Origin of the sequence: Streptomyces sp. NPDC056128 (assembly GCF_042263835.1) — a bacterium.
GTDB lineage: Bacteria > Actinomycetota > Actinomycetes > Streptomycetales > Streptomycetaceae > Streptomyces.
Genome location: NZ_JBHJVQ010000008.1, coordinates 123,315 through 177,424, shown reverse-complemented (window position 1 = coordinate 177,424; position 54,110 = coordinate 123,315). Strand labels below are relative to the sequence as shown.

57 protein-coding genes are annotated in these 54,110 nt (G+C 73.8%); 33 read left to right on the top strand and 24 right to left on the bottom strand.

Features of this window, described 5'->3' with window-relative positions; genetic code table 11:
* Positions 1–132 precede the first annotated feature (132 nt).
* Positions 133–783, top strand: a complete 651-nt coding sequence (locus tag ACFC1X_RS18590; RefSeq protein WP_376354941.1) for a hypothetical protein — start codon at positions 133–135, stop codon at positions 781–783.
* A gap of 3 nt (positions 784–786) precedes the next feature.
* Positions 787–1,722, top strand: a complete 936-nt coding sequence (locus ACFC1X_RS18585) for an SRPBCC family protein (RefSeq protein WP_376354939.1) — start codon at positions 787–789, stop codon at positions 1,720–1,722.
* 68 nt (positions 1,723–1,790) lie between these two features.
* Here ACFC1X_RS18585 and ACFC1X_RS18580 read toward each other — a convergent pair whose 3' ends face one another.
* Positions 1,791–2,063: a hypothetical protein gene (locus tag ACFC1X_RS18580; RefSeq protein WP_376355183.1), complete on the bottom strand. Its 273-nt coding sequence runs from the start codon at positions 2,061–2,063 to the stop codon at positions 1,791–1,793.
* Between the two features lie 51 nt (positions 2,064–2,114).
* Positions 2,115–2,651, bottom strand: coding sequence for an Asp23/Gls24 family envelope stress response protein (locus ACFC1X_RS18575; protein ID WP_376354937.1), 537 nt, complete (start codon positions 2,649–2,651; stop codon positions 2,115–2,117).
* A gap of 170 nt (positions 2,652–2,821) precedes the next feature.
* Between ACFC1X_RS18575 and ACFC1X_RS18570 the strand changes: the two genes are divergently transcribed.
* The 8 genes from ACFC1X_RS18570 (at position 2,822) to ACFC1X_RS18535 (ending at position 7,885) form a co-directional block, all read left to right on the top strand.
* Complete coding sequence (locus ACFC1X_RS18570; RefSeq protein WP_376354934.1) at positions 2,822–3,379, top strand: RNA polymerase sigma factor; 558 nt, start codon at positions 2,822–2,824, stop codon at positions 3,377–3,379.
* The gene (locus ACFC1X_RS18565; RefSeq protein WP_376354933.1) at positions 3,370–3,975 is read left to right on the top strand and encodes a hypothetical protein; all 606 of its coding nucleotides are present in this window, start codon (positions 3,370–3,372) and stop codon (positions 3,973–3,975) included. Before ACFC1X_RS18570 ends, ACFC1X_RS18565 begins: the two co-directional genes overlap by 10 nt.
* Positions 3,972–4,427 (top strand): hypothetical protein, encoded by a 456-nt coding sequence (locus tag ACFC1X_RS18560; RefSeq protein WP_376354931.1) that lies wholly within the window; start codon positions 3,972–3,974, stop codon positions 4,425–4,427. The genes ACFC1X_RS18565 and ACFC1X_RS18560 overlap by 4 nt, the downstream gene beginning before the upstream one ends.
* Positions 4,428–4,461: 34 nt before the next feature.
* Positions 4,462–4,722: a hypothetical protein gene (locus ACFC1X_RS18555; RefSeq protein ID WP_376354928.1), complete on the top strand. Its 261-nt coding sequence runs from the start codon at positions 4,462–4,464 to the stop codon at positions 4,720–4,722.
* Between the two features lie 132 nt (positions 4,723–4,854).
* Entirely contained in the window at positions 4,855–5,376 is a 522-nt protein-coding gene (locus ACFC1X_RS18550; RefSeq protein ID WP_376354926.1) for a DUF5994 family protein, read from the top strand.
* A 75-nt stretch (positions 5,377–5,451) separates the two neighbouring features.
* Positions 5,452–6,261: an alpha/beta fold hydrolase gene (locus ACFC1X_RS18545; RefSeq protein ID WP_376354923.1), complete on the top strand. Its 810-nt coding sequence runs from the start codon at positions 5,452–5,454 to the stop codon at positions 6,259–6,261.
* On the top strand, positions 6,261–7,529 hold the full coding sequence (locus ACFC1X_RS18540) for a PP2C family protein-serine/threonine phosphatase (protein ID WP_376355169.1): 1,269 nt from the start codon (positions 6,261–6,263) through the stop codon (positions 7,527–7,529). The genes ACFC1X_RS18545 and ACFC1X_RS18540 overlap by 1 nt, the downstream gene beginning before the upstream one ends.
* Positions 7,526–7,885: an STAS domain-containing protein gene (locus tag ACFC1X_RS18535; protein WP_376354921.1), complete on the top strand. Its 360-nt coding sequence runs from the start codon at positions 7,526–7,528 to the stop codon at positions 7,883–7,885. The genes ACFC1X_RS18540 and ACFC1X_RS18535 overlap by 4 nt, the downstream gene beginning before the upstream one ends.
* Before the next feature lie 14 nt (positions 7,886–7,899).
* Here the strand turns inward: ACFC1X_RS18535 and ACFC1X_RS18530 are convergent, their stop codons facing one another.
* Positions 7,900–9,198 carry an LPXTG cell wall anchor domain-containing protein gene (locus tag ACFC1X_RS18530; protein ID WP_376354918.1) on the bottom strand — a complete coding sequence of 433 codons (1,299 nt, stop codon included), beginning with the start codon at positions 9,196–9,198 and terminating at the stop codon, positions 7,900–7,902.
* 238 nt (positions 9,199–9,436) lie between these two features.
* Entirely contained in the window at positions 9,437–10,015 is a 579-nt protein-coding gene (locus tag ACFC1X_RS18525) for a DM13 domain-containing protein (protein WP_376354916.1), read from the bottom strand.
* A gap of 255 nt (positions 10,016–10,270) precedes the next feature.
* On the opposite strand from ACFC1X_RS18525, the gene ACFC1X_RS18520 reads away from it, so the two are divergent.
* Positions 10,271–11,044, top strand: coding sequence for a polysaccharide deacetylase family protein (locus ACFC1X_RS18520; RefSeq protein ID WP_376354913.1), 774 nt, complete (start codon positions 10,271–10,273; stop codon positions 11,042–11,044).
* A gap of 26 nt (positions 11,045–11,070) precedes the next feature.
* Here ACFC1X_RS18520 and ACFC1X_RS18515 read toward each other — a convergent pair whose 3' ends face one another.
* Positions 11,071–12,042 carry a hypothetical protein gene (locus tag ACFC1X_RS18515; protein WP_376354911.1) on the bottom strand — a complete coding sequence of 324 codons (972 nt, stop codon included), beginning with the start codon at positions 12,040–12,042 and terminating at the stop codon, positions 11,071–11,073.
* Between the two features lie 83 nt (positions 12,043–12,125).
* Here ACFC1X_RS18515 and ACFC1X_RS18510 point away from each other — a divergent pair, with 83 nt between their 5' ends.
* Positions 12,126–12,965, top strand: coding sequence for a TetR/AcrR family transcriptional regulator (locus tag ACFC1X_RS18510; protein WP_376354908.1), 840 nt, complete (start codon positions 12,126–12,128; stop codon positions 12,963–12,965).
* On the opposite strand, the gene ACFC1X_RS18505 is transcribed toward ACFC1X_RS18510, so the two are convergent.
* The 4 genes from ACFC1X_RS18505 to ACFC1X_RS18490 all read right to left on the bottom strand — a co-directional run bounded on the left by ACFC1X_RS18505 (position 12,931) and on the right by ACFC1X_RS18490 (position 18,281).
* Complete coding sequence (locus tag ACFC1X_RS18505) at positions 12,931–14,121, bottom strand: NAD(P)/FAD-dependent oxidoreductase (protein ID WP_376354905.1); 1,191 nt, start codon at positions 14,119–14,121, stop codon at positions 12,931–12,933. The genes ACFC1X_RS18510 and ACFC1X_RS18505 overlap by 35 nt on opposite strands.
* A 137-nt stretch (positions 14,122–14,258) precedes the next feature.
* Positions 14,259–15,203 carry an RNA polymerase sigma factor SigJ gene (gene sigJ, locus ACFC1X_RS18500; RefSeq protein WP_376354902.1) on the bottom strand — a complete coding sequence of 315 codons (945 nt, stop codon included), beginning with the start codon at positions 15,201–15,203 and terminating at the stop codon, positions 14,259–14,261.
* Positions 15,204–15,297: 94 nt separating this feature from the next.
* Positions 15,298–17,355 carry an NPCBM/NEW2 domain-containing protein gene (locus ACFC1X_RS18495; protein ID WP_376354900.1) on the bottom strand — a complete coding sequence of 686 codons (2,058 nt, stop codon included), beginning with the start codon at positions 17,353–17,355 and terminating at the stop codon, positions 15,298–15,300.
* A 146-nt stretch (positions 17,356–17,501) separates the two neighbouring features.
* The gene (locus ACFC1X_RS18490; protein ID WP_376354898.1) at positions 17,502–18,281 is read right to left on the bottom strand and encodes an Fpg/Nei family DNA glycosylase; all 780 of its coding nucleotides are present in this window, start codon (positions 18,279–18,281) and stop codon (positions 17,502–17,504) included.
* A 108-nt stretch (positions 18,282–18,389) separates the two neighbouring features.
* On the opposite strand from ACFC1X_RS18490, the gene ACFC1X_RS18485 reads away from it, so the two are divergent.
* Entirely contained in the window at positions 18,390–18,785 is a 396-nt protein-coding gene (locus ACFC1X_RS18485; RefSeq protein WP_352157140.1) for a helix-turn-helix transcriptional regulator, read from the top strand.
* Positions 18,786–18,810: 25 nt separating this feature from the next.
* The gene (locus ACFC1X_RS18480; RefSeq protein WP_376354894.1) at positions 18,811–19,194 is read left to right on the top strand and encodes a molybdopterin-binding protein; all 384 of its coding nucleotides are present in this window, start codon (positions 18,811–18,813) and stop codon (positions 19,192–19,194) included.
* On the opposite strand, the gene ACFC1X_RS18475 is transcribed toward ACFC1X_RS18480, so the two are convergent.
* Positions 19,148–20,731 carry a PucR family transcriptional regulator gene (locus ACFC1X_RS18475; RefSeq protein ID WP_376354891.1) on the bottom strand — a complete coding sequence of 528 codons (1,584 nt, stop codon included), beginning with the start codon at positions 20,729–20,731 and terminating at the stop codon, positions 19,148–19,150. The two genes, ACFC1X_RS18480 and ACFC1X_RS18475, sit on opposite strands and share 47 nt — an antisense overlap.
* A gap of 229 nt (positions 20,732–20,960) precedes the next feature.
* On the opposite strand from ACFC1X_RS18475, the gene ACFC1X_RS18470 reads away from it, so the two are divergent.
* Positions 20,961–21,782, top strand: coding sequence for an FAD binding domain-containing protein (locus ACFC1X_RS18470; RefSeq protein WP_376354889.1), 822 nt, complete (start codon positions 20,961–20,963; stop codon positions 21,780–21,782).
* Complete coding sequence (locus tag ACFC1X_RS18465; protein WP_376354886.1) at positions 21,779–24,499, top strand: molybdopterin-dependent oxidoreductase; 2,721 nt, start codon at positions 21,779–21,781, stop codon at positions 24,497–24,499. The genes ACFC1X_RS18470 and ACFC1X_RS18465 overlap by 4 nt, the downstream gene beginning before the upstream one ends.
* A 4-nt stretch (positions 24,500–24,503) precedes the next feature.
* Here the strand turns inward: ACFC1X_RS18465 and ACFC1X_RS18460 are convergent, their stop codons facing one another.
* Positions 24,504–24,944, bottom strand: coding sequence for a hypothetical protein (locus tag ACFC1X_RS18460; protein ID WP_376354883.1), 441 nt, complete (start codon positions 24,942–24,944; stop codon positions 24,504–24,506).
* Between the two features lie 432 nt (positions 24,945–25,376).
* Between ACFC1X_RS18460 and modA the strand changes: the two genes are divergently transcribed.
* Genes modA through ACFC1X_RS18445 form a run of 3 tightly spaced genes read left to right on the top strand, consistent with a single transcriptional unit; the run spans position 25,377 to position 28,086 of the window.
* A complete protein-coding gene (modA, locus tag ACFC1X_RS18455) occupies positions 25,377–26,210 on the top strand; it encodes a molybdate ABC transporter substrate-binding protein (protein ID WP_376354881.1) in 834 nt (277 codons plus the stop codon).
* A 23-nt stretch (positions 26,211–26,233) separates the two neighbouring features.
* Entirely contained in the window at positions 26,234–27,016 is a 783-nt protein-coding gene (gene modB, locus ACFC1X_RS18450) for a molybdate ABC transporter permease subunit (RefSeq protein WP_376354878.1), read from the top strand.
* A complete protein-coding gene (locus tag ACFC1X_RS18445) occupies positions 27,013–28,086 on the top strand; it encodes an ABC transporter ATP-binding protein (protein ID WP_376354875.1) in 1,074 nt (357 codons plus the stop codon). The genes modB and ACFC1X_RS18445 overlap by 4 nt, the downstream gene beginning before the upstream one ends.
* Positions 28,087–28,124: 38 nt before the next feature.
* On the opposite strand, the gene ACFC1X_RS18440 is transcribed toward ACFC1X_RS18445, so the two are convergent.
* The 3 genes from ACFC1X_RS18440 to ACFC1X_RS18430 form a co-directional block, all read right to left on the bottom strand.
* The gene (locus tag ACFC1X_RS18440; RefSeq protein WP_376354872.1) at positions 28,125–29,477 is read right to left on the bottom strand and encodes a phosphatase PAP2 family protein; all 1,353 of its coding nucleotides are present in this window, start codon (positions 29,475–29,477) and stop codon (positions 28,125–28,127) included.
* A gap of 107 nt (positions 29,478–29,584) precedes the next feature.
* Positions 29,585–30,199 carry a glyoxalase gene (locus ACFC1X_RS18435; protein ID WP_376354869.1) on the bottom strand — a complete coding sequence of 205 codons (615 nt, stop codon included), beginning with the start codon at positions 30,197–30,199 and terminating at the stop codon, positions 29,585–29,587.
* Between the two features lie 66 nt (positions 30,200–30,265).
* Positions 30,266–30,919, bottom strand: a complete 654-nt coding sequence (locus tag ACFC1X_RS18430; protein WP_376354867.1) for a DNA-binding response regulator — start codon at positions 30,917–30,919, stop codon at positions 30,266–30,268.
* 218 nt (positions 30,920–31,137) lie between these two features.
* Between ACFC1X_RS18430 and ACFC1X_RS18425 the strand changes: the two genes are divergently transcribed.
* The 4 genes from ACFC1X_RS18425 (at position 31,138) to ACFC1X_RS18410 (ending at position 34,741) form a co-directional block, all read left to right on the top strand.
* Positions 31,138–31,995 carry an aldo/keto reductase gene (locus tag ACFC1X_RS18425; protein WP_376354865.1) on the top strand — a complete coding sequence of 286 codons (858 nt, stop codon included), beginning with the start codon at positions 31,138–31,140 and terminating at the stop codon, positions 31,993–31,995.
* A gap of 398 nt (positions 31,996–32,393) precedes the next feature.
* Complete coding sequence (locus tag ACFC1X_RS18420; RefSeq protein ID WP_019324834.1) at positions 32,394–32,597, top strand: cold-shock protein; 204 nt, start codon at positions 32,394–32,396, stop codon at positions 32,595–32,597.
* A gap of 221 nt (positions 32,598–32,818) precedes the next feature.
* Positions 32,819–34,375, top strand: coding sequence for a DEAD/DEAH box helicase (locus ACFC1X_RS18415; RefSeq protein ID WP_376354862.1), 1,557 nt, complete (start codon positions 32,819–32,821; stop codon positions 34,373–34,375).
* Positions 34,376–34,420: 45 nt separating this feature from the next.
* Positions 34,421–34,741: an SCO5918 family protein gene (locus ACFC1X_RS18410; protein WP_376354860.1), complete on the top strand. Its 321-nt coding sequence runs from the start codon at positions 34,421–34,423 to the stop codon at positions 34,739–34,741.
* Between the two features lie 16 nt (positions 34,742–34,757).
* Here the strand turns inward: ACFC1X_RS18410 and ACFC1X_RS18405 are convergent, their stop codons facing one another.
* The 5 genes from ACFC1X_RS18405 to ACFC1X_RS18385 are packed head-to-tail and all read right to left on the bottom strand — an operon-like array spanning position 34,758 to position 37,128.
* On the bottom strand, positions 34,758–35,111 hold the full coding sequence (locus tag ACFC1X_RS18405; protein WP_376354858.1) for a DUF952 domain-containing protein: 354 nt from the start codon (positions 35,109–35,111) through the stop codon (positions 34,758–34,760).
* Positions 35,108–35,578 carry a hypothetical protein gene (locus ACFC1X_RS18400; protein ID WP_376354855.1) on the bottom strand — a complete coding sequence of 157 codons (471 nt, stop codon included), beginning with the start codon at positions 35,576–35,578 and terminating at the stop codon, positions 35,108–35,110. Before ACFC1X_RS18400 ends, ACFC1X_RS18405 begins: the two co-directional genes overlap by 4 nt.
* Complete coding sequence (locus ACFC1X_RS18395) at positions 35,562–36,053, bottom strand: RNA polymerase sigma factor (protein WP_122616678.1); 492 nt, start codon at positions 36,051–36,053, stop codon at positions 35,562–35,564. The genes ACFC1X_RS18400 and ACFC1X_RS18395 overlap by 17 nt, the downstream gene beginning before the upstream one ends.
* Before the next feature lie 41 nt (positions 36,054–36,094).
* A complete protein-coding gene (locus ACFC1X_RS18390) occupies positions 36,095–36,745 on the bottom strand; it encodes a class F sortase (protein ID WP_376354852.1) in 651 nt (216 codons plus the stop codon).
* Positions 36,742–37,128: a sortase-dependent protein gene (locus ACFC1X_RS18385; RefSeq protein ID WP_376354849.1), complete on the bottom strand. Its 387-nt coding sequence runs from the start codon at positions 37,126–37,128 to the stop codon at positions 36,742–36,744. The genes ACFC1X_RS18390 and ACFC1X_RS18385 overlap by 4 nt, the downstream gene beginning before the upstream one ends.
* 179 nt (positions 37,129–37,307) lie before the next feature.
* Between ACFC1X_RS18385 and ACFC1X_RS18380 the strand changes: the two genes are divergently transcribed.
* Positions 37,308–38,309, top strand: a complete 1,002-nt coding sequence (locus tag ACFC1X_RS18380) for an NAD-dependent epimerase/dehydratase family protein (protein WP_376354846.1) — start codon at positions 37,308–37,310, stop codon at positions 38,307–38,309.
* Between the two features lie 460 nt (positions 38,310–38,769).
* On the opposite strand, the gene ACFC1X_RS18375 is transcribed toward ACFC1X_RS18380, so the two are convergent.
* Together ACFC1X_RS18375 and ACFC1X_RS18370 are read right to left on the bottom strand one after the other, a co-directional pair.
* On the bottom strand, positions 38,770–39,882 hold the full coding sequence (locus tag ACFC1X_RS18375) for a sensor histidine kinase (RefSeq protein WP_376354843.1): 1,113 nt from the start codon (positions 39,880–39,882) through the stop codon (positions 38,770–38,772).
* Between the two features lie 2 nt (positions 39,883–39,884).
* Entirely contained in the window at positions 39,885–40,634 is a 750-nt protein-coding gene (locus tag ACFC1X_RS18370) for a response regulator transcription factor (protein WP_376354840.1), read from the bottom strand.
* A gap of 115 nt (positions 40,635–40,749) precedes the next feature.
* Here ACFC1X_RS18370 and ACFC1X_RS18365 point away from each other — a divergent pair, with 115 nt between their 5' ends.
* The 3 genes from ACFC1X_RS18365 (at position 40,750) to ACFC1X_RS18355 (ending at position 43,152) form a co-directional block, all read left to right on the top strand.
* On the top strand, positions 40,750–41,478 hold the full coding sequence (locus tag ACFC1X_RS18365) for a glycosyltransferase family 2 protein (protein ID WP_376354837.1): 729 nt from the start codon (positions 40,750–40,752) through the stop codon (positions 41,476–41,478).
* A 5-nt stretch (positions 41,479–41,483) separates the two neighbouring features.
* The gene (locus tag ACFC1X_RS18360) at positions 41,484–42,113 is read left to right on the top strand and encodes a DUF2064 domain-containing protein (RefSeq protein ID WP_376355167.1); all 630 of its coding nucleotides are present in this window, start codon (positions 41,484–41,486) and stop codon (positions 42,111–42,113) included.
* 184 nt (positions 42,114–42,297) lie between these two features.
* A complete protein-coding gene (locus ACFC1X_RS18355) occupies positions 42,298–43,152 on the top strand; it encodes a class I SAM-dependent methyltransferase (protein WP_376354834.1) in 855 nt (284 codons plus the stop codon).
* Between the two features lie 385 nt (positions 43,153–43,537).
* On the opposite strand, the gene ACFC1X_RS18350 is transcribed toward ACFC1X_RS18355, so the two are convergent.
* Positions 43,538–44,776 carry a molybdopterin-dependent oxidoreductase gene (locus tag ACFC1X_RS18350; protein ID WP_376354831.1) on the bottom strand — a complete coding sequence of 413 codons (1,239 nt, stop codon included), beginning with the start codon at positions 44,774–44,776 and terminating at the stop codon, positions 43,538–43,540.
* A 113-nt stretch (positions 44,777–44,889) separates the two neighbouring features.
* Between ACFC1X_RS18350 and ACFC1X_RS18345 the strand changes: the two genes are divergently transcribed.
* Positions 44,890–46,233, top strand: coding sequence for a hypothetical protein (locus ACFC1X_RS18345; protein WP_376354828.1), 1,344 nt, complete (start codon positions 44,890–44,892; stop codon positions 46,231–46,233).
* A 15-nt stretch (positions 46,234–46,248) separates the two neighbouring features.
* Here the strand turns inward: ACFC1X_RS18345 and ACFC1X_RS18340 are convergent, their stop codons facing one another.
* On the bottom strand, positions 46,249–47,499 hold the full coding sequence (locus ACFC1X_RS18340) for a sensor domain-containing protein (protein ID WP_376354825.1): 1,251 nt from the start codon (positions 47,497–47,499) through the stop codon (positions 46,249–46,251).
* A gap of 198 nt (positions 47,500–47,697) precedes the next feature.
* Between ACFC1X_RS18340 and ACFC1X_RS18335 the strand changes: the two genes are divergently transcribed.
* Genes ACFC1X_RS18335 through ACFC1X_RS18325 form a run of 3 tightly spaced genes read left to right on the top strand, consistent with a single transcriptional unit; the run spans position 47,698 to position 51,217 of the window.
* Positions 47,698–47,937: a hypothetical protein gene (locus ACFC1X_RS18335; RefSeq protein WP_376354823.1), complete on the top strand. Its 240-nt coding sequence runs from the start codon at positions 47,698–47,700 to the stop codon at positions 47,935–47,937.
* The gene (locus ACFC1X_RS18330; RefSeq protein ID WP_376354821.1) at positions 47,934–48,689 is read left to right on the top strand and encodes an ABC transporter ATP-binding protein; all 756 of its coding nucleotides are present in this window, start codon (positions 47,934–47,936) and stop codon (positions 48,687–48,689) included. The genes ACFC1X_RS18335 and ACFC1X_RS18330 overlap by 4 nt, the downstream gene beginning before the upstream one ends.
* A 2-nt stretch (positions 48,690–48,691) precedes the next feature.
* A complete protein-coding gene (locus ACFC1X_RS18325) occupies positions 48,692–51,217 on the top strand; it encodes an FtsX-like permease family protein (protein ID WP_376354819.1) in 2,526 nt (841 codons plus the stop codon).
* A 39-nt stretch (positions 51,218–51,256) separates the two neighbouring features.
* Here ACFC1X_RS18325 and ACFC1X_RS18320 read toward each other — a convergent pair whose 3' ends face one another.
* Positions 51,257–51,832, bottom strand: a complete 576-nt coding sequence (locus tag ACFC1X_RS18320; protein WP_376354816.1) for a TetR/AcrR family transcriptional regulator C-terminal ligand-binding domain-containing protein — start codon at positions 51,830–51,832, stop codon at positions 51,257–51,259.
* Between the two features lie 100 nt (positions 51,833–51,932).
* Here ACFC1X_RS18320 and ACFC1X_RS18315 point away from each other — a divergent pair, with 100 nt between their 5' ends.
* Both ACFC1X_RS18315 and ACFC1X_RS18310 read left to right on the top strand, forming a co-directional pair.
* Positions 51,933–53,186 (top strand): MFS transporter, encoded by a 1,254-nt coding sequence (locus ACFC1X_RS18315; protein ID WP_376354814.1) that lies wholly within the window; start codon positions 51,933–51,935, stop codon positions 53,184–53,186.
* A 22-nt stretch (positions 53,187–53,208) separates the two neighbouring features.
* The gene (locus ACFC1X_RS18310) at positions 53,209–54,009 is read left to right on the top strand and encodes an alpha/beta fold hydrolase (protein WP_376354811.1); all 801 of its coding nucleotides are present in this window, start codon (positions 53,209–53,211) and stop codon (positions 54,007–54,009) included.
* Positions 54,010–54,110: the final 101 nt, after the last annotated feature.

Below are 54,110 nucleotides of genomic sequence, written 5' to 3'. Positions count from 1 at the left end.
GCGGCGCCCGCGGTGCGTTCTGGATCTCTGGGGAGATGCGGGTCCGCGGAGGTGGGAGGAGGGTGGAGGAAGGGGTGGCCGCCCGCCGAGCCTGGGCGCGCCTGATACCGCTGACCGCACTTGAGGCCATTCATGGAAACCGAAACGCAAGCCACTCTCGTCGCGGCCCTCGCGACCGGATACGCCCTGGGCCGCACCAAGAAGGGCAAACTCGCCATCGGGGTCGCCTCCGCACTCGTCGGCCAAGGGCTGTTGAGCCCCAAAGAGTTGATGACTCGGGCGCTGAGCAAGGCGTCCGAGAACCCGCAGGCCGCGCAGTTGCTGAATCAGGTCCGCGGCGAGCTGATGGACTCCGCCCGCACCGCGCTGTCCGCGACCGCCGACCGCCGCTTGGGAGCGCTGGCCACCTCGTTGCAGGAACGCACCGAGTCCCTCCTGGGCCGACCCGACGAGGAAGAGGAAGAAGAAGAGGACGAGGAGTCGCCCGAGGACACGGAACCGGACGACGAGGAGGAGGAAGTAGAAGAAGAGGGCGAGGAAGAGGAAGAGGAGGAGGAGCCGGAGGCAGAACCGGAAGCGGAGGAAGAGGAAGAGGAAGAGGCGCCGCCGCCCCCTCGGAAGCGGGCCAAGAAGAGTCCCGCGAAGAAGGCCGCCACCAGGACAGCCCCGGCGAAAAAGGCTCCCGCCGCGAAGACCGCGAAGAAGAAGGCCGCCCCTTCGAAGCCGGCGGCGAAGAAGGCCGCCGCCGGCAAGGCAGCCGGCCGCGGCAGCCGTAGGAGGTAGGTCATGGCGAAGACGGAGGAGAAGTCCACTTCAGCCGGCGCCTCCGGCATGGACCAGCTCAAGGAGCAGCTGGCCGCGTTCGCCTCGGCGAAGGGCCAGCGGATGGCGGACAAGGCCGGGGAGAAGATCAGTGGCCTTGCGCAGGGTCTGGGGGACGTCGGTGACGGCAACAGCACGTTGCTCAACGTCGGCAAACGCGTACTCGGCGAAGGGGAGTCGCCGGTCAAGGCGTTCCTGAGCGAGAAGGCGGGGGACGTGAAGGACAAGGTGGTCGACACCGTGAAGGGCGTCTTCGGTGGCGGTGGCAAGTCGGGGAGCGTCAAGGTCACGAACATCGTCGAGGTCGTCGACGTCGGCAAACCGGTGCGCACCGTGTACGACCGCTGGACCCAGCTCGAGGAGTTCAGCTCCTTCACCAAGGGTGTGCAGAGTGTCTCGATGTCGGATGAGGTCGAGAGCAACTGGAAGGCCAAGATCGCTTTCTCCAACCGCAGTTGGAAGGCGACCGTCCAGGAGCAGGTCCCCGACGAGCGGATCGTCTGGAACTCCGAAGGGGGCAAGGGCACCACCCGCGGTGCCGTCAGCTTCCACGAACTGACCTCGGACCTCACGCGCGTCGTCGCCGTGGTCGAGTACTACCCGTCCGGCTTCTTCGAGAAGACCGGCAACATCTGGCGCGCGCAAGGACGTCGCCTGCGCCTCGACCTCAAGCACTTCCTGCGGTACGCCACTCTCTCCGACGACGAGGAACTGGAGGGCTGGCGCGGTGAGATCCGCGACGGCGAAGTGGTCCGCTCGCACGAGGAAGGTCTCGAGGACGACGAGGACGACGAGGACCGCGAGGACGACGCAGACGCCGATGCCCAGGACGAGGACGAGGAAGAAGAGGAGTACGACGACGAGGAAGAGGATGAGGACGAGGACGAAGAGGGGCGGTAGGCGAGACCGGGCCGACGGCGCGTGGACGCGTCGCCGGTGCCGGTCTCACGGTGTCTCACGATGAGGCATCACCGCACTCGCCGCGTGTGCCCGTATCCGGTTCGGTAGCCGGGCCCGCGGGTCGCCCGGTTCCCTTCGAAGCTCTCCCGGCGCCCATAGCCCTCGCGGTCCTCGCGCGGGCGCACGAAGTCGGAGACGTGCATCTCGCGGCCCGCCAGGTGGCCGACGACCAGACCGACCAGACCGAGGGCGGCGACCACCACGAACGCCGTGAATCCGCCGAAGTATCCGGCGAAGCCGAGTGCGAGGCCGGTCAGGAGCCCCGCCGTGGTTGTGTTCATGGCTCGTTCCCCATCTCGTGTGCGGCTCCCCCTCGGGAGGGGCGGGGCGGGTCAGTCGACCCGCTGCCGGTTGCGGTCGTTCTCGCTCTCGCCCTCGTTCTCCTCATCGGCCTCCGGCAGGGCGACGTCGTTGACGTCGATGTTCACCTCCAGTACCTCCAGGCCGGTCATGCGCTCCAGCGTCGCGATCACTTCGGCGCGCGTCTCCGCCGCGACCTCGGTGATGGGGTAGCCGTAGTCGGTGACCACGTCCAGGTCCACCACCACCTGCAGTTCCCCGACCTCGACGCTCACGCCTCGGGTGACGCTCGTCCGGCCGCCGGGCATACGGTCGCGGACACCCCCGATGGCGCGCGTCATGCCCGAGCCGAGGTGGTGGATGCCGGGCACCTCACGGGCCGCCATACCGGCGATCTTCGCCGCCACGACGTCCGCGATCGTGGTCCGTCCCCCGGGCTCCGAGCCGGCGCCGCCGGTCCGCTTCTCGTCCTCGGCCGCACGGACGTCCCGCTTCGGGTCGTGCTGCGGCATGGTTCCCGGGGTCGGCCTGGCGCGGTCCGATGCCGGGCTGTACGTCGTATGCGTCATGACGTCCTCCTGAGCGACGAGTGACGGTTCGGGGGCACCTGGTCGGCGCCCTTCATAAAGTTCGACACGAACCAGGCGAAATCGTCACACTTGTCTGTGATCTGGCTCACGTATCCTGGGCTCGTGGCAGGACGCGCCCGACCGCGTCACGTGGGAAGCGGACAGTGGATGTGGGGAGCGATCTCGACGAAGCGGACGACCGGGTCCTCGCCGTCCGCGCCTCCGAGGCCGACGAGGACGCCTTCGCGGTGCTCGTGCACCGGCACACGGCCCGGTTGCTCGCACTGGCCTGTCACATGCTGGGCAGCCTCCCGGACGCCGAGGAGGTCGTGCAGGAGGCCTTCACCAGCGCCTGGCGGCGCCTTCCCGAGTTCCGGGGGGACGCCACCTTCCACACGTGGATGTACCGCATCGTCACCAACCGCTGCCTCAACCTCCTCCGCGGACGCACGCCCTCCCTTCCCCTGGACTCCGTCGCCGAGCCCTCGGCCCACGACGCGACGGGCGAACCGGAACGCAGTGCCGAGAACGCCGCGGCGGCGGCCGCGCTGTCCCGCGCACTCGGGGGCCTGCCCGCCGGCCAACGCGCCTGCTGGATCCTCCGGGAGCTGCACGAACTGCACTACGAGGAGATCGCGCAGGTGCTGGGGGTGAGTGAACAGACCGTACGCGGCAGGCTCTTCCGGGCTCGGCGCACGCTCACGAAGGAGATGGCTCCATGGCGCTAGAGGCACGGTTCCCGGCCGACGAGCGACTGCCGTGCGCCCGCCTGCTGAGCGACGTATGGGAGCGGGCGCGCACCGGCCGCGATCAGGGCGACGCCCACACGGACGGGTGCGTGTACTGCCGGGACGCCGTCGAAGGGCTGACGGCCCTGGACCGCGCCACCGACGCGCTGCGCACGCGAGGGCCGAGCGCCCGCGCCCTCGTGGAGAGAATCGTCGCCGCCGTACGCGCGGAGGTACGGCTCGGGCGGCTGCTGCCCCTGGACGATCCGACCGGAGAACTGCGCATCGCGGAGACCACAGCGGCCGGTGTCCTTCGCCGCGCCGCCGGACGGGTTCCGGGCGTGCTGGCCGCCAGTTGCCGGCTGGCCCCGGGCGCCGCGGGGGCGGAGAGCCGGGTGACCGTCGCCATGACCCTTTCCGTCACGCTCGACCAGCCCCTGCCGGGCAGGACGGCGCAGGTGCGACGAGCCGTGGCCGACGCGGCGGCCCACGAACTGGGCCTCGCCGTCGACGCGATCGACCTGAGGGTCACGGCCGAGTGGGAGCGTCCGCACGCGGCGGGCAGCCGTGCCTCGGGGCCCGGGGCGGCAACATGACGGCCGTCGACCCGAGGAGCGTGGAACGCGCGGTCGCCCACGCCGCGCTGTCGGTGCCCGGAGTGGCCGGGCTCCAGCCGGGCCTCGGCCGCTCACTGGCCGCCGCGGCCCACGCGCATCATTCTCCCGGCACCGCCTCTCCGGCTCCGGGCGCCGGCGTCCGCGCCCGGTACGCGCGCGAGAGCGGCGTCTGGCACGTCGAGGTCCGCTGCGTCCTCACCGGGGGCCGCCGCGCCCTCGACACGGCGCGCGCGGTCCGCGCCCGCGCCCAGGCGGCCGTACACGAGCAAGCCGTACACGCGGACACGTCCCGGTACGGCACGGCCGGGGGCGCGCAGGCCCCTCCGGGAGGCTGCGTCGTCGCCGTCACGATCACCCGCATCGTGGGGGACGTACAGGGGGCGGACGGCTGTGGAAACACCGGGCCGGAGGAGGGGGCCGGAGTAGAGTGATCGCCTCCTGATCCGCTCGCACATCGAGGTCGCCATGGAGTCCCCCGACGCCCCCTCGCGCGGTTACGCCGAGGTTCATGTCACCGCCTCGTCGCCCGATGCCGCCCGGCGCGTGGCGGAGGTCCTCCGTCGTTGCTTCGCCGCCACCGAGCAGCGCAGCTACCCCGCGGGCGCCGAGGGCGGGACCCGTCTCGAACTCACCGTGGACACCACGCGCGCGGCGGAGCCGGCCCGCTCATGGCTGGAGTCCAGCCGCTGGACCGGGCACGCCGACCGGGAGCCCGGGCGGGACTGACGAGGAGGTCCCGGCCCGACACCACCGAGGAGGCAGCGGAGCCGGTCCCGGCCGTCACGCTCAGCGACGGTTCCTGGCGTGGCAGGAGTACGGTTGATGCGAGGAGGGGTCCCGAACGGGCAGGTGAGCGCGATGCCAGGTCCCCCGGCTCCGGCAGGTCTCCTGGCGGACGGTGCGTACGAGTCGGCGCGTCCCGGAGCGGTGGCCTTGCGGCTCACCACGACGCACGAGCGCAACGGCATTCTCGACGGTGCGTGGTGGCCCCGTTCCAGGAGTCTCACCGGCGAACTGCCCGGCCTGATCAGCGCGCTGACCGAGCGGCTCGGGCCGATCACGCGGATCGGCCTGGACGCGGCGGCCTGGGACGAGCTGCCGACGCGGGTGACCGTCGACGGTCGTGTGGTCAACGTCGACGCCTTTCCCGTGGGGGACGACACCGCGCTCGTGACCCGAGGGGACCAGGACATCTTCTCCCTGCTCGTGGTCCCGCCGGACACGCCTCGTGAGACGGCGCGGGCCGCGATGGCCGAAGCGGTGCGTGCCGGAAACCCCAGGCAGGCCCGGCAGATCCTGATCGACACCGGCACCGGCACGGACCGGGCCCTCCGGACCGGGCCGCCCCCCGCTGAGGGCACTAGGCGCCAGGACCGGTGACTCCCTGTACCCGGGTCCCTGGCCGTTCCGTCGAGGGCCGGGATGGCCGGCGGACGGTCTGCGAGGATGGGCCGCATGGATGTGCGGAGCAGGAACCACGTGACGGTGACCGGGCGGGCCGGTGCGCCGGTGGTGATGCTGGCGCACGGGTTCGGGTGCGACCAGAACATGTGGCGCCTGGTGCTGCCGATGCTCGAACCGCACTTCACCGTCGTCCTCTTCGACCACGTGGGCTCCGGGAACTCGCAGCTCTCCGCGTGGAGCCCCGAGCGCTACGGCTCACTGGACGGGTATGTCGACGACGTCCTGGAGCTGTGCCGGGAACTGGCCCTGGGTCCCGTCACGTTCGTGGGACATTCGGTGAGCGCGATGATGGGCGTGCTGGCCGCCGCGCGAGAGCCCGAGGCGTTCGCCGGGCTCGTCCTGCTCGCGCCCTCGCCCTGCTTCGTGGACGACCCGGAGACCGGGTACCGGGGCGGCTTCAGCGCCCAGGACATCGAGGAGCTGCTGGATTCCCTGGACGCGAACTATCTGGGCTGGTCGGGCGCCATGGCGCCGGTGATCATGGGGAATCCCGAGCGTCCGGAACTGGGTGAGGAGCTGACCAACAGCTTCTGCCGCACCGACCCGGACATCGCGCGGGTCTTCGCCCGGGTGACGTTCCTGTCCGACCACCGCCGGGACCTGGCCCGGGTGGGTGTGCCCACGCTGGTCGCCCAGTGCTCCAACGACGCGATCGCCCCGCCGGAGGTGGGCGCGTTCGTCCACGCGCGGATACCGGCGAGCCGGCTGGTGACGCTGAACGCGACCGGGCACTGCCCCCAGCTCGCCGCCCCGCAGGAGACCGCCGCGGCCATCGCCGCGTTCGCGGGGAGCGCCGGATGATGTGCAGGACCGGGGACCAGGAGGAGAGCAGGGGCCCCGAGGAGGAGCGGGAACCGGCCGACGAGCGGGCGCAGTTCTCCGCCCTGCTGGAGGACAGCGCCGAGGACCTGTACGAGCACGCGCCCTGCGGCTACCTGTCCACGCTGCTGGACGGACAGATCGCGAAGGTCAACGCCACCCTGCTGGACTGGCTGGGCTACGAGCGCGGAGACCTGGTCGGCCGCAAGCACTTCGCCGACCTGCTGACCGTCGGCGGGCGGCTCTACCACGAAACGCACTTCGCCCCGCTCCTGCGCATGCAGGGCGAGATCAAGGGCATCGCCCTGGAGCTGAAGGCCGCCGACGGCTCCCGGCTGCCCGTGATGGTCACCTCGACCGTGAAGACCGGCGGCGACGGGCAGCCCCTGCTGATCCGCACCACCGTCTTCGACGCCCGCGACCGGCGCGCGTACGAGACCGAACTGCTGCGCGCCCGCAAGGAGGCCGACCTCGAACGCGACCGCCTCAAGAGCCTGAACGCCACCCTGCAGAAGACCCTGCTGCCACCCGCGCTGGCGAACATCCCCGGCCTGGACGTCTCCGCGCACTACCACATCGCCTCCGTCGACGAGGTCGGCGGCGACTTCTACGACCTCTTCCCCCTGGCGGCCGGCGCCTGGGGGCTGTTCCTGGGGGACGTGTGCGGCAAGGGCGCCGCCGCGGCGGCCATCACCTCCCTGGCCCGCTACACGCTGCGCGCCGCCGCCGTCTACAACCCGGCGCCGGCCACCGTCCTCGCCAACCTCAACACCGTCCTCAACCACGAGTACAACGGCACCGACCCCCGCTTCTGCACCGTCGTCTTCGGCCTGCTCACCCCCGACGAGGAGCGGGGCGGCTTCCGGGTCACCCTGGCCAGCGGCGGGCACCCACCGGCCCTGCTGATGCGCGCCGACGGCACCGCCGACTACCTGCACACCCCCGGCGGCCAGCTCATCGGCGTCCTGCCCGACGCCCACATCGTCACCACCGCCGTCCACCTCGCCCCGGGCGACACCCTGCTCCTGCACACCGACGGCCTCACCGAAGCCCACACCGCCGCCAGCGGCGAGGAGCGCTACGGTGACGACGCGCTCCTCGACTTCGGCCGCGACCTGGCTCCGACCACCGCGTCCGAGACCGTCGACGCGATCCGCGACCTGCTCGACACCTTCGGCACCGGCGTGGACGACGACACCGCCGTCCTGGCCATCCACGTGCCCCGGCCTCCCAGTGAAGAGCAGCAGTGACCGAGAATCTGACCGTCCATGTTCGTGCCGGCACCACCGGAGCGGTCATCGAACTGGCAGGAGAACTGGACCATCACACCGCGCACGAGGTCCGCGCCGCGCTGCCGGGACTCGGACTGCGTCCGGGCCAGCTGCTCGTCCTGGACCTAGCGGGGCTCACGTTCTGCGACTCCAGCGGCCTCACCGTACTGATCGCCGCCCGCAACCACGCCCTGGCGGCCGACGCGTCCATCGCGCTGGCCGCGGTCCCCGAACGCGTCAGCCGCGTCTTCCGCGTCGTGGGCCTGGACCGGGTCTTCCCGACCCACCCCACCGCGCGGGAGGCCGAGGCCGCCTGGCGGACCCCGCCAGGCTGACCTCGGCCTGCCTGTCAGGCGCTGGTGTTCTTGTTGCGTCGGCGGGTGACGATCACCGCGCCGGCGCCGAGGACGAGTGCCGCGCCGCCCGCCAGGGCGATCTTCGGCAGGGCGTCGTTCGAACCGGTCTGGGCGAGGGAGCCGGTGGTGGTGGTGCTGGACGTGTTCACCGGGGTGGTGGAGGTACCGCCCTGTCCGGTGGGACTGTTGGGGGCCGGCTTGTCCTTCGGGTCCTCGGGCTTGCCCGGGTCGCCGGCGTTGTCGCCGCCCTTGGGCAGGATCTGGAAGGCGTAGTCGTCCAGGTCCGGGTAACCGCCGCAGGAGCCGTCGTCGTTGAGGTAGTCGGCCGTGACGTAGACCGAGCCCTGTCCGGCCAGGACGTCCGCATCGACCTTCAGCCGCAGCTTGACGTCGACCGAGGTGTCCGCCTTGAGGGAGCCGATGGAGGTGCCGCCCAGCAGGTCGGCGTCGCGCCACGTCGGGTTGGCGGCGGTGGACCACTCCAGGTCGAGGTAGGAGTCCAGCTCCTTGTAGCCCTTGGTGTCGAAGCCGTGGGCGGACGCGAACGGGTACACCTCGTCCAGCGTGCCGCCGGTGCCGTTGGTGACGCGGAGCGTGAAGGTCTCCGTCGTGCCGCCGACGACCTTGTCCGGCAGCCCGCTGACGACGGCGGTGAGCTCGGACGCGGCGACGCACTCGCCGCCCGGCTCCTCGCCCTCCTCGGCCTCCTCGGCGTCGGAGAGGGCCTTCTCGGCGTCCTTCAGCTTCTTCTTGGCTTCCTTCATCGCCTTCTGGAGGAGGCCGATCTTGCGGGCCTGGTCGACGCGTTCGTCGTCGTGAGCGGTCTGCGCCTCGGTGACCTTCGTATCGGCGGCCGTCTTGGCCTCCGCGGCCTCCGTGGCGGCGGTCTTGGCCTCGTCCAGCGCCGTCTGCGCCGCCGCCTTGTCCTCGTCGGTGGTGGCGGCGTCCAGCTTGGCCTGGGCGTCCACCACGGCCTGGTCGGCCTCGGTCTTGGTCTTGGCGGCGGCCTCGGCGACCTTCTCGGCCTCGATGACCGCGGCCTTGGTCGGGTAGGTCGCCTCGTTCATGTCCTCCCCGAAGAACTTGACGGCGTCGTTCTCCGCGATGACGGCGGCGTCGTACTCCTTCTGCGCGCGTTCGACGGCCTGCTTCAGCTCTTCGATCGTCGGCTTCGCCTTCTGCGTCTGCGCGGCAGGCTTCTCGTCGGCGAAGGCGGGCGCCGACGACAGGAGGACGACCGGAGCGGTCACGGCAGCGGCGACGGCGGTCGCGAGAACACGGCGAATCTTCACATGGACCCCTGGTCGGGTGGCGAAAGGAAGCGAGGGGCGTCGCACTCACGGAATCTTCACGCGGCGCGATGCTCCGGCGATGGTATGGCCTGCTTGATCGAGGTCACAGGGGGTTTCCCGCGCCCATGCCGGAAAAGCCTCCACGACGTATGAACAAACGGCACGTACGGGCACAGTTGCCTTCGTAGGCCGCACTTATTGTGTGAGCCATGTCATCGCCCGTCGCCACCACGCCGCTTCAGGTGAGGGCGAGTTCCGCGGCGCCGAAGGAGACGTCGAAGCGGTCGCACCAGATGCTGACGCTGCTGTAGCGGGCCGGGTCGATGTCGGCGGGCACGGTGTAGTTCTGGCTGCCCTTGTTGCCCTTGAGCTTGCCCAGGCCGACGTGCTGCCCGTCGTCGAAGACGTGCCAGCCGGCCCGGCCCTCCTTGACCGGTGCGTCGGTCAACAGGACGCGCAGGTCGGGGCCGTTGCTGGTGTCGAGGTCCTCCAGGCGCACCACATGGGAACCGTCGGCCAGCCGTACGAGCTTCACCGTGCCGGAGGTCGCGTGCTCGTGGCTGATCAGGTCGCCGGCGGCCAGGGTGACGGGCTCGGCGGGGGGAGGGGTGGTGGAGGGCTTCCTGGACGACGGCCCCTGGGCGGGGGCGCGTGAGGCGTCCACGTCCGCTGTCGCGGGCAGCGCCTCGTTGACCGTCTCGTCCTGCCACAGCTTCCACGGCTGGAACCAGTACAGCCCGAGGCCGGCCGCGGCGACCGCCACCAGCAGCACGCCGCCCACCCACGGCCTGACCCTCGCGCTTCGTCCACGTCCCATACCGTCCGCCTCCCGGGGAGAATGCCGCGTCGCTTCCGTATCGCTTCCATTCAACGGACGGAGCGGCCGGGCCGCGTCGTTCGGCGGATGACGAAACCCTTACGTCCGCCGTCTGTCCCGTCGGGTTGTCCAGGAACTTCTCCTGGATTGTCCGTGATCTGTAACGGACGGATCCCGTGCCCGCTTTTCGTCGTCATGCCAGGTGGACCCGGGTTACCGGGGTTCGTCGGGGAACTGCGGGAAGGCGGGGCGGACATGGCGCGGCACAGTGGTGGGCGGGGCTGGTACGGCAAGGTGGTCGGGGCCGCCCTCGGGGTGACGATGCTCGCCGTCGGTGCCTCGGTGTGGACCGCGCAGGCCGATGCCGTGGGCAGTTCGGCGCCGAAGGCGTCCGCGTCTCCCGCGCCGGGCGGTGCGGTGAAGCCGGTCGACGTGACCATCGCGCACGCCTCGGACGCGGGGGCGCGCGGCGTGAACATCACCATCGACGACGGGCCCGACCCGGCGTGGACGCCCCAAGTGCTCGACCTGCTGGAGGAGTACGGGGTGAAGGCCACGTTCTGCGTGACGGGGACGCAGGCGCAGGCCCACCCGGACCTCGTGAAGAAGGTCGTCGCGGCCGGGCACCGGCTGTGCGACCACTCGGTGTCGCACGACACCGCCATGGACCAGAAGTCCGAGGCGTACCAGTCGAAGGAGATCCTCGACGCCGAGCGGATGATCATCAAGGCATCGGGCGGCGTGCGGCCGATGTACTACCGGGCTCCCGGCGGGGCCTTCACCCCCTACAGCCGCAAGCTCGCCGCCTCCCACGGGATGCGCCCGCTGGGCTGGAACGTGGACACCAAGGACTTCGAGCGGCCGGGCACGGACGCCATCGTCGAGACCGTCCAGCGGGAGCTGGCCAACGGGCCGACGCTCCTCTTCCACGACGCGGGCGGCGACCGTTCGCAGACCGTCGAGGCCCTGCGTCGCGTTCTTCCGTGGCTCAAGGAGCAGGGGTACTCGTTCGGGTTCCCCGTGCGTTGATGCCGGTCGGTCCGCCCGAGCGGCCCTCAGAGGGCGGCCGCGGCCGGGGTGGCCCGGCGCCCCCGCAGATCCCCCGCGAAGAGGAGGGCCAGGCCGAGCAGCGCCCAGCAGGCCAGGATGAGGGCGGGGGTTCCGGCGGACGTGCCGTCGAAGAAGGCGTTGGCGCGCAGCAGGCTGCCGGCGGCTCCCGGTGGCAGGAGCTGACCGAAGGCGGCCCAGCCGTCGGGGAGCCAGTGGGGGCCGCTGGCCAGGCCCGAGAGCGGGTTGCCGAGCAGCATGACCACCGCGGCGCCGAGGCCGAAGCCGGGCAGCCCGAAGAGCGATTCCAGGCCGAGCAGCGTCATGACCAGGGCGGCCATGCCCAGGGACATGCCGAGCGCGGTGATCAGGTAGTCCCCGCCGAGTGAGCCCGTTCCGTACTGGAGGAACGCGGTGACGGCGAACCCCGCGACGACGGCGAAGACGGCGCCGCCGACCGCGCGCAGCCGCAGTCCGGAGTGGCCGGGGAAGAGGCGGGAGAGGAGCACGGCGGGGAACATGCCGCCGAAGATCATGGGCAGAGTGGCGGAGGCGAAGCCCGCGCCCCTGGGATCGTCCTCGGGGAACGGCTTGAGGTCGGTGACGGTGATGTCCGCCTGCTGCTTGCCCGCGAGCGCCGTCGCCGTGCCGGTCAGTGTCGCGGCCCCCTGCGGGCCGCCCGCCGTGGCCGTGTAGGCGGTGACCTGGCCGGGGGCCAGGACCATGCCGCCCATGACGTCGCGGTTCTCGATCGCCGACTTGAGGTCGGCCTCGTTCTCGTACGCGGTGACGTCCCACTTGTCGCCCTGGAGGGACTCGCTCACCGCTGTCGTGGCCTTCTCCGGGCCGGTGACGCCGACGGGCAGGTTGTGCGGGCCGCTGCTGATCGAGGGCAGGGCGAAGGCGCACAGCATCACGACGACTACCGCGGCCAGGCCCACCACGATGACGGCGAGCTTGGTGCCGGCTTGCTGGGTCATGGGCGGGATCCTTGTCAGAAGGGGCTTCAGGGACGACCGAGATTAATTCATCATCTGTTGAAACAACGATACATGGTAAGTTGATGGCTGTGTCAAACATCGAGTTCACCGCCTCCGGTCCCGTGCGCGAAGAACTCGTACAGGCCGCGCTCCGCGCCGCCCGGGCGCGCGACCTGGCCGTCGGTGATGTCTCGATGCAGGCCATCGCCCAGGAGGCGGGCATCTCGCGCAGCACCCTGCTGCGCCGGCTGGGCGGCAGCCGGCACGCCCTGGACGAGGCGGTCCGCGCCGCCGGCGTCGACCCCGGCGGGCAGCGGCCGGTGCGCGAACGGGCCCTGGAGGCCGGCGCCGCGCTCATCGGCGAGCGGGGGCTGTCCGCACTCTCCCTCGAACGCGTCGCCGCGCGGGCCCAGTGCTCGGTGCACAGCCTGTACGCCGCGTTCGGCGGCCGGGACGAGATGCTGCTGGCCGTCTTCGAGCGCTACAGCCCGATCCTCGACGTCGAGGCCGTACTGGCGGCCCCGTCCGCGGATCTGCGCAGCACCGTGCGGACCGTCTACTCCCTCATGGCCGCCGCCCTGAGCCGTGAGCCCCGGCTCCTGCCCGCCGTCTACGCCGAAGTGCTGGCCCGGCCGCACGACGACTCCGTACGGCCGATCACCGAGCAGTTCATCCCGCGGATGTTCGCCAGTGTCGGCCGGTGGCTCACCGCCGAGATCGAGGCGGGGCGCATCCGTGACCTGCCGCCGCTGCTCCTCATGCAGCAGATGACCAGCCCGCTCATGGTCCACTTCCTGATGCGGCCGACCACGGACCGGATGCCCCACCTCTCCGCCCCGCCCGTCGAGGACGTCTGCGACACGTTCGCCGACGCGTTCCTGCGCGCCGTCACACCGCCGCGGGACGAGCCTCCGGGCGCGTGACGGCGCGGCGCCGGGCCGGTACGCCGAGGGTCGGGTTGGCGACTCCCCAGGCGGCGCCCTTGCAGACCAGTTCCTTGTAGAGGGCGGCGAAGCGTCCGGTCAGGGCGGCCCGTACGGCGCGGTCGTCGGCGGTGACGTACTGGATCAGTCCCTCCCGGCGGCCCAGCGAGATGCACTGGTTGAAGTAGCGCAGCGGCGCGTTCGGGAGCTTGCCGCCGGTCAGGCGGGCCGCGATGGAGTCGGCGGCCTGCCAGGCGGTGGGGGTGCCCGAGGCGCACGACATCCGCAGCGGCTGGTCGCCGGGGCCCGCCGCCATGGCCGCGTCGCCGATGGCGTACACGTCCGGGTGGGAGACCGAGCGCATGGTCCCGTCGACCACGATCTGGCCCGTGTCGGTCACGTTCAGGGTGGTGGCCCGCGCGATGGGGTGGACGGCGAAGCCCGCGGTCCACAGGGTGACCGCGGCCGGGATGGTGGTGCCGTCGGCGGTGGCGACGTGGTCGGCCGCGACGGAGGTGACCGCGGCGTTCTCGTACGCCGTGATGCCGAGGGTGCCGAAGACCTTGCGCAGGTGGCGGCGGCCCTTGGGCGAGAGCCAGTCGCCGAGACCGCCGCGCGCGGCGAGGGACACGTCGAGGTCCGGGCGGGCCTCGGCGATCTCGGTGGCGGCCTCCAGGCCGGTCAGGCCGCCGCCGACCACGACCACGGACTCCCCGGCGGCCAGCCCGGCCAGCCGCTCGCGCAGCCGGAGCGCTCCCGGGCGGCCGGCGATCTCGTGGGCGTGCTCGACGGCGCCGGGCACGCCCTGGTGGTTCCAGGCGCTGCCGAGGGCGTAGACGAGGGTGTCGTACTCCAGCTCCCGGTCCTCGCCCGGACGGTCCGGGTCGGTGACGGCGACCGTCCTGCGGCCCACGTCCACGCCGGTGACCTTGGCGAGCCGCACTTCGACACCGGTGCCCGCGAACATCTCGCCGAGCGACCGGGGCCTCAGCTCCTGGCCGACCGCGAGCTGGTGCATCCGGACCCGTTCGACGAAGTCGGGCTCGGCGTTGACGAGGGTGATGGCGACATCCTCGCGGCGCAGTCGCTTCGCGAGGCGCCCGGCGGCGATGGCACCGGTGTATCCGGCGCCCAGGACGACGATGCGGTGCTGCATTTCCCTGCTCCTTGTCTCCGGTGTCCGACGGTCTCCGGGGTCCGGAGCCCTTCGGCGGGTCGCCCCTTGAACCGGGCGGCCCGCCGTTTCCTGACAGGAGCGGGATGTGATGCGCGTCACATGCGCATGGGTGGTGGTCAGAAGGCGTTGAACAGGGGTTCTCCGTGGTCGGTGGAGGCCCAGCGCAGGGTGGCGCGTTCGAGCTTGTCGGGGTTGACCTGGTTGCGGAACCCGGCGATGCCCTCGGGGGTGACCTCCAGGCACATGACACCGATGACCCGGCCGTCCACGACGGCCACCACGGCGGGGTCGCCGTTCGCGGTGTCGGCGTAGATCCCGACGGTGCCGCCGGCCAGGGCCCGCTTGGCCTTGCCGGGCTTGAACAGGCCCCGCATGAACGTCGCCACCGCGCGGGCACCCTCGAACGCCTTGGCCCGGGCCGGGACCTTCCCGCCGCCGTCGCCGATCGACACGGCGTCCTGGGTGAGCAGGCGGACGAGCGGTTCGGTGCGGCCGCTGGTGGCCGCGGCGAGGAACTCCTCGACGACCCGCCGGGCGGCGGCCTCGTCGATCTCGGTACGGGCCCTGCCCTCGGCGACGTGCTTCTTGGCGCGGTGGAAGATCTGCTGGCTGGCGGCCTCGGTGAGGTCGAGGATCCCGGCGATCTCCCGGTGCGCGTAGCCGAACGCCTCGCGCAGGACGTACACCGCGCGCTCGCCCGGGGACAGCCGCTCCAGCAGGGCGAGTACGGCGAAGGAGACCGACTCGCGCTGTTCGGCCGTGTCGGCCGGGCCGAGCATCGGGTCCCCGGCGAGCAGCGGTTCGGGCAGCCACTGACCGACGTAGGTCTCCCGCCGGGCGCGGGCCGAAGTGAGCTGGTTGAGGCAGAGGTTGGTGAGCACCTTCGTCAGCCAGGCCTCCGGGACCTCGACGCGGTCGGTGTCGGTGGCCTGCCAGCGCAGATACGTCTCCTGCACGGCGTCCTCGGCCTCGCTCGCGGAGCCGAGGAGGCGGTAGGCGATGGCTTCCAGACGGGGCCTGGACGCCTCGAACCGTTCCACGTCGTTCATGGTCAGGGCCATGGGCCGGATCCTAGCGGCCGCGGTGGCCGCTCTCCGTGCCGGACGGGTCGGCCGGTGGCCGGGCCCTCCCTTCAGGGCACGGCCACCGGGGTGTTCAGCAGGTGATCTTCAGATCGGCCCAGTCGGCGTGGTCGGATTCGGTGCTGTCGCCACCGTCGTTCACGATCAGCGTGACCGTTTCGGCGCCGCGTACGTCTGCGGTGATCTCCTGGGCGTCCTGGGCGTTGGTGCGGACTCCGGTGGCCGCCTTCCGCTCGTCGTCGGCGCGGATCTCGAAGGCGACGGTGCCGCGTTCGCCCATCTCGTCGTCGGCACCGACCAGGGCGGTGACTCGTTCGCAGCGGCCCGCCGCGTAGTACTCGACACGGCTGTACGCGTGCACGCCGAGGCCCTTGTCCCAGGTCCGGCCGCCGATGGTGAGCGCGTTGCCGTCACCGGCCGCGTTCTCACCGTTGCTCCGGTCCTTCTCGACCGGCCCCCAGCCGTTGACCGTGGCCAGCGGCGGGAGGTCACCGAGATACGTGGTCCCGTCCTCCGGAGCGACGGACACCCTCACCCGGACCGGTGAAATGGCGCGGACCTGCCGCCCGTCCGGCGTGCGGTACTCCGTCATGAGCTTCAGGTCGTAGGCACCGGGGCCGGTACCCGCGGGGACCGAGGCCCGCCAAGTCGTCCGCAGCGCGGCGCCGCCACGCAGCAGCCGGGTGCCCGGGCGCGACTCGGCCTCGACCCGCCATCCTTCGGGACCGGTGACCCGGGTGGACACGGAGCGCACCGGAAGGCGTCCGAGATTCTCGGTGACCGAGGTGAACCGCACTCCGTCACCCGCTTCGGCGAACGCTCTGCCGTCCACGCCCGAGTCCACCGCCGGCGGCAGTTCGGCCCACGCGCGGTCGGGGCTGACCCGCACCAGCACGGTGCCGTGCGCGGGGACGGTCGCGGAAATCCTGCCGGCCGTGTGGGTGTCCTGGTGCTTCCACAGGTCCCGTACCCGGTATCCGGCCGCGTGCGGCAGACCGGCGGCCCGCGCCGTGGTGGAGACGCGCTGCGGGTGGTCGCTCTCGTTGAAGAGGGCCACCGCCCGGCTGCCGTCGGCCAGTTCCTTGGCCACGACCCAGCGGCCGTCGTCGGAGCTGATCACCTTGCCCTGCGTGCCCAGCTCGTCCTGGTCGACGGCGATGACCTCCTCGTTGGAGAGGATGTCGAAGGCCGACTGGGGAGCCGAGCGAAGGTCCGCGCCGATGAGCAGGGGCGCGGCCATGACCGACCACATCGAGAAGTGGGTGCGGTACTCGGTGTCGGTCATGCCGCCGTTGCCGACCTCGAGCATGTCCGGGTCGTTCCAGCCGCCCGGACCCGCGTACTCGTCCAGCGGCAGGTTCTTCTTGATGATGGACAGCATGGAGGCCCAGTTGTCCTTGATGTCCCCGGTCGTCCGCCAGGTCTGTCCGATGCCCCTGGCCCACTCCCAGGGCTTGTTCTCACCCCACTCGCAGATGCTGTAGAGGATCGGACGCCCCGTGGCCTTCAGGGCGTCTCGCATCGTCGTGTAGCGCTTCTTCGCGTCGATGCCCTGGTTGTTGCAGTTGTCGTACTTGAGGTAGTCGACACCCCAGTCGGCGAACTGCCGGGCGTCGCTGTACTCGTGGCCCAGTGCGCCGGGGAAGCCGATGTCGCTGCAGGTCTTGGTGCCGGCGCTGGTGTAGATGCCGAACTTCAGGCCCTTCGAGTGGACGTAGTCGGCGACGGCCTTGATGCCGTTCGGGAACCGCTCCGGGTCCGGCACGAGTTTGCCGTCGGCGTTCCGTTCGGGCAGGGCCCAGCAGTCGTCGAGGTTGATGTACTCGTACCCGACGTCCTTCAGCCCCTTCTCCACGAAGAGGTCGGCCATTCCCTTGACCATCTCTTCGTTGAACTCCGCCCGGCAGTGGGTGGCGTTCCAGTTGTTGAACCCCATCGGGGGCGTCAGCGCGAGGTGATCGTCACCGTCGGCCGACGACGTGGCCGTGGAGCGGCCCGCCTTCGTCGCGTCCGCGGCGAGTGCCGGTGGGGTGAGCGCCGTGGCGCACAACAGCCCCGCGCCGAGCGTTGCGAGAGCAGTGCGCACGGGCGAGCCGACGAACCGGGCTCTGCGCCCGGGGAAATGAGGCATCAGCGGTATCTCCCTCGTCATGCGTCTTGGACCGTTCCCTTGGTGCAACTGCTGGGCGACGAGGTTAGGGAGCGTCCGACTTTGTTGGAAGGGGTTCGACTCTGAGTGGCTGGTTCGGGGCGGGCGCGCCGCACGGAACGGCGAGGCTACCGCTGGCAGCGCGGGCACCACACCGTGCCGCGGCCGCCCACGCGGGAGTGGCGCAGGTGGGTGCCGCAGCGTGGGCAGGCGGGGTCCGGGGTGTCGCGGTGGCCGGTGAGCCAGGAGTCGCGGGGTGGGACGCGGCCCGCGGGGACGGCGGAGCGCAGGGTGCGCCGCATGTGTGTGTGGAGGCGGCGGCGGTCGGACTCGGTGAGGTCGCTCGCGGTGCGGGTGGGGTGCAGGTGGGCGCGCCACAGGATCTCGTCGGCGAGGAGGTTGCCGAGGCCGGCGACGACGGACTGGTCGGTCAGCGCCGTCTTGACGCTGCCGCGCCGTGCACCGAGCGCGGCCTCGAAGTGCTCCCGGTCGACCGTCAGCGCGTCCGGGCCCTGGTGGTCCAGCAGCCGGGCGACGTCGGACTCGTCGTGGGCCAGCCACAGGCCCCGGAGTTTGCGCTGGTCGCGGTAGCGGAGCTGGCGGTCGCGGGACACCGTGAACAGGACCCGGTCGTGCGGGTCGGCGGGATCGTCGGGGCGGCGGCAGAGCAGCAGGCCCGTCATGCCGAAGTGCAGCAGCACGGTGGGGCCGCCGGTGCGGGCGAGCAGCCACTTGCCGTGCCGTTCGGCCTTGGTGAAGCGCCGGCCCTCCAGCGCCTCGCGCAGGCCCCGGGCGCTCACTCCGTGCAGGACCCCGGTGTCGCGCACCTCGACACGCTGGACGGTCCTGCCCGTCGCGCAGGATTCGAGGACCCCGCGGAATCCCTCGACGTCGGGCAGCTCCGGCACGCGGGCCTCCTCCCGGAAGACGGGCCACCTCAAGCGGCCCCGGTCCCATGGTGCGCGCGCCGCGGGCTCCGTGCATCGTCCCGCCCCGGGTCGCCTATCTTGGCGCCCATGCAGGCATACACGATCGGCCAGGCGGCCCGGCTGCTCGGCGTCAGTCCGGACACCGCGCGGCGGTGGGCGGACGCGGGGCGGGTGACGACCCACCGCGACGAGGGCGGCAAGCGGCTCATCGACGGCAAGGACCTGGCCGCCTTCTCCGTGGAGCTGGCCCAGAGCGGCAGCGGCGAGGAGGACGCGTCCTACACCTCGGTCCGCAACGCCTTCCCCGGCATCGTCACCGCGATCAAACTCGGTGACGTGGCGGCGCAGGTCGAGATCCAGGCCGGTCCGCACCGGCTGGTGTCGCTGCTGACCCGGGAGGCCGTGGAGGAACTGGGCCTGGAGGTCGGGATGGAGGCCACCGCCCGGGTGAAGTCGACGAACGTGCACATCGACCGGGGTTGAGGGGGACAGCCTCTAGGGTTCTCGCGTGCCGACGTACAGCATTGGCCAGGCCGCGCGCCTGTTGAGGGTGAGTCCGGAGACCGTGCGCCGGTGGGCCGACGCGGGGCGGCTGCCGATGGGGCGGGACGGCTCCGGGAACCGGGTGATCGACGGCGCGGGACTGGCGCGGTTCGTGCGGGAGCGGGCGGGTGAGTCCTCCGGGGTCTCGGTGTCGGCGCGCAACGCGTTCACCGGGATCGTCACCGCCGTACGGCCCGACGACGTGGTGGCTCGGGTGGAGGTGCAGGCCGGTCCGCACCGGATCGTGTCCCTGGTGACCCGGGAGGCGGTCGAGGACCTCGGCCTGGCGGTGGGGGTCACCGTCACCGCGCGGGTGACGTCGACGGACGTGCACGTCGAACTGCCGTAGCGGACCGTTCACCGCCCGGCTCGATGCGGCACAGCAGGGCCGCCCACAGGTCGAGGCGGTCGCTGAGGCGGGTGAGGTCGCGGCCGGTGAAGTGCTCGATGCGCCGGATCCGGTAGTGGACGGTGTTGACGTGCAGGTGCAGCGCCTCGGCGGTGCGCGCCCAGGAACCGTCGTGGGCGAGGAAGACCTCCAGGGTGTTCAGCAGCGCGGTCGCCGAGGCGTTCGCCGCATCGAGCAGCGGGCCGAGGGTGGTGCGGCTGAAGGCGGTGCGGACCTCGGGGGGTACGCCGGTGAGCAGGGCGTCCAGGGTGGTCAGCGTGGTGGCGTCGGCGAGGGACGAGGTGGCCGGGCCGGTGGTCCGGGCGCAGGCCAGCGCGTAGCGGGCCTCGGCCAGCGCGCCGGGCAGGCCGGTCGCGTCGGCGGACGGTGCGGAGAGCCCGCCGTGCAGGAGGGTGCCCGGGTCGGCGGCGGTCACCAGGGGCCAGGCCCGCGCGAGGCCGGGGGCGGCGGCCTCCTCGGGGAGCACCGCGAAGGCCGTGCCGCCGGGCAGGCGTCCCACGGCCGCGGACGCCGGGCCGGTGTGCGCCACCGCCTCCGCCAGGGCGCCGCGGGCCAGGTCTGCGTGGTGGACGCCGGCGTCGGCCACGACCACCCGGTACGGCCCCTCGACCGGCAGACCGCAGGCCCGCACCGCCGCCGCCACGTCGCCCGCGCCGTCCGCGGTGAGCGCCGCGCCCAGTTCGTCGGCCGCCCGCCGCACAGCCGTACGACGACGGGTCAGCGCCTCCTGGCAGCGGCCCAGCACCGCGGTGATCTCGTCCAGCAGGCGCGGCGGCGCGGCGGCCGGGTCGGGCAGGTGCAGCCACCAGCGTTCGTAGGGGGTCACGTCCGCGCCGGTCTCCACCGCCACCGTCACACCCCCGCCGCTCCCCGACACCGCCGCCGGGCCCCGCCCCGTGAGCGGCCCGGCGCCCGGCGTCGCCGCGACGGTCCGCCCCGCCGAGGTCAGCAGGTGGGCGGCGGGCGGGTCGGGGGACGGGAAGGCGGCCGCGAGGACCGCCGCCGGGTCGGCCTCCCCCGCGACCAGCCGGTTCAGCAGGCCCCGCACATGCTCGGGCAGCGCGTCGTGCCGGACGGCGTGCTGACGGCTGAGGTCGCCCCACTGACGCAGGTAGACCGTGTCGGTGATCGCCCGGAACATCACGTCGGCGGGCACGCCCGCGAGCGGCATCGCATGGCGTTCACAGGCCTCGACCAGGTCGTCGGGGACCGATCCGTGGGTCTCCTCCCCGGCCAGCAGCGCGACGGCGCCCGCGTCGCGCAGTCCGCGGACGAAACGCTCCGCCCGGCCCTGCCCGCCGTCCACGCTCCACCACACGAGTCCGCTGAGCACGACCTCGCCCGGCCGCACGAACCGAGCCGGGTCCTCCAGGTCGGTGACGGTGACGCCGCTGATCTCCCGCCGCAGCAGCGCCTCCTCGGACCAGAGCGGACGCAGGCCGAGGGACTCGTCCTGCAGGAGGTGTGCGACGTGCATGCGATCCGGCTCCTCGTCGGGCTGCCGGGCGACAGGTGCGGATCGCCCGGCATCTCACATTCACCGATCTCATATTCACCAGGTGGGTGCGAGTCATCGCATCGTAAGTGCAAGACGATGTGAGCGGTATGCCTCTTGGTTGATTCACCAACCATCGCAGTGTCGGAGTCGTGTTTTCCGTGCTGTGAACCAGTCGTCCCGGCCCCCGCGGCGTTGCTTCACTGCGGACATGGACCTGAACACGGTGGTGGAGATCCGGGACGGCCGGCACCCCGCGCCCTGGCGCCCCGGTGACGCCTGGCTGGGCGGCGGGACGTACCTCTTCTCGGAACCGCAGCCGCACCTGCGTCGGCTGCTCGACCTGAGCCGCACCGGATGGACGCCGGTACAGCCGCACCGGGACGGCTCCCTGGAGATCGCGGCGACCTGCACCATCGCCCAGCTCTCCCGGTACGCGCGGGACCTGACGGCGCGTGCGGCGCCGCTGTTCGAGCAGTGCTGCCGGGCGTTCCTCGCCTCGTTCAAGATCTGGAACATGGCCACCGTCGGCGGCAACCTCTGCAACGCCCTGCCGGCCGGCCCGATGACCTCCCTCACCGCCGCGCTCGACGGCGAGTGCCTGCTGCTCGCCCAGGACGGCGGCCGGCGCCGGGTGCGCGTCGCGGACTTCGTGACCGGCGCGGGCCGCAAGGACCTCGCCGAGGGCGAGCTGCTGCGGTCCGTGACCCTGCCCGCCCGCGCCCTGGCCTGCCGTACGGCCTTCCGGCAGGCGTCGCTGTACGGACTGGGCCGCTCCGGCGTCCTCGTGGTCGGCGCCCTGGACCCGCTCGACGGCTCCCTCGCCGTCACGGTCACCGCGTCGACCGTCCGGCCGGTGCGGCTGTGGTTCCCGCTGCCGCCGACGGCCGCGCGGCTGCGGGCCGCGATCGAGGGGGCGGTCGCCGACGGCGAGTGGTTCGACGACATCCACGGACTGCCGCGGTGGCGGCGGCACATGACGTTCCGTTACGCGGAGGAGATCCGCCGGGAACTGGAAGGGGCACCGCGATGAGGGTCGACGTGAACGGCCGGACCCACGGGGAGGAGCCACGTCCGGGCCAGTGTCTGCGCACCTATCTGCGCGAGCGCGGCTGGTTCGGCGTGAAGAAGGGCTGCGACCAGGGCGACTGCGGTGCCTGCACCGTCCACGTCGACGGCGAGCCGGTGCACAGCTGCCTCTTCCCCGCCTTCCGGGCGGACGGCCGTACCGTCACCACGGTCGAGGGACTGGCCTCGGCCGACGGCGAACTCCACCCCGTGCAGCGGCGGTTCCTGGACGCGCAGGGCTTCCAGTGCGGTTTCTGCACCGCTGGGTTCCTGATGACGACGGCCGCCCTGGACGAGGACAAGCTCGCCGACCTGCCCCGCGCTTTCAAGGGCAACCTGTGCCGCTGCACCGGCTACCGCGCCATCGAGGACGCCGTGCGCGGGGTGACGAACGTGGAGGAACCGGCGCCCGGCGAGTCCGTCGGCCGCAGCCTCCCCGCCCCGGCCGGACCCCAGATCGTCACCGGCACCGCCCGCTACACCTTCGACCTCGACGTGCCGGACCTGCTGCACATGAAGCTGCTGCGCTCCCCGCACGCCCACGCCCGCGTCGTCGCGATCGACACCGCGGCCGCCCTGCGGGTGCCCGGCGTGCACGCCGTCCTGACCCACCACGACGCCCCCGAACGGCACTTCTCCACCGCCCGCCACGAGCACCCCGAGGAGGACCCCGACGACACCCGCGTCCTCGACGACACCGTCCGCCACGTCGGTCAGCGCGTCGCCGCCGTCGTCGCCGACAGCGAGGCCGCCGCCGAGGAGGGCTGCCGGCGCGTCGAGGTGACGTACGAGGTGCTGCCCGCCGTCCTCGACCCCGAGGAGGCCATGCGGCCCGGCGCCCCCGTCGTCCACGACAAGGACGCGGCGACGGCCCGGATCTCCCGCCCGCGGGACAACGTCGTCGGCGAGGCGCACGGCGAGACCGGCGACGTCGAGGCCGCCTTCGCCGAGGCCGACGCCGTGTACGAGGACACGTTCCGCACCCAGCGGGCGCAGCACGCCAGCCTGGAGACGCACGGGGCCGTCGCCTGGTTCGACGAGGACGACCGGCTCACCGTGCGCACCAGCTCCCAGACGCCGTTCCTCACCCGGCGCGCCCTGTGCGCGCTCTACGACCTGCCCCTCGACAAGGTGCGCGTGGTCGCCGGCCGGGTGGGCGGCGGCTTCGGCGGCAAGCAGGAGATGCTCGTGGAGGACATCGTCGCGCTGGCGGTGCTGCGGCTGCGGCGGCCGGTGAAGCTGGAGTACACCCGGGCCGAGCAGTTCCACGGCGCCACCACCCGCCATCCCTTCACCATCGGGGTGAAGGCGGCCGCCCGCCGCGACGGCACCCTGACCGCGCTGCGGCTGCGGGTGGTGGCCAACACCGGCGCGTACGGCAACCACGGGCCGGCGGTGATGTTCCACAGCGTCGGCGAGTCCATGGCGGTCTACCGCGCGCCGAACAAGAAGGTCGACGCCTACTCGGTCTACACGCACACCGTGCCCGCGGGCGCCTTCCGCGGCTACGGCCTGGGCCAGGTGATGTTCGCCGTCGAGTCCGCCCTCGACGAGCTGGCCCGCCGCCTCGGCCTGGACCCCCTGGAGTTCCGGGCCCGCAACGTGATCGGCGCCGACGAGCCCCTGGTCACCCCCGGCGGCCACGAGGAGGACCTGCACATCGCCAGCTACGGCCTCGACCAGTGCGTCGCCATCGTGCGCCGGGCGCAGGCGGAGACCGACGCGGGCGAACCGGCGCCGGACGGCTGGCTGGTGGGCGAGGGGGCCGCCCTCGCGATGATCGCGACCGGCCCGCCGGGCGGGCACATCGCCGACGCCAGGGCCGCGCTGCTGCCCGACGGCGGCTACGACCTCGCCGTCGGCACTGCCGAGTTCGGCAACGGCACCACCACCGTGCACCGGCAGATCGCGGCCGGCGAACTCGGCACCGTCGTCGACCGGATCACCGTCCGCCAGTCCGACACCGACGTCGTACGGCACGACACCGGCGCCTTCGCCTCCACCGGGACCGTCGTCGCGGGCAAGGCCACCCTGCGCGCCGCCCGCGCCCTGGCCGACCTGCTGCTCGACCTGGCCGCCGCGCAACTGGGCGTCCCGCGCGAGAGGTGCCGGCTCGGCGAGGAGGCCGTACTGCATCCAGGGGGCCGCCTGCCGCTCAAGGAGGTGTACGCGGCCGCCCGCGCGGTGGGCGTCGAGTGCGCCGCCGACGGGCACTTCGGCGGCACCCCGCGCTCCGTCGCCTTCAACGCCCAGTGGTTCAAGGTGGCCGTCGACCCCGGCACCGGGGAGATCCGCATCCTGCGCAGCGTGCACGCCGCCGACGCGGGCAAGGTGATGAACCCGATGCAGTGCCGCGGGCAGGTCGAGGGCGGGGTCGCGCAGGCGCTGGGGGCCACCCTCTTCGAGAACGTCCGCATCGACGCGCGGGGCAGGGTCGACACGGCCGCCTTCCGCCGCTACCGGCTGCCGCAGTACGCCGACGTGCCGCGCACCGAGGTGCACTTCATGGAGACCGCCGACGCCATCGGCCCGCTCGGCGCCAAGTCGATGAGCGAGAGCCCCTTCAACCCGGTCGCGCCCGCCCTGGCGAACGCCCTGCGCGACGCGACGGGCGTCCGCTTCACCGAACTGCCGCTGACCCGCGACCGGGTGTGGCAGGCGCTGGACCTCGGCGCGCCGTGACCGCTCAGCGCCCGGTGACCGTCCCGGGGTATCCCCCGTCCACCCGGATCGCGTCGATGCCGCTGATGTGACGGCCCCCGCAGCGGTCCTGGGGCAGCACCAGCTGGGGGCCGACGCGGTCGAGGGCGGTGCCGTCGAGGGTGACGGCCAAGAGGACGGGGGCGCGGCCGAAGTCCGGGTCGATCTCCGCCCAGGACAGGAGCGCGTGGTGGCCGTCCGCGCCGCGCACGGCGATCAGGAAGCGCAGCCGGTCCTTGCGGCGGGCGGGGTCGAAGGCCGGGGCGGTGTCGGCGAGGACGTCGTGCAGGAGCGGTCCGGTGAAGCGGTGGTGCCGGACGCCGCTGGTGGCGCACTCGAAGGCGACCTGGGCCGTGTGCTGGGGCCAGGCCGCTGGGCCTGTCGTTCGGATCAGGCCGGCTGAGAGGAGCGGTGCTTGTCGGCCCACCCGAGCGGGGCGTGGTGCGTGCAGCTGCAAGGCGGAGGAGGGCGACAACGCGGAGCGTTGGCAACCGACGACAACGCCGCAGATGCGCGTGCCACGCCCCGCGACGCCGGCATGATCCAAACGACAGGCCCTAGGTCGGGGACGGTCAGGCGGGCCGGGCGGCCCAGGTCGCCGGTGATGACGACTTCCGCCGTCGGACGGGCGGCCGGACCGGCGGCTGCGAGGGACTGACTCACGGCCATCACCTCCCGTGTGACGGTACCCGCCCGGACATCCCGTACAAACGCACATGCCATGCCAGAGATGCGTTGCGCCTGCTCATGCGAAGAGACAGGAGACTTCCGGGTGGCATCTGCGGCATTATCATCGGCGTAAGCGCAGCCAGCACAGCACAGCACAGCAGGATCAGGAACCAGAGGGAGTGGACCCGTGATGACCCGTTCCGCGCGCCGGACCCGTCGCACCGTGCAGGTGGTGGGGGCGACCGCCGCCGCGCTGCTGGCGCTGAGTGCCTGCTCGTCCTCCGACTCCGACTCGGGCTCGGGATCGGGCTCCGGCTCCGGTGAGAAGTCCGGCGGTGCGGAGAAGCTCTCCGGGACGGTCAACGTCTTCGCCGCGGCCTCGCTCACGGAGAGCTTCACCGAGCTGGGCAAGGAGTTCGAGAAGCAGCACCCCGGCACCAAGGTCGTCTTCAACTTCGGCGGCAGCGACTCACTCGCCGCGGGCATCACCAGCGGCGCCCCCGCCGACGTGTTCGCCTCCGCCAGCCCCAAGACCATGAAGGTCGTCACGGACGCCGACGCCGCCTCCGGGACGCCGGCCACCTTCGTCCGCAACCAGCTTCAGATCGCCACCCTGCCGGGCAACCCCGACAAGATCGCCTCCCTGAAGGACCTCACCGAGCCGGACCTGAAGGTCGTGCTCTGCGACAAGTCGGTGCCGTGCGGTGCCGCCGCCCAGAAGGCGCTGGACGCGAGCAAGATGAAGCTGACGCCCGTCTCGTACGAGGAGGACGTGAAGTCGGCGCTGAACAAGGTCGTACTCAAGGAGGCCGACGCCGCCCTGGTCTACAAGACCGATGTGAAGGCCGCGGGTGACAAGGTGGAGGGCGTGACCTTCCCCGAGTCGGCCGACGCCGTCAACGACTATCCGATCACCCTGCTCAAGGACGCGCCCAACGCCGAGGTGGGCAAGGCGTTCATCGAGCTGGTGCGGTCCGCCGAGGGCCAGAAGGTGCTGACCGAGGCCGGGTTCACCGCACCGTGACCCCAACGCCCAGGAGTGCGCGGATGAGGGGCGGGGCTCCCCTGCCCCTGCTCGTGCCCGCGCTGATCGGCCTCGCCTTCCTGGTGCTGCCGCTGATCGCCCTGCTGATCCGGGCCCCCTGGGCGAGCATGCCGGAGCTGCTGACCAGTACCGAGGTGTGGCAGGCGCTGCGGCTGTCGCTGATCTGCGCCACGGCGGCGACCGTGGTGAGCATGGTCATCGGCGTGCCGCTGGCCTGGCTCCTCGCACGGGTCGAGTTCCCCGGGCGCGGTCTCGTACGGGCCCTGGTGACGCTGCCGCTGGTGCTGCCGCCGGTGGTGGGCGGCGTGGCGCTGCTGATGGCGCTGGGCCGCAACGGGGTCGTCGGGCAGTGGCTGGACTCCTGGTTCGGGATCACCCTGCCGTTCACCACCACCGGCGTCATCCTCGCCGAGGCGTTCGTGGCGATGCCGTTCCTCGTCATCAGCGTCGAGGGCACCCTGCGCGCCGCCGACCCCCGCTACGAGGAGGCGGCCACCACTCTCGGCGCCTCCCGCTTCACCGCCTTCCGCCGGGTCACCCTGCCGCTGATCGCGCCCGGCATCGCCGCGGGCGCGGTGCTGGCCTGGGCCCGGGCACTCGGCGAGTTCGGGGCGACGATCACCTTCGCCGGGAACTTCCCCGGCCGCACCCAGACCATGCCGCTGGCCGTCTACCTCGCCCTGCAGAGCGACCCGGAGGCGGCCATCGCCCTCAGCCTGGTGCTGCTGGCCGTGTCCATCGCCGTACTCGCCGGACTGCGCGACCGCTGGATGACCGCCTCATGACCGGGACCGAGAAGCAACCCGCGCCGCCCGCCGACGGGCTGGACGCGCGGCTCGTCGTCGACCGCGGGGACTTCCGTCTCGACGTGGCGCTGACGGCCGCGCCCGGCGACGTGGTCGCCCTGCTCGGCCCCAACGGCGCGGGCAAGACCACCGCCCTGCGCGCCCTGGCCGGCCTCGTCCCGCTGTCCGACGGCCACCTCCGCCTCGACGGGGCCGAGCTGGACCGTACGCCGCCGGAGTCCCGGCCCGTCGGCGTCGTCTTCCAGGACTACCTGCTCTTTCCCCACCTCACCGCGCTGGACAACGTGGCCTTCGGACCGCGCTGCCACGGCGCGGGCAAGGCCGAGGCACGGGCCCAGGCGGCGGTCTGGCTCGACCGCATGGGCCTGGCCGAGCACAAGGGCGCCAAGCCGCGCCGGCTCTCCGGCGGCCAGGCCCAGCGGGTCGCGCTCGCCCGCGCCCTGGCCACCCACCCCCGGCTGCTGCTGCTGGACGAGCCGCTCGCCGCCCTCGACGCCCGCACGCGTCTCGACGTCCGCGCCCAACTCCGGCGCCACCTGGCCGACTTCGAGGCGGTGGCCGTGCTCGTCACCCACGACCCGCTGGACGCCATGGTCCTCGCCGACCACCTCGTCGTCGTGGAGGACGGCCGGGTCGTCCAGGAAGGCGCCCCGTCGCACATCGCCCGCCACCCGCGCACCGACTACATCGCCCACCTGGTCGGCCTCAACCTCTACCGGGGACGGGCCGAAGGGCATGCGGTACGTCTGGACGACGGGACCGCGATCACGACCACCGAGGACCTGACCGGGCCGGTGTTCGTGGCGTTCCCGCCCAGCGCGGTCACCCTGCACCGGGACCGCCCCACCGGCTCCAGCGCCCGCAACCTGTGGCGCTGCGAGGTCGCCGGACTGGAGACCCACGGCGACCAGATCCGCGCCGACCTCACCGGCGAACTCCCCCTCGCCGCCGACCTGACCACGGTCGCCGCGGCCGAACTCGACCTGCACCCCGGCGCCGCCGTCTGGGCCACGGTCAAGGCCACCCAGACCCACGCCTACCGCGACTGACGACGCGGGCGCCATCGCCGCCCGATGTTCCCGGCCGCTCAGGCCGCCTCCAGTTGGGGCTCCGGCTGTGTTGTCGGGGCTGTCGCGCCCGTCGGCTGCCATCCCCTTGTGGTCCGCACGTAGCCGTGGATCACCGAGGCCATCGCGAGCAGGAGGAGGGGGCCGAAGACCAGCGGGTGGCGGGCCATGTCCAGGGACAGATAGCGGGTCGACGCGAGGATCGCGGTGAAGACGAGCGCGCCGTGGGCGACCAGTTGGATGCCAGCCCGGTCCCAGCCGCGGTCGAACGCGCGCAGGGCCGCCTCGACCGTGACGGCGAAGACCACACCGGCGACGAGGTCGATGCCGTAGTGATAGCCGAATCCCAGCGTCGCGCTGAGCGTGGCGACGAGCCAGAACGTTCCTGCAAAGCGCAGAATCCTCGGTCCCTTCCGGGAATGCAGGAAGATCACGGTGGCCCACGCCGTGTGCAGGCTGGGCATGCAGTTGCGCGGGGTGATCCCGTCGTACGTCACCGCGGCGGGCGCGCTGATCGGCGGCGGCGTGTCCGGCCACAGGGTGGCGATCGCCCACTGCTCACCGCCGGTGCCGAAGGCCCCGGTGCCGTAGGTGAAGATCGGTCCGACCACGGGGAAGATCATGTAGATGCCCGGCCCGAGCAGGCCGATCACCAGGAAGGTGCGCACCAGGTGATGGCGCGGGAAGCGGCGCTCGGCGGCGACATGGCGCAGTTGGTAGAGCGCCACGACCACCGCGGCCACCGCGAGTTGGACGTAGACCCAGTCGAGGACGTGCTCGCCGGCCGGGCCCGAGGCCCTGACCACCCGGCCCACCAGCCACGAGGGGCTGCCCAGCGCGTGATCGGCGACCGCCACGTACGGGTCCAGCACCTTGGGGTGGGTCTTCGCGGTGATCAGCAGCCAGGTGTCGCCGGTCTTGCGGCCGGCCACCAGCAGCAGACCGAGCCCGACGCCCTTCAGCAGCAGGACCCTCTCCCGGCCGGTGCGGCGCGTGACCGCGAGGACGCCGCAGCCCAGGACCACCCACAGCGCGCCGTTGCCGAAGGAGTGGCTGCCGGACACGGTGGCGCCCGCCGCCCAGCGCACCAGCGCGAAGACGAGGTCGATGCCGATCGCGCAGGCGGCCGCCACGAAGCGCTGACGCCAGGTCAGGACCACCATCGTCAGCGCCAGGCCGGCGTAGAGCAGTGGTCCCGAGACGGGGGCGAACACCACCTCTTTCGCCTGGTTGGTGATCGGCCCCGGCAGGCCGTAGCGGCGCGCGGCGATCTCCAGCGCGACGAGGAACGCGAGAGCCGCCACACCCGCCACGGCCCAGAGTCTTGCGCGCGGCTGACGCCAACGTATTCGCGAGGGTATCCGTGATGGCATGTATCTCAATCTTTATTCTGTTTGCGTCTTTTTTCTGATCTGCGCAGATAACGACCTTTCGGTCGACGGGAGGGTTACCAACCCGTCAGCACAAGAAGACGAATGTATTACTGCGCGGGTTGCCAGGCGAAGCCGTCGGGGTCCTCGAAAGGCGCGGTCTCCCCGGCGAGTACGAGGCGGTGCGAGCCGGTGCCGTCGGCGTCGACGCCCGCGACCTTGGCGAGGCCGCGCCGCTTGTAGAGGGAGAGCTTGACCGTGCCCGGTTCGGTGGCGAACTCGACGTACTTGCCCCCGAAGCTCTTGCCGACGGCCAGCCCGCGCTCGACGTAGAACTGCTTGCTGGCCTTCACGTCCTCGACGCCCAGCAGGAGCACGATCTCGTCGAACTCGCGGGTGACCGGGACGGTGTCCTTCTTCTTCGAGGTGGCGAGCTGCCAGATCGTGCCGTCCGGCGCCTGGACGACGCCGCCGTAGCCCCACAGGGACTTCGCCGCGGGCTTGACGACGGTGGCGCCGGCGTCCACGGCGGCGGCGAGGAGCGCGTCGACGTTGCCCGGCTGGGACACCACGAGGGACAGGGTGAAGCCGCGGAAGCCGGTCGTCGGGGTCTCGGAGGCACGGACGCGGACCCGCTTCGGGTCCAGTCCGAAGGCGTCGGAGTAGAAGCGGGTGGCGGCCTCGGTGTCGGCCACTTCCAGGGTGATGGAGTCGATGGAGTTCATGTCCACGACGGTATGGGCGGCGGGGTCGGCGATGCTTCTCGAAAACTGACCATGCTGCCGCGTGTCTCAGCCGCTCAGGCCGAGTTCACCCGCGCGCACCCCCGCCTGGAAGCGGGAGCCGGCGTCGAGGGCGTCGAGCAGTTCGGCGACCCGGCGGCGGTACGTGCGCAGCGACATGCCCAGTTCGCGGGCGGCGGCCGCGTCCGTGGCGCCCGAGCCCAGGGCGCGCAGGACGGTGCGGCTCGCGGCGTCGAGGTGGGGCTGCTCGCCCCGGAGGAAGGACGTGAGGTCGGTGGCCGCCTCCCAGGCCGCGTCGAACAGGGCGTACACACCGCCGACCAGGGTGGGTTCGCTGGTCACGGTGTACGCGCGGCCGCCGGGGGAGTCCGGGCCGGCGAGGATCGCGTACCGCCGGTCGATGACGATCGTCTCGTGCGGGAGGGCGCCGGCCGCGATCCGCACCCGGGCGCCCCGGGCGAGCAGCGCGTTCAGGTGTTCCCTGCCGCCCTCGTCGGCCAGCGCGGCCGGGCTGAGCAGCTTGCGGACCCGTTGCGCACCGCTGTCCCGGACCCGGGCCTGCGCCACCTCGCGGGCGGCGGGGCGGGGCCAGGTGTCGAGGTCACGGGCGGCACAGACGAACTCCTCACGAACCGAGGAGAACAGCTGCCCGGCGCGGGCCAGCAACTCCAGGTCCCCGTGGATCGTGACGCTCTCAGCCATACGTCCATTGTCACCCGCGGCCTCGTGACCGGGACCCCGACGGCCTCCCGCACGACCGCGACCGGCCTCACCTACGCCCCTCACGCCCGGGCCGGCTCCGAGCCGCGCCCCCGCACCGCCGTGGCCACCGTCTCTCTCCCCCCCCACGGCCGCCCGATGGCTGGCAGCAAGTTGCCACGGTGTCGCCGTGGCGGGGGACCGCCGCGCAGGCTCAGGGCATGAGCAATCACTTTCGTCTCGGCGGTGACCTTCCGATCGGCCGGCTCGGTTTCGGGGCCATGCGGCTGCCCACCAGCGGCTTCCGCGGTCCGGCCCGGGACCCGGAGACCGGCCGCGCCGTGCTGCGCCGTGCCGTGGAGCTGGGCGTCGACCACATCGACACCGCCGCCTTCTACACCAGCGGCGACGGCACCGTCCGGGCCAACGACCTGATCCGCGAGGCCCTGCACCCCTACCCGGAGGGCCTGGTGATCGCGACCAAGGTCGGCCCGCTGCGCACGCCCGACGGCGGGCTGGAGGCGACCACCGACCCGGCCGCCCTGCGGCCCCTGGTCGAGGAGAACCTGAAGACCCTCGGGGTCGACCGCCTCGACCTCGTCTATCTCCGCATCGGCGGCATCGCGCCGCCGCCGCACGGCGAGTCCGTCGCCGCCCGCTTCGAGGCGCTGGCCGCCCTGCGCGAGGAGGGTCTGATCCGGCACCTGGGGCTGAGCCACGTGGACGCCGGGCACCTCGCCGAGGCGCGGGCGATCGCGCCCGTAGCGGCCGTCCAGAACCACTTCCACACCGACAAGCGCGACGACACGGAGGTCCTGGCCGCCTGCGAGGAGGCCGGCATCGCCTACGTGCCGTTCTTCCCGCTGGGCGGTGGCCTCAGCGACCTCAGCGGGGCCCGGATCGCCGAGGTCGCCGCCCGGCACGGCGCCACCGTCCCGCAGATCGCCCTGGCCTGGCTGCTCGCGTCCTCCCCCGTCACCCTGGCCATCCCCGGCACGGGATCCCTGTCCCACCTGGAGGAGAACACCGCCGCCGGGTCGATCGTCCTCACCCCGCGGGATCTGTCCGACCTCGGCTGACCGCGGGCCGCGTCCAGTGCCTGGAGTACGACGAGCCCGCCGTCGTCCCCACCTCCGCCGTCGCCGTGCTCCTTGTCACGTCCGGCGACTGCGTGGGCCTGGTCCCGCGGCGTCTCGCCGGGCGGCACGGCGCGGCCCTCGATCCGCGCTGGTTCACCGTTCCGGCGGAACCGCCCGGCTCCGCGGCACCGTCCGCGACGCACCGCGCCGACCCGTCGGGACGGCCGGTGGATCACGAGTGCGACGGGATTATCACGAGCGTCCACACGGTCACGGCGTGCTACTGTCGATGGAAGTTGCAGTTGTGGTTGCCTGAAGGTTTTTCCGACGGGGTGATCATCACGGCGACCGGCGTTCACACAGGGTGAACGCCGAGCACCGTCCCGAAGGAGAAAAAAATGGCATCCGGCACCGTGAAGTGGTTCAACTCGGAAAAGGGCTTCGGCTTCATCGAGCAGGACGGCGGCGGCCCCGACGTCTTCGCCCACTACTCGAACATCGCCGCCCAGGGCTTCCGTGAGCTGCTCGAGGGCCAGAAGGTGACCTTCGACATCGCGCAGGGCCAGAAGGGCCCGACCGCCGAGAACATCGTGGTCGCCTGACCTCACGACGCACTCGCGTTACTTCGCAGTCGGGGCCCGCACCTTGGGGTGCGGGCCCCCGCTCGCGTTTCTTTCTTTTTCTTCTCGTTTTCTTCTCCATTTTCCGGTCCCGCGCCCCGATGCGCCGACAGTGACCGGACCCGGCTCGTTCTTGCGATTCCCCGCGCCGTACCACCGCTGCGGGACTCCCTTGATACGTGCCGTATCAAGGAAGGTTCCGTATGGACCGCGCACGCACACGCACCAATGACCGCAGTCGCTCCGGCGGCGGCCCCCGCCGCTCCCCCCGGACGGCCGGCCGCTCCCAGAACCCCGGCCGCCGCCCGGCCGCCGCTCCCCAGGGCGAGTTCGCGCCCCCGAAGACGATCACTCCGGCGCTGCCCGCCGTCGACGCGTTCGCCGAGCTCGACCTGCCGGAGCGCATGCTGGCCGCGCTGAGCGGCGAGGGCGTGACCGTGCCGTTCCCGATCCAGGCGGCGACCCTGCCGAACTCACTGGCCGGGCGCGACGTACTCGGCCGGGGCCGCACCGGTTCGGGCAAGACCCTCGCCTTCGGCCTCGCCCTGCTGGCCCGCACGGCCGGCCTGCGCGCCGAGCCGCGCAGGCCGCGCGCCCTGGTCCTCGTCCCCACCCGTGAGCTGGCCCAGCAGGTCACCGACGCGCTCGCCCCGTACGCCCGCGCCGTGGGCCTGCGGTCGGCCACCGTGGTCGGCGGCATGTCGATCGGCCGGCAGGCCAGTGCGCTGCGGGGCGGCGCCGAGGTCGTCGTGGCGACGCCGGGACGGCTCAAGGACCTCATCGACCGGGGCGACTGCCACCTCGGCGACGTCGGCATCACCGTGCTCGACGAAGCCGACCAGATGACCGACATGGGGTTCATGCCGCAGGTCACCGCCCTGCTCGACCAGGTGCGGCCGGACGGGCAGCGGATGCTGTTCTCCGCCACCCTGGACCGCAACGTCGACCGGCTGGTCCGCCGCTACCTGTCGGACCCGGTCGTCCACTCCGTCGACCCGTCGGCCGGCGCCGTCACCACGATGGAGCACCACGTGCTGCACGTGCACGAGGCGGACAAGCAGGCCACGACCGTCGAGATCGCGGCGCGCGAGGGCCGGGTCATCATGTTCCTGGACACCAAGCACCGGGTGGACCGGCTGGTCAAGCACCTGCTGAAGAGCGGCGTGCGGGCGGCCGGACTGCACGGCGGCAAGTCCCAGCCGCAGCGCACCCGCACCCTCGCCCAGTTCAAGGACGGGCAGGTGACGGCGCTGGTGGCGACCAACGTCGCGGCCCGCGGCATCCACGTCGACAACCTCGACCTGGTCGTCAACGTGGACCCGCCCGGCGACCACAAGGACTACCTGCACCGCGGCGGCCGTACGGCCCGTGCCGGCGAGTCGGGCAGCGTCGTCACCCTGGTCACGCCCGACCAGCGGCGCGACATGACGCGGCTGATGGCCTCGGCCGGCATCACCCCGCAGGTCACCCCGGTCCGCTCGGGCGAGGCGGAGCTGTCCCGCATCACCGGTGCGCAGGCCCCCTCCGGCGTCCCCGTCGTCATCACCGCACCGGTCGTGGAGCGCCCGCGGCGCGCCGCGTCCGGCACCGGCTCCTCGTCCCGCGGGCGGCGCGGCCGTTCCGCGCAGGCCCGTTCCGGCCAGGCCTCCGTCCCGCAGACCCGCACGGGTCAGGGCCGCGGCGGCGGTCAGAGCCGCGCCACCGGCGAGGCCCCGCGGCGCAGGCCGCGGCGCCAGTCCGCCGGTGGTTCGGCGGCCTAGACGAACCGCAAGCCCATCCGCTCCGTCCCCCTTGTTGGAGGCATCATGCGCTGTGTCATCGCCCGGTATCCGTTCGACCTCACCAAGCAAGGGGTGCTGGACTCGATGAAGGGCATCACGCCCCAGCCCGTCACGGGTGAGTCCGTGACCATCGGGCGCCGCCGCTACCCGGTCAAGCAGGTGGGCGAGGTCGTCACCCGGCAGGACAGCCGCGACTTCTCCGGCGCGGAGGTCACCCGGGCCATGACGCGCCTCGGCTTCACCTGCCACCCCGCCCCGGGGGCCGAGCCCGCCCCGGCGCCCGCCGCATCCCCGGTGCAGACCGCGTCGGCGATGCTCGGAGGACCGGCCCAGCCGCAGGAGTGAGGACGGGCCTCCCCCGTCAGGACAGTCCCGTGGCCCGGCCCGCGCCGTCCCAGCGCACCTCGCTCACGCGCTGGACGGCGTCGCGGTCGAGCGGGCCGAACACGTGCGGGAAGAGGGTGCCCTCGGCGACCCCGGGCGGCGGTGCGGGCGCCGCCGCCTCCCACGCGCACCTCGCGGTGAGCCGGTCCTCGTCGAGGAGCACCGCGAGCAGTGGGCGGGGCGCGGCGCGGTAGAAGGCGTTGACGACGGCGAGCGTGGTCGCCTCGTCGGGCGAGCAGTGCACGAACCCGTCCTCGGCGAGGGAGGCGGGGGCGTACGGCCGGTCCGGTTCGGCGTTCCACTCGGCGAGCGGTACCACGTGGTAGATCATCGTCCCGTTTTAGCAGCCGGGCCGCCGGGCTCCGAGGGCGTGGGCGCGGAGCCCGGGGCGGACGGCGGCGCGGACGCCGACGGCGAGGAGGCCGACGGCGTCGGCACGGTCCCCGTGGATTCGTCGGGGACCGGACTCGGCGCCTGTGAGGCGTCGCGGGGCGGAGTCGGGGTCGGTGCGGTCGTCGCGGGCGGGTCGGCGGGGGCCGGGGCCAGCGGGGCTGTCGGACGCGGGGGCGGAGCAGGCGACGCCCAGTTCAGCGGCAGCGCGATCAGGGCGGCGGCGGCAGCGGTCGCGGCGGCACCGGCGGCGGCGCGCAGCAGACGCCGGCGGGACGCGGTCCGGCGGATCGCCTCGTAGCGGCCGGGCGGCGGGCCCAGGTACGCGGTGTCCGGGCGGAGCACGACCAGCAGCGGATCGTCCTCGTCCCGTCCGGACCCGGGATCGTCCTCAAGGCGTGTGGTCAAGGCTTCTCCTCAGATGGACGCGGAGCAGTTCGCGGGCCGCGTGGAGGTCGGCCTTGACGGTTCCTTCCTTGCGCCCGGTCAGCGCGGACACCTCCCGGATCGGCATGTCAGCGTAGTAGTGGAGCAGGATCGGCACGCGCAGTCGCTCCGGCAGGGACTGCACGAGCAGCCGCACCGAGGGGTCGGTCTGCTCGGGGTGCGGGCGTACGGCGACCTCCGCGGTGACCCGGCGCACGGCCCGGCGTTCGCGCTCCAGCTTGCGCCAGTGATCCCGGACGAGGTTGGCGGCGGTCACGTAGAGGAACCCGCGGGGCTCCTCCACGGACGTCCAGCGGGCCCAGAGCCGGGTGAACGCCTCCGAGGCGATCTCGTGGGCCGTCTCGTCGTCGTCGACGAGCCGGCGGCACCAGCCGGCGAGGCGCGGATACAGGGCGGCGAACAGCTCGGACGCCGCCCTGTCACGGGACCGTTTCAACGCTCTCCATGGTCGTGAGGGTATGCCGTGCGCACGGCCGGTCAGGAGGGAGCGGGACGCGTCGCGCTCAGCGCGGCGAAGACGATGACGTTGTCCCGGTACTCCTCGCCGACGCGCGGGCCGCCGCAGGTGATGAGCCGCAACTCCGGCCGCTTCACGTCCCCGTAGACGTCGTCCGTCGGGAACTCGGCCTTCCGCACCGTCCGTACGGCGGTGACCGTGAACTCGGCCGCCGCGCCGTTCTCCAGGCGCGTCTCGATCCGGTCGCCCCGGTGCAGCCGCGCGAGGTGCCGGAAGACGCCGTCGCCGTGGGTGCCGACCGTGACGTGGCCGAGGAGGACCGACGGTCCCACCTGTCCCGGGGTCGGCGAGTGCCGGTACCAGCCCGCGCGGTCGTCGTCCGTGACGGGCGGGACCTGCACCGTGCCGTCCGCCGCGAGCCCCAGCCGCATCACCGGGGTGTCGACGCCGACGGCCGGGATGCGCAGGCCGACCGGCACCGAACGCTCCAGTGGCCGCACGGACTTGGCGGCGGTGGGCGGCGGGGGTGCGGTGGTGCCGGGGCGGTCGGACGCGGCCACGCCGTCCCCCGCGTTCCCCGCATTCCCGGCGTCCCCCGGGCCGCCTCCGCAGCCGGCGAGCAGCACGGCGAGCGCCGCGGTGGCGAGGGCGCGACCGGCGGGCCGGGTCATGCCCCGGTCGCCGCCCGCCGACGCCGTACGACGAAGAGGACCGCGCCGCCCGCGACGAGCACGGCACCGGCGCCCGCGCCGACGAGCCCCTCGTCGGTCCCGCCCGACTCCGGGTTCGCGACGCCGGTGTCGGGGGCGCCCTCGGGCACGGCGGAGACCTGGCCGTCGGCCGGGGCAGGGGTGGGCGCCTCGTCCGCCGGGCCCGGCTTGCTGGGGGAGGGCGTCGGGGCCTTGGACGGGGCCTCGCTGGGCACGGGGCTCGGGGTGCTCTGGGCCGGGGCCTTGGAGGGGACCGGGCTGGGGCCGTCGGCGAACGCGGGCGCGGTGCCGGCCAGTACGGCGGTGCAGGCCAGGGCCACGGCGCTGAGGATGGTGCGGCGCATCGGGTCGCTCTCTCTCGGGGGGTGGTGAGGTGGATCGGACGGAGAGACGAGGCGGCGCCCCGGCGGGTTGTAAAGGGATGGCAAAGTCGTGTGGGCGGTGCGGGCGTCCGCTTCTTACGGACCGGTGACGCACCGCGCCGGACGCCCGGCGCGAGGCCTCACGCGCCTAGCGTGGACGCATGCGCGTACTGGTCACCGGCCATGCCGGGTTCATCGGGTCCCATGTCGTGGCGGCACTGCGGGAGCACGGGTACGAGGCCGTCGGATACGACGTCCGCGAGGACCCCGCCGCCGATGTGCGCGACCCCACGGCGGTCGCCAAGGCGCTCACCGGGGTGGACGCCGTGTGCCACCAGGCGGCGATGGTGGGGCTCGGCAACGGGTTCGCCGACGCCGCGGAGTACGTCTCGCGCAACGACCTCGGCACCGCGGTCCTGCTCGCCGCGATGGCGGAGGCGGGCGTGGGGCGGCTCGTGCTCGCGGGGTCGATGGTCGTGTACGGCGAGGGGCGCTACGAGTGCGCACGGCACGGCGTGGTGCGGCCCGGCCCGCGTGCCGTCGCCGACCTGGACGCGGGCCGGTTCGAACCGCCGTGCCCGGTGTGCGGCGCGGCCCTGTCCCCGGGGCTGGTCGGCGAGGACGCGCCGGCCGACCCGCGCAACGTGTACGCGACCACCAAGCTGGCCCAGGAGCATCTGGCCGCGGCCTGGGCCCGGTCGGCCGGCGCGACGGCGGTGTCGCTGCGCTACCACAACGTGTACGGCCCCGGGATGCCCCGCGACACCCCGTACGCCGGGGTCGCCTCCTTCTTCCGCTCCGCGCTCGCCCGCGGCGAGGCCCCCCGGGTCTTCGAGGACGGGCGGCAGCGCCGGGACTTCGTGCACGTACGGGACGTGGCCGCGGCCAACGTCGCGGCGCTGACGGCCGACCGCCCGGACGGCACGCTCACCGCCTACAACACCGGCAGCGGCGACCCGCACACGGTGGGCGAGATGGCCACCGCCCTCGCCGAGGCGTACGGCGGCCCCGACCCGGTCATCACCGGCGAGTACCGCCTCGGCGACGTACGCCACATCACCGCCGACTCCACCCGCCTGCGCACCGACCTGTCCTGGCACCCCCGGGTCGACTTCCGGGAGGGCATGCGGGAGTTCGCTCGGGCGGGTCTGCGGGGGGAATGACGCCGGGGGCGGGGCCGAAGGCCGGGAGCCCGGGTCGGGCCGAAGGCCGAAGACGCGGGCCGGGCAAGCGGGTTGGGCCCAAGGCCGAGGCGCCGGCCCCGGGGACCCGGTCCGGGGCGGGCCGAGGACGAATGCGCGAGCCAAGGGCATGGGCCAGGAGCCGAAGCGTGGGTCGGGCCGAAGGCCGGGCACAGGCCGAAGGCGTGGGCCGGGCAAGCGGGTTGGGCCGAGGGCCGGGGGGCCAGCCCGCGGACCCGGTCCGCGGCGGGCCGAGGACGAATGCGCGAGCCAAGGGCATGGGCCAGGAGCCGAAGCGTGGGTCGGGCCGAAGGCCGGGCACAGGCCGAAGGCGCGGGCCGGGCCGAAGGCGTGGGCCGGGCAAGCGGGTTAGGCCCAAGGCCGGGGCGCCAGCCCGGGGGCCGGTTCGGGGCGGGGGCGAAGGGTAAGCGCGTCAGGCGGCTCAGGCGTCAGCCAGTGGGAGGGTTACCTCGAAGCGGCAGCCGCCGGGGATGTTGTGGACCGTGGTGTGGCCGCGGTGGGCTTCCACGATGCCGCGGACGATGGCCAGGCCCAGGCCCGCGCCGGCCGGAGGGGTGCGGGCGTGGGTGCCGCGCCAGCCGGTGTCGAAGACGCGGGGCAGGTCCTCCTCGGGGATGCCGCCGCAGCCGTCGGAGACGGAGAGCACCACGCCCTCGGGCGAGGGCTCGGCGGCGACGGCGACCGTGCCGTCGGCGGGGGTGCGGCGGATGGCGTTGACCAGGAGGTTGCCCAGGACGCGGCTCATCTCCTTGCCGTCCACCTCGACCGGCACCGCCGCCACCGCGTCGCCGACCAGCCGTACGCCGTGCTCGCGCGCCAGCGGGTCCGCGCCCGCGAGGGCGTCGCCGACCAGGTCGTAGAGCGAGATCCGGGCGGGGGCGAGGGCGAGCGCACCGGCGTGGATGCGGGAGAGTTCGAAGAGGTCGCCGACCATGTCGTTGAGGCGTTCCACCTCGGTGCGGATCTGGCGGAGGTAGCGGTCGGGGTCGGCGGCGACGCCGTCCTCCAGGGCCTCGGACATGGCCCGCAGGCCGGCCAGCGGCGTGCGCAGGTCGTGCGAGATCCAGGCGACCAGTTCCCGCCGGGAGGTCTCCAGGGCGCGCTCGCGTTCCCGGGACTCGGCCAGGCGGGCGCTGGTGGCGGCCAGTTCACGGCTGAGCGCGTCGAGTTCGGCGGTCGCCGGGACGGTGGGCGCCGCGTAGTCGCCGTCGTCGCCGAACGAGCGCGCGGCGGCCGTCAGTTCGCGGCTGCGGGCCACCACCCAGCGGCCCAGCAGCAGCGCGGTGGCCAGCGACACGACGGCCGCCATCGCCGCGACGGTGGTGACCACGGACAGGTCGTGCGGGGACAGGAACATCGCCCAGGCCACGGCGAGCGTGCCCGCGAGCATCGCGAGGACGGCGACCGCCGCCACCACCGCGAGCGACGCGGTCAGCGAGCGCCGCCGGATCAGCCGCAGCACGGCCGCACCGGCCAGCCCGGTGACGGCGGCGCCGGCGAAGGCGTACAGGGCGATGAGGAGGGTGTCGTGCATGGTCAGTCCGTCTCCCGCCCCGTCGGGTCGAAGCGGTAGCCCACGCCCCACACGGTCTGGATCAGCCGCGGCCGGGCCGGGTCGTCCTCGACCTTGCCGCGCAGCCGCCGCACGTGGACGGTGACGGTGGACAGGTCGCCGAAGTCCCAGCCCCACACCTCCCGCATCAGCTCCTCCCGGGCGAAGGCCCGCCCCGGGTGCCGCAGGAAGAAGGCCAGCAGGTCGAACTCGCGCAGGGTGAGGGCCAGCTCGGCGCCCTCCTTCGTGGCCCGCCGGGCGCCCGGGTCGACGGTGAGGCCGGCCGCGGACGGCGGCACCAGCCCGGCGGCGGGCCGGGTGCGGCGCAGTACCGACTCCACCCGCAGCACCAGCTCGCGGGGGCTGAACGGCTTGGTCACGTAGTCGTCCGCCCCGACCTCCAGGCCGAGGATGCGGTCGTCCTCGTCGCCGCGGGCGGTCAGCATGACGACCGGCACGGGCCCCGTGGCGCGCAGCCGCCGGCAGACCTCGAGACCGTCCATGCCGGGCAGCATCAGGTCCAGCACCACCAGGTCCGGCCGGTGCGCCGCGGCCCGGGTGAGCGCGGCCGGACCGTCGTCGGCCCGGTCCACGACGTGCCCGGCGCGCTCCAGGTACCCGGCGACGACCTCCGCGACCGTGGGGTCGTCGTCGACGACCAGGATCCGGGCGGGGGCGCCGGGGGCTCCGTCCGGGGACGCCGGTGCGGGAGCGGGCTCGTGCGGCTGCTGCATGCGCCCAGCCTCGCACCGCGCCCACGCGGACGTCGTCCCCGAGGGCCGCCCCGGGTCGCGACGTCCGTGTTTCGTAAGGAGCGGGAGCCCGATTCGCCCGATTTCGGCTCGTAGGGTGAGAGCCGTGACCACCTCGCCCGCTCCCGACGTCGACGTCGTACTCCCCTGTCTGGACGAGGCCGGAGCCCTGCCCTGGGTTCTGGCCCGCATCCCGGACGGCTGGCGCGCCCTCGTCGTCGACAACGGTTCCACCGACGGCTCGGCGGACCTCGCCCGCGCTCTCGGCGCCACGGTCGTGACCGAGCCGCGCCGCGGCTTCGGCGCCGCCTGCCACGCCGGGCTGACCGCCGCCACCGCCGACATCGTCTGCTTCTGCGACTGCGACGCCTCCCTCGACCCGGGCCTGCTGACGCCCTTCGTGCGCGAGATCCGGGACGGCACCGCCGACCTGGTGCTCGGCCGCCGACGACCGCGGGGGCGCGGCGCCTGGCCACCGCACGCCCGGGCCGGCAACCTCGCGCTCGCCCGGATGCTGCGCCGCCGCACCGGCCTGCGGCTGCACGACCTCGGCCCGCTGCGCGCCGCCCGCCGCGAGGCGCTGCTCGGCCTCGGCCTCACCGACCGGCGCAGCGGCTACCCGCTCCAGATGGTGGTGCGGGCCGCCGACGCGGGCTGGCGGGTCACCGAGCACGACGTGCCGTACCTGCCCCGCACGGGGGCCTCGAAGGTCACCGGGACCTGGCGCGGCACCTGGCACGCGGTACGGGACATGCGCGGCGTGCTCGCCGAGCAACCGGAGCGCAGGGTTCCGCGTGACGCGGCCCGCGGGGGGAACTCGTGGTGAGCATGGTGAGCACCCTCCTCGTCATCGCCAAGGAACCCCGTCCGGGCCGGGTGAAGACCCGCCTCACCCCGCCCTTCACCCCGGACGAGGCGGCCGCGCTGGCCGAGGCGTCCCTCGCCGACACCCTGCGCGCGGTCGCCGCGACGCCCGCCCGGCGCCGGGTGCTGGTGCTCGCCGGTGCCCCGGGGCCCTGGCTGCCGCCCGGCTTCGACGTCGTACCGCAGTGCGCGGGCGGCCTCGACGCACGGCTCGCGGACGCGTTCGCCGGGTGCACGGGGCCCGCCCTGCTGATCGGGATGGACACCCCGCAGGTGACGCCGGAGCTGCTCGACGTGGACTTCGCGGGCTGCGACGCGTACTTCGGTCCGGCGGAGGACGGCGGCTTCTGGGCGCTGGGCCTGGCCCGCCCCGACCCGGCCCTGCTGCGGGGCGTGCCGATGTCGACGCCGGTGACGGGGGCCGTGCAGCGCGAGCGCCTGCTGGCGGCGGGCCTGCGGGTACGGGACCTGCCGCCCCTGCGCGACGTCGACACCGCCGCCGACGCCCGTGCCGTCGCCGCACTCGCCCCGCACGGCCGTTTCGCCGACCGGCTGGCGGAGTGCACGGCGGGCGCGGACGCGCGGGTGGGCCGATGAACGGCCACGGATGCGCGGGTGGGCGCCCGATGAGCGGATCGACCGGCGGGGCGCCCCGCGCCGCCGGGAACGGACCGGCACGCCCACCGGTGGGCCGGCCGCACGGCCGGGTCGCGGCGCGGACGGCGGCCACGGACGCCCGGGTGGGCCGATGAGCGGCCACGGGCGCGCGGGTGGGCGGCCGATGAGTGAGCCGGTGAGCGGATCGGGCGGCGGGGTGGACCGCCCCGCGGGGAACGGGCCCGTGGGGCGACCGTCCGGCGACTGGGCGGCCGTCGGTCCCGGGTGCCTCGCGGAATCGGCGTTCCCCCTGGCGGGTCCGGCGCCCTGGGCCGTCTCCGACCCCTACGCCGCCGCCCTGCGGGCCGGTCGCGGGCCGCTGTTTCTGCGGCGTACCGACGGGTGGCTGCTGCCGTTGGAGGTGGAGCGGTGGTGCGCGGGGGCCGACACGGTCGACCTGGAGGTGCTGGACCGGTGCGAGGGCGCCGTCCTCGACGTGGGCTGCGGACCCGGCCGGCTGGTCGCGGAACTCGCCGCCCGGGGCCGGACCGTCCTCGGCATCGACGTCAGCGAGGCCGCGGTGGCCCGCACCGTGCGGTCCGGCGGCCAGTCGCTGCGGCGCTCCGTCTTCGAGCCGCTGCCCGGCGAGGGACGCTGGGACACCGTGCTCCTCATGGACGGCAACGTCGGCATCGGCGGCGACCCCCGCGCCCTGCTCGCCCGCGTCGCCGCGCTGCTCGCCCCCGGCGGCCTGCTGATCGCCGAGACCGCGCGGGTGGACGTCGACGAGCGCGCCCAGGTGCAGCTCGTCGACGTCACCGACGGCCACGCGTCCGGCAGCCCCTTCCCCTGGGCGCGGATCGGCACCCGCGCCCTGCTCGACCGCGCGGCCGCCGGCGGCTGGCGGACCGTCGCTCAGTGGACGTCGGGGGAGCGCCCCTTCGTCGCGCTGCGCAGCGACCGCAGCGACCGCGCCGCCAGCAGCAGCGCCGAGCCGCCGAACAGCACGGCCGTGATCAGCAGCCAGCGCGCGAGGTAGCCGTCCGCCGACAGCCCGGTGACCCCCCGGTACCCCGCGTCGACCCGGCCGGCGATCAGCGGGAACCACACCAGCAGGAGCAGCCCGGAGAAGGCGGCCGGGACGCGCACGTACATCGCCCACCGACGGCGGTCGACCGCGCCGAGCCCGCCGGTGACCGCCCGGTCCGCCACCGAGTACAGCGGCAGCAGCACCAGGTCGTGCAGCAGCGCCGCCCCCACGAACCACAGGGCCACACCGAGCCAGTCACCGGCGAGCAGCCGCACCCCCGCGTAGCCCGCGAGCGCGAAGGAGCAGGCCAGCAGGAGGATCTGAAGGGGGCTGCCGATCACGGGCCGCAGCCGGCCGCCCGGCCTGCCCAGCCCGCGCGGCTCACGTACACGGTTCATCCCAGGTCTCCGAACGTCATCCGGGCCACCCACTTGGTGTTCAGCACGCCGGGCGCGGCGGGCACGATGATCCGCGCCGGGTAGCCGTGGTCCGCGCTCAGCGCCTCGCCGTTGACGTACAGGGCGAGCAGGGAACGCGGGTCGGCGACCTGGTTGGCGCGCAGGGCGCCGCTGCGGAAGGCGCCGCGCCGCTGGAGGGACTCGACGAACACGTCGGGCGGGTCGTCCTCGTGGCCCACGCGCGCGGCGAGGTCCCGCAGCCGCACCCCGCGCCACCACTGGTCGGATGTCGACCAGCCCTCGACGCAGGCGATGGGCAGGGCCTCGCTGTGCTGCTCCATGGCGAGCAGGTCGGCCCGGCTGAGGCGGACGGTCCCGGAGCGGCCCTTGAGGACGAGCCGCCACGTGTCGTCGCGGGTCTCGGCCGGGACGATGCCGACGTACGCGGCCGTCTTGTTGATCTGGAAGCCGTTGGGTCCGCCGCCCGGATCGGGTCCGCCGTGCGGGGAGAGCACGGCCGTGGCCCGCAGCGGACTGTCGAAGCTGCGCCCCGCGTTCGTGGCGAACATCAGCAGCGAGCCGCCGCCGACGAACCACAGGGCACCGCGCCGCGAGACGGTGGGCGCGGCGGGCCGCGGGGACACCAGGTCGTCGCGCTCCTCGCGCATCGCCCGGAGGTTGCGCAGCGCCAGCGGCATCTTCAGCACCGCGTGCGCGACGAACGCGGCGAAGAAGACCCACGCACCGTAGAAGTGCAGCGGGTAGAACGAGCCGGGGAAGAGGTACTCCAACTGGATGTTGAGCACCCCGGTCACGAACTGGAACAGCGCGCCCCCGACCAGCAGCAGCAGCGAGAGCCGCTCCAGCGCGTGCGCGACCGAGCGGGCCGGCGGCAGGGTGAACAGCCTCGGCACGACCGACCACAGCTTGGCCAGCAGCACCGGGATCAGGGTGAGCCCGAGGGTGACGTGGACACCCTGGGTGAGGCGGTACAGCCACGTGGGGTCGGTCGGCCACGCGAAGAGGTAGAAGCCGAGGAGCCCCTTGTCCGGGGTCTTGTCGTTGACCGGGGACAGGTCGGGGTTGTAGGCGGCGTACGAGAGCAGGCCGGTCACGAACAGCACGGTGATGCCGACGAGCAGCACGATGCCGAGCACCGACGTGAACCGGGGGCCGCGCAGGGGGCTGCGCCAGAAACCCGGGGAGGAGGGAAGCCGTGTGGCGAGGTCACGCATGTCCCGACCGTAGGCACCGGGAGGCCCCGAAAGCGGTCCGCGACCCATGACGAAACGCTGACGTCCGCCGTGTGCGCCGTCCGACGCGCGATCTTCCGCCCTACGGTGCCGGTGTGACCCGCCTCCGCTCCGTCTCCCGCGACCTGTACGCCGCCGCGGCGGCCGTGCTGCTGGTGGCCGCCGCCATCCTGGTCGGCCGCAACGTGTACACCTACGACGACCTCATCGTCGGCTGGCCACCCCTGCTGGGCCGCTGGGACCCGCACCTGGGCCCCGGCACCCCGGCGGCCGTCCTGATGGCGGCGGCGACCGTGGCGTACGGGCCGGCCGTCGCCGCCCGGCTGCCGTGGCGCGCGCTGCTCTCCGCGGCGTGGGGCGCGGCGATGGCGTGGACCTGGTCGCTGGCCCTGATCGACGGCTGGGAGCGGGGCGTCGCCGGGCGGCTCACCACCAGCCAGGAGTACCTGTCGGTCATCGACCGCTGGCGCGACATCCCGGCGACCCTGCGCGACTTCAACGGGCACATCCTGCTGCACTCCCCCGACAACTGGCCCGCCCACGTCGCCGGTCACCCGCCGGGGGCCACGCTCACCTACGTGCTGCTCGACCGGATCGGGCTGGGCGGCGGAGGCTGGGCCGGGGTCTGGACCATCACCGTGGGCGCGACGGCGTGCGTGGCGGTGCTGGTGGCGGTGCGGGCACTGTGCGGCGAGCGGCTCGCCCGGCGGGCGGCGCCCTTCCTGGTGCTGGCACCGGCCGCGGTGTGGATGGGCACGTCCGCCGACGGCTACTTCGCGGCGGTCGCCGCGTGGGCCGTGGCGCTGCTGGCCCTCACGGTCACCGGACGCTCCCTGTGGTGGACGGCGGGCGCGGGGCTCCTCTTCGGACTGACCTGCTACCTCTCCTACGGCCTCACGCTCTTCGCCGTGATCGGGGCGGCGGTGCTGCTGCTCGGGCGGCACGGGGTGCGGGAACGCCCGCTGCTCTTCGTGCCGCTGCTGGCCGGCATGGCGGTGGTGCCGGTCGTCTTCACCGTGATCGGCTTCGACTGGTGGGAGGCGTACCACCTGCTCGTCGAGCGGTACTACGAGGGCGCGGCCGGTGTCCGCCCGTACGCGTACTGGGTGTGGGCCAACCTCGCCTGCACGGTCCTCATCACGGGCCTGGCCACGGTGGCGGGGCTGCGGCGGGCGGGGGTCGTGCTGATCCGGCGGCGGGGCGACGGGGACGCGCGGACGGAGGACCTCCGCCTCGCGTTCCTCGTGGCCGCGGGCCTGCTCGCCCTGCTGGTCGCCGACCTGTCCGGCATGAGCAAGGCGGAGACGGAACGCATCTGGCTCCCCTTCGCCCTGTGGCTCCTGCCCGCCTGCGCCTTCCTCCCGCGCCCGCGCGCGTGGCTGACGGCACAGGCGGTCCTGGCACTGCTCCTCAACCACCTGCTGGCGACCGGCTGGTAGGCGCGCGCCCGGGGACTACATGGCGCAGGGGAGGCCGACCTCCAGGACCGTCGGGCCGCCCCGTGGGCTGGTCAGGTCGAAGGTGCCGTCCAGGGCCGCGACGCGGCGGCGGATGCCGGTCAGGCCCGAGCCGTCGGTCTCGTCGGCGCCGCCGCGGCCGTCGTCGCCGACGACCACGCGCAGCCGGTCGCCGCGTACGCCGGCCGTGACCCAGGCCCGCCCGGCGCCACTGTGCTTGGCGATGTTCGTCAGCGCCTCGGCCACCACGAAGTACGCCGTCGCCTCCACCGACGCCGCACACCGCCGCGGCACGTCCGCCTCGACCCGGCACGGCACCCCGCAGTCCGCCGCCAGCCCCGACAGCGCCCCCGCGAGCCCGCGGTCGGCCAGCACCGGCGGCAGGATGCCCCGCGCCACCGACCGCAGCTCCGCCAGCGCCTGCTCCGCCGCCGACTGGGCCCGCTCCAGCAGCTCGTCCGCACCCGCGGGATCACGCGCCGCCATCCGCCGGGCCGCGCCCACCAGCACCGTCACGGACACCAGCCGGTTCTGCGCACCGTCGTGCAACGACCGCTCGATGCGGTGCAGTTCCGTCGCGTGCGCGTCCAGCGCGGCCGCCCGCGTGGCGGTCAGTTCGGCCACCCGCAGCGTCAGGTCCGTGTCCGGGCCCGCCGCGAGCAGCCGCCGGGCCGGGGCGGCCTGGAGGCGCGCCATGCCCGGCCCCAGGCCCAGGACGATCGCGGTCCAGCCCAGTCCCAGCAGGCCCACGGCGACGGCGTCCCACCAGGACGCGGCGGTCCCGATCCCGATCGACGTGCTGGTGCCGCCCTCGGGCACGAGCCCCCACCAGAGGGGAAAGGTCGTGTCCCGTACGGCGCAGACGGGCAGCAGGAGACCGCACAGCCCGAGCAGGAGGCCCAGGGTGGCGTGCCGGACCAGCCAGCCCAGTTCGCGCCGGGTGGTGGCGTCGGGCAGCGCGGCCCGGAGCCGGGTGGGCGGCGGGTCGGGCGGGACGATCTCGGGGCCCCGGCGGGACAGGCGGTCGCGCTCCCGGCGGGCGAGCGCGTGCAGGGCGCGCAGGGCGACCGGCGCGAGCAGCAGGCCCACGCCCACCGGGGCGGTCACCGCGGCCACGGCGAGCAGCACCAGCACGCCGAGCGCCAGGAAGGCCGTACCGAGCCCGCCGACGAGCTGCCCGGTCGCCGCACCGGCGCCGCGCAGGGTCCGTACGGCGGCCTCCCGCACGGACGTGACCGGAACCGTCATCCGCCTGCCTCCCTCCGCGCCGCGCGCCCCCGACCGGCGTGGCCGACCCTATGCCGCCGCACGGCCCGACGCCGGGTGCGGAGCCGGAAAGTACAGCCTGCTGTACCCCGGACCGGGCGGCCCACGGGATCGGCCCGAGGGGGTCCCCGTCCCTAGCGTCGAGGCCGACCGAGAGCGACGCCGACGGAGGCCGCAGCCATGACGCAACCCCAGGACCCCTACCGACTGGGCACCACCCCGCCCCGCACCCCCGAGGACACCGTCTCCCGCGGCGACGTCCTGCGCACCCTGCTGTGGGCCGTCGTCGTGCTCAGCGCGGTCACCAACATGGCCGCCTCCTACGGCGGTGCGCACACCTGGGTGCACCTGGCCTGCGGCGTGGTCACGGTGCTCGCCGCCGGCGCCCTCGTCGTGCGCGGTCTGCGGGGGCGGCGATGAGCGGCGCCCTCACCACCACGGCCACCGCGCGCAGGGCGCCCGCCATCGCGCTCGCGCACGTGGCCCGGACCTACCCGGGCGGCGTACGGGCCCTCGACGACGTGTCGCTCACCGTGGAGCACGGCACGTTCCTCGCCGTGATGGGGCCCTCGGGCTCCGGCAAGAGCACCCTGATGCACTGCGCGGCCGGGCTGGACTCCCCCACGGCGGGCAGCGTCCGCATCGACGGCCGGGAGATCTCCGGGCTGAACGAGACCCGCCGCACCGAACTCCGCCGTGAGCGGGTCGGCTTCGTCTTCCAGGCGTACAACCTGATCCCCTCGCTCAGCGTCGAGGACAACATCACGCTGCCCCTGCGGCTGGCCGGCCGGCGCCCGGACCGGGAGTGGCTGCGCACCCTGACCGAGCGGGTGGGCCTGGCCGACCGGCTCGCGCACCGCCCCGCCGAACTCTCCGGCGGCCAGCAGCAGCGGGCCGCCGTCGTACGGGCCCTGGCGGCGAAGCCCGCCGTGGTGTTCGCGGACGAGCCGACCGGCGCGCTGGACCTGCGCAGCGCCCACCAGGTCCTGGACCTGCTGCGCGGACTCGTCGACGACCTGGGCCAGACCGTGGTGATGGTCACCCACGACCCGGCCGCCGCGGCCCGCGCGCACCGGGCGCTGGTGATGGCCGACGGCCGGGTCGTCGAGGCGCTGGAGCATCCGACGGCACCGCTATTGGCCGACCGCCTGGTCGCGTTGGGGGAGCGGTAGCCGTGCTGCGTCTCGCCCTGCGCATGGCCGCGCACCGGATCACCGCCCTGCTCGCCGTCGCGTGCGCGGTGCTGGGCGGCGCGGCCCTCCTCACCACCACCGGCGTCCTCGCCGAGTCCGGCCTCCGCTCGCACCTGCCGCCCGGGCGGCTCGGCGGCGCGGACGTCGTGGTCGCCGCCGACCAGGAGTTCCACCCGGGCGGCGACCTCCCGATCGCGCTGCCCGAACGCGCCACGGTCCCGGGCGGGCTCGTCGCCCGGCTGACCGCCCTGCCCGGCGTCACCGCGGCCGTCGGCGACATCGGCTTCCCTGCCGCGCTCGTCGGCGCCGGCGGACGGGTGGTCCCGGCGGACGAGGACCCCGGGACGGCGGGCCACGGCTGGTCCTCGACCAAGCTGCTGGCCGAGCCGCGCGTCGAGGGCCGGGCGCCGTCGGGCGCGGGCGAGGTCGCCGTGGGCGCGGGGGCCGGACTCGCGGTGGGCGACAGGACCGAGGTCGTGGCGAACGGCCGTCCCGCCACCGCCTACCGGGTCTCCGCCGTGGTCCACGCGCCGGACACCGGCGTGTACTTCGCGGACGGCACCGCCCTGCGGCTGGCCGGACGGGACGGCGCCGGGCCACGGGCCGGGACGGTCGACCTGGTCGGCCTGCGGGTCGAGTCCGGCGCCGGGGAAGGTGTCGCCGCCGCCGTTCGGGAGGAGGTGGCGGGCGCCGGGCTGGAGGTCGTCACCGGCGCGGACCGGGGTGAGGCGGTCGCGCCCGGTGTGGGTTCGGCGCGCTCGCTGCTGATCCTGCTGGCCGGGTCGCTCGCCGGGATCGTGCTGCTGATCACCGGGTTCGTCGTCGCGGGCGCCCTCGGCGTGACGATCGCCGGGCAGCGCCGGGACCTGGCGCTGATGCGGGCCGTCGGCGCCACGCCGAGGCAGATCCGCCGGCTCGCCGCCGCCCAGTCGACCGTGGTCGCGGCGGTGGCGCTGGCGCCGGGCGTCGCGCTGGGCTACCTGCTGGCGGACCGGTTCCGGGGGCTGCTGGCCGACCGCGGGGTCCTCCCCGGTGAACTCCCTCTGACCTTCGGCCCGTTGCCCGCGCTGGCCACGCTGCTCCTGGTGGCGGCGGCGGTGCGGCTGTCCGCCCGGTGCGCGGCCTGGCGCACCTCCCGCAGACCGGCCACCGAGGCGGTCGCCGAGTCGCGCAGCGAGCCGCGCAACCCGTCGCGGGGCCGGACGTGCGCCGGTCTGCTGCTGATCCTCGGCGCGTGCGTGCTGTCGGCGGCGCCGCTGTGGTCCCGCACTGTCGTCGGAGCCTCGGCGACCTCCCTCGCGGGCATCGTCGCCGCGATCGGCCTGGCGCTGTCCGGCCCGGCCCTCGTGCGGAGCGCGGGCGGAGCGGTCGTACGGCGGCTGCGGCCCGGCGTCCCGGCGCCGACGTGGCTGGCGCTGTCCAACGTCCACGCCTACGCACTGCGGCTGGCGGGCGTGGTCAGTCCGCTGGCGATGGCGGTCGTGTTCGTCCTGACGTACACCTTCGCGCAGACCACGGTGCTCGCCGCCACCTCGGACGACACCCGCGCCGGCACGCTCGCCCGGTACGAGGTGAGCGCGCCGGCCCTGGGCGGGCTGCCCGCCGGCACCCTGTCCGCCGTACGGGAGGTGCCGGGCGTGCGGGCGGCGGCGCCGGTGCGCACGACCACGGTGGTGTGGGAGTACGAGGAGTTCGGCGAGCCCGCCGCCGAGTCGGCCCCGGCGACGGTCGTCGGGCCGGACGCCCGGCACGTCCTCGACCTCGGCGTGACGGACGGCGGCCTGGACCGGCTGACGGGAGCGACGGTCGCCGTCAGCGCGGAGGCCGCCCGCACCCGCGACGCCGGGCTCGGGAAGCGGGTCCGCCTCGTGCTCGGCGACGGGGCGCGCGTCGACGCCCGGGTCGTCGCCGTGTACGAGCGGGGGCTGGGGTTCGGGCCGGTCGTCCTCTCCCGGCAACTGGCCGCCGGACACACCACGTCCGGCCTCGACGGGAGCGTCCTGGTCCGCACCGACGGCACGTCCCGGGCCGGGCAGGGGCTCGCCGCGCTGGCGGCCGGCCGCCCCGGCCTGACCGTGGCGGACACGGCCGCCGACGCCACCGGCGCGAAGGCCCCGCCCGAGGTGTGGGTCAACCTGGCGGTGATCGTGGTGCTCCTCGGCTACCTGCTGCTGAGCATCGCCAACAAGCTGGTCGCGGCCACCGCGCAGCGCCGCGCCGAGATCGCCGCCCTGCGGCTGGTCGGTACGACCCCGAGGCAGATCCGCGCGATGATGCGCCGCGAGGCCGCGGTGATCGCCGCGTCGGCGCTGGTCTGCGGGCTGCTCCTGTCGGCCGTACCCCTCGCCCTGCTGGGCCTGGGCTTCCTCGGCCGTCCGTGGCCGGCGGGGCCCGCGTGGCTGCTCCCCGCCGCCGCGGCCACGGTGGTCGCGACGGCCTGGCTCACCGTCGAACTCCCCACCCGCCACGCCCTGCGCACGCCTCCTGCGGAGGCGCTGCGGGCGTGAGCGGGCGGGGTGCCTGGCTGGGACGGGTGCCGTCCCGGCTCACTCCGGCAGCAGGTGGGACACCAGGCTCCGTGTCCACTCCGGGGTCAGGGGCAGGTCGGTGAAGACGGCGCGGTAATAGAGGGGGGCGAGCACGGCGTCCGTCGTGCGCTCCAGGGTCGGAGGGGTCCCGCCCTCGCGGGCCCGTTCCCGTTCGAGGATGGCTTCGAGCTGCCGCTGGCGCTCTCCGCGGCACGCCGCGGCGCCTTGTTCTCCGCCGGTGCCGATGGTGGCGCGCACCAGGGCGAGGGTGTCCGGGTCGCCGAGGTCCTTGGCCAGATCGGACGCGTAGCGCTCCAGGTCGCCGCGGAGACTTCCGGTGTCCGGCACCACGATGTCGCCGGAGAAGCGGCTGGTCGTGACGTCGGCGAGGAGGTCGCCGACGGAGCCCCAACGGCGGTAGACCGTGGTGGCGTGCACGCCCGCGCGGGCGGCGACGCCCGGGATCGTGAGCGCTTCACCTGCCTCGTCGGCGACCAGTTCCCTGACGGCCCGGTGGACGGCGGCCCGGACTCGGGCGGACCGGCCGCCGGGCCGGCTGCCGACGGGGGGCGAGGAGGAGGTCGGAGTGGGCATGCCACCAGTATCGCATTGATCACTGACTTAATATCGCAGCGATCGCTGCGTTTGGTGTACCTTGGGGCCGCACTAACGCAACGATCACTGCGAGGCTGGCATGTCTCCTGAATCCGCCGTCACCACCGCGCCACCCGCTCACGGTGTGCGCCGTGAGCCATGGGCGGGCGCGTTCCCCCACGTGGCCGCGATCCTCGTCCTCTTCCTGGCCGCTTCCAGCGCGCCGTCCCCGCTCTACGTCATCTACCAGCGGCAATGGCAGTTCACCGCGTGGGTGCTGACCGTCGTCTTCGCCCTGTACGTGGTCGGCCTGCTGGGCTCGCTGCTCGTCGTCGGAGCGCTCTCGGACCACCTCGGGCGCCGGCCGGTGCTCGGTGCGGCGATCGGACTGGAGATGACGGCACTCGTCCTGTTCGCCGCCGCCGGGGACGTGTGGGTCCTGTCCGTGGCGCGCGTGCTCCAGGGCATCGCGACCGGGGCGGCGACGACCGCGCTGAGCGCCGCTCTCGTCGATCTCGAACCGCCGCACGCCCGCGGCCGCGCGGGGATCGTCACGTCGGTGGCTCCCCTGACCGGACTCGCGCTCGGCGCCCTGGGCTCCGGGGTCCTCGTGGAGTTCGGCCCCGCCCCGACCCGGCTGGTCTACGGGCTGCTGTTCGGCGCGATGGTGCTGGCCGCGCTGGTCGTCGCCCGCATGCCGGAGACCTCGCTCCGCCGCCCGGGAGCGGTCGCCTCGCTGCGCCCCCGGATCGCGATGCCGGCGCACCTGCGTGGCGACATCGTCCCGGTGGTGCCGGCGATGATCGCCGGCTGGGCGCTGGCCGGGATGTACCTCTCGCTCGGCCCGTCCGTCGCGGCCGAGTTGCTCGGCCTCCACAGCCACCTGGTCGGGGGCGTCGTCGTGACGCTCCTGGCGGGCACGGGTGCGCTCGCGGTCGCCCTGCTGCGCTCCCGTCCCGCGCCCTCGCTGCTGGCCCCCGCGTCCGCCCTGCTCGGCCTCGGCACCCTGACCTCGCTGGCCGGGACGGCGAAGGACCTGTCCTGGCTCGCCGCCCTCGGCACCGTCGTCGCGGGTTTCGGACTGGGCGCCTCGGTCCTGGCGACGTTCGGCACCTTCGCCCGCATCGCCCGGCCGCACGAGCGCAGCGCGGTCTTCGCCCTGGCCAACGTCATCAGCTACCTGGGCAACAGCGTGCCGGCCGTACTCGGCGGCATCGCCGTCACCGCTGTCGGGCTGAGGACCGCGACCGAGTTCTACGCACTGGCGATCGCGATGATCACCTTCCTCGCGCTCGCCCTGCGCCTGCACCAGATACGCACGCACCGGAGGACGGAAACGTCCTCCCTACGATGAACGAGAAGAAAGAGGAAGAACCGTGGCCACTACCAGCGGCGCGCACAGGAACCTCGAAGTACGGCGGTCCGACCACACGACGATCCGGTACACGGCCGGCGGCCGGCCCGACGGCCCCGCGCTCGTGCTCATCCACGGCTGGGGATGCGACCGCCACGACTTCGACGCCGTGATCGACCACCTGCCCTCCGACCAACGCGTCCTGGCCGTGGACCTCGCCGAGCACGGCGGGTCGAGGTCGACGCGGGACGTCTGGACCATGGAGGAGTTCGCCCACGACGTGGCGGCGGTACTGGAAGCGGAGTCCGTGGACACGGCCGTCGTGGCCGGGCACTCCCTCGGCGGGGCGGTCGCCGTCGAGGTCGGCCGGCTCCTTCCCGGCACGGTCTCGCGGGTGATCGCCCTCGATGCGCTGGTCTACCTGTCGCTGTTCCCCGCGCAGGACGAGGAACAGACCGACGCACTGGTGCGCATGTTCCGTACGGACTTCGCCGCGGGGGTGCGGGGCCTGGTCGAGGGAGGCTCACCGGCCGGGTTCGACGCGGCCCTCAAGGACGCGTACTTCGAGAAGATGGTCGCGGTGCGGCAGCCCGCGGGCCTGCGTTCCATCGAGGCGCTGGTGCGCTGGGACATGGACGCGGTCCTGCGCGAGACCCAGCAGCCGATCACCGTGTTCGCGATACGCGACCTCGCGGCGCCGGAAGCGATCGACCGCTACGGGGACCGCCTCGACATCGTCCTCGTCGACCTGGGCAGCCACCACTTCCCGGTGGAGGCACCGGAGGGCACGGCCAAGCTCCTGGCAGGCGTGGCGAACGCGTAGCCCCGGCGGCCGGGCCCGTCCCCGCCCGGCGCGGCGCCGGCCGCGGCTGGCCCCCCCCGGGGCCCGGCCCGCCCCCGCCAGCGGGCGGGCGCCAGCGGGGC

Coding starts and splice junctions, on each gene's coding strand:
- ACFC1X_RS18555 (WP_376354928.1), top strand. CDS start 4,462: ATGGAGTCCCCCGACGCCCCCTCGCGCGGTTACGCCGAGGTTCATGTC.
- ACFC1X_RS18510 (WP_376354908.1), top strand. CDS start 12,126: ATGGCTGTGTCAAACATCGAGTTCACCGCCTCCGGTCCCGTGCGCGAA.
- ACFC1X_RS18505 (WP_376354905.1), bottom strand. CDS start 14,121: ATGCAGCACCGCATCGTCGTCCTGGGCGCCGGATACACCGGTGCCATC.
- ACFC1X_RS18405 (WP_376354858.1), bottom strand. CDS start 35,111: ATGATCTACCACGTGGTACCGCTCGCCGAGTGGAACGCCGAACCGGAC.
- ACFC1X_RS18430 (WP_376354867.1), bottom strand. CDS start 30,919: ATGGCTGAGAGCGTCACGATCCACGGGGACCTGGAGTTGCTGGCCCGC.
- ACFC1X_RS18550 (WP_376354926.1), top strand. CDS start 4,855: ATGCCAGGTCCCCCGGCTCCGGCAGGTCTCCTGGCGGACGGTGCGTAC.
- ACFC1X_RS18470 (WP_376354889.1), top strand. CDS start 20,961: ATGGACCTGAACACGGTGGTGGAGATCCGGGACGGCCGGCACCCCGCG.
- ACFC1X_RS18350 (WP_376354831.1), bottom strand. CDS start 44,776: ATGCGTGACCTCGCCACACGGCTTCCCTCCTCCCCGGGTTTCTGGCGC.
- modB (WP_376354878.1), top strand. CDS start 26,234: ATGAGGGGCGGGGCTCCCCTGCCCCTGCTCGTGCCCGCGCTGATCGGC.
- ACFC1X_RS18495 (WP_376354900.1), bottom strand. CDS start 17,355: ATGCCTCATTTCCCCGGGCGCAGAGCCCGGTTCGTCGGCTCGCCCGTG.
- ACFC1X_RS18525 (WP_376354916.1), bottom strand. CDS start 10,015: ATGGGACGTGGACGAAGCGCGAGGGTCAGGCCGTGGGTGGGCGGCGTG.
- ACFC1X_RS18580 (WP_376355183.1), bottom strand. CDS start 2,063: ATGAACACAACCACGGCGGGGCTCCTGACCGGCCTCGCACTCGGCTTC.
- ACFC1X_RS18415 (WP_376354862.1), top strand. CDS start 32,819: ATGGACCGCGCACGCACACGCACCAATGACCGCAGTCGCTCCGGCGGC.
- ACFC1X_RS18475 (WP_376354891.1), bottom strand. CDS start 20,731: ATGCACGTCGCACACCTCCTGCAGGACGAGTCCCTCGGCCTGCGTCCG.
- ACFC1X_RS18385 (WP_376354849.1), bottom strand. CDS start 37,128: ATGCGCCGCACCATCCTCAGCGCCGTGGCCCTGGCCTGCACCGCCGTA.
- ACFC1X_RS18560 (WP_376354931.1), top strand. CDS start 3,972: ATGACGGCCGTCGACCCGAGGAGCGTGGAACGCGCGGTCGCCCACGCC.
- ACFC1X_RS18355 (WP_376354834.1), top strand. CDS start 42,298: ATGAGTGAGCCGGTGAGCGGATCGGGCGGCGGGGTGGACCGCCCCGCG.
- ACFC1X_RS18315 (WP_376354814.1), top strand. CDS start 51,933: ATGTCTCCTGAATCCGCCGTCACCACCGCGCCACCCGCTCACGGTGTG.
- ACFC1X_RS18390 (WP_376354852.1), bottom strand. CDS start 36,745: ATGACCCGGCCCGCCGGTCGCGCCCTCGCCACCGCGGCGCTCGCCGTG.
- ACFC1X_RS18565 (WP_376354933.1), top strand. CDS start 3,370: ATGGCGCTAGAGGCACGGTTCCCGGCCGACGAGCGACTGCCGTGCGCC.
- ACFC1X_RS18540 (WP_376355169.1), top strand. CDS start 6,261: ATGTGCAGGACCGGGGACCAGGAGGAGAGCAGGGGCCCCGAGGAGGAG.
- ACFC1X_RS18335 (WP_376354823.1), top strand. CDS start 47,698: ATGACGCAACCCCAGGACCCCTACCGACTGGGCACCACCCCGCCCCGC.
- sigJ (WP_376354902.1), bottom strand. CDS start 15,203: ATGGCCCTGACCATGAACGACGTGGAACGGTTCGAGGCGTCCAGGCCC.
- ACFC1X_RS18465 (WP_376354886.1), top strand. CDS start 21,779: ATGAGGGTCGACGTGAACGGCCGGACCCACGGGGAGGAGCCACGTCCG.
- ACFC1X_RS18340 (WP_376354825.1), bottom strand. CDS start 47,499: ATGACGGTTCCGGTCACGTCCGTGCGGGAGGCCGCCGTACGGACCCTG.
- ACFC1X_RS18485 (WP_352157140.1), top strand. CDS start 18,390: ATGCAGGCATACACGATCGGCCAGGCGGCCCGGCTGCTCGGCGTCAGT.
- ACFC1X_RS18585 (WP_376354939.1), top strand. CDS start 787: ATGGCGAAGACGGAGGAGAAGTCCACTTCAGCCGGCGCCTCCGGCATG.
- ACFC1X_RS18320 (WP_376354816.1), bottom strand. CDS start 51,832: ATGCCCACTCCGACCTCCTCCTCGCCCCCCGTCGGCAGCCGGCCCGGC.
- ACFC1X_RS18375 (WP_376354843.1), bottom strand. CDS start 39,882: ATGCACGACACCCTCCTCATCGCCCTGTACGCCTTCGCCGGCGCCGCC.
- ACFC1X_RS18440 (WP_376354872.1), bottom strand. CDS start 29,477: ATGCCATCACGGATACCCTCGCGAATACGTTGGCGTCAGCCGCGCGCA.
- ACFC1X_RS18520 (WP_376354913.1), top strand. CDS start 10,271: ATGGCGCGGCACAGTGGTGGGCGGGGCTGGTACGGCAAGGTGGTCGGG.
- ACFC1X_RS18590 (WP_376354941.1), top strand. CDS start 133: ATGGAAACCGAAACGCAAGCCACTCTCGTCGCGGCCCTCGCGACCGGA.
- ACFC1X_RS18425 (WP_376354865.1), top strand. CDS start 31,138: ATGAGCAATCACTTTCGTCTCGGCGGTGACCTTCCGATCGGCCGGCTC.
- ACFC1X_RS18380 (WP_376354846.1), top strand. CDS start 37,308: ATGCGCGTACTGGTCACCGGCCATGCCGGGTTCATCGGGTCCCATGTC.
- ACFC1X_RS18445 (WP_376354875.1), top strand. CDS start 27,013: ATGACCGGGACCGAGAAGCAACCCGCGCCGCCCGCCGACGGGCTGGAC.
- ACFC1X_RS18410 (WP_376354860.1), top strand. CDS start 34,421: ATGCGCTGTGTCATCGCCCGGTATCCGTTCGACCTCACCAAGCAAGGG.
- ACFC1X_RS18545 (WP_376354923.1), top strand. CDS start 5,452: ATGGATGTGCGGAGCAGGAACCACGTGACGGTGACCGGGCGGGCCGGT.
- ACFC1X_RS18435 (WP_376354869.1), bottom strand. CDS start 30,199: ATGAACTCCATCGACTCCATCACCCTGGAAGTGGCCGACACCGAGGCC.
- ACFC1X_RS18515 (WP_376354911.1), bottom strand. CDS start 12,042: ATGACCCAGCAAGCCGGCACCAAGCTCGCCGTCATCGTGGTGGGCCTG.
- ACFC1X_RS18330 (WP_376354821.1), top strand. CDS start 47,934: ATGAGCGGCGCCCTCACCACCACGGCCACCGCGCGCAGGGCGCCCGCC.
- modA (WP_376354881.1), top strand. CDS start 25,377: ATGACCCGTTCCGCGCGCCGGACCCGTCGCACCGTGCAGGTGGTGGGG.
- ACFC1X_RS18575 (WP_376354937.1), bottom strand. CDS start 2,651: ATGACGCATACGACGTACAGCCCGGCATCGGACCGCGCCAGGCCGACC.
- ACFC1X_RS18370 (WP_376354840.1), bottom strand. CDS start 40,634: ATGCAGCAGCCGCACGAGCCCGCTCCCGCACCGGCGTCCCCGGACGGA.
- ACFC1X_RS18420 (WP_019324834.1), top strand. CDS start 32,394: ATGGCATCCGGCACCGTGAAGTGGTTCAACTCGGAAAAGGGCTTCGGC.